At 35.9% G+C, this 57,671-nt stretch carries 62 protein-coding genes, 1 tRNA gene and 1 other annotated feature (1 of these 64 running past the window's edge); of the genes, 58 read left to right on the top strand and 5 right to left on the bottom strand.

Annotated elements, in window-relative coordinates:
* Both DW114_RS16315 and DW114_RS16310 read left to right on the top strand, forming a co-directional pair.
* Positions 1-874: the 3' portion of a MutS family DNA mismatch repair protein gene (locus tag DW114_RS16315; RefSeq protein ID WP_117454795.1), read on the top strand. It extends 911 nt beyond the left edge of the window; the window shows 874 of its 1,785 coding nt (coding positions 912-1,785); its start codon lies beyond the left edge, outside the window; its stop codon occupies positions 872-874.
* A 2-nt stretch (positions 875-876) separates the two neighbouring features.
* On the top strand, positions 877-3,057 hold the full coding sequence (locus DW114_RS16310) for a DNA topoisomerase III (RefSeq protein WP_117454794.1): 2,181 nt from the start codon (positions 877-879) through the stop codon (positions 3,055-3,057).
* A gap of 69 nt (positions 3,058-3,126) precedes the next feature.
* Here DW114_RS16310 and DW114_RS16305 read toward each other — a convergent pair whose 3' ends face one another.
* Entirely contained in the window at positions 3,127-3,651 is a 525-nt protein-coding gene (locus tag DW114_RS16305) for an NUDIX hydrolase (RefSeq protein WP_117454793.1), read from the bottom strand.
* Between the two features lie 207 nt (positions 3,652-3,858).
* On the opposite strand from DW114_RS16305, the gene DW114_RS16300 reads away from it, so the two are divergent.
* The 39 genes from DW114_RS16300 (at position 3,859) to DW114_RS16105 (ending at position 37,160) form a co-directional block, all read left to right on the top strand.
* Positions 3,859-4,299 (top strand): SpoVA/SpoVAEb family sporulation membrane protein, encoded by a 441-nt coding sequence (locus DW114_RS16300; protein ID WP_117454792.1) that lies wholly within the window; start codon positions 3,859-3,861, stop codon positions 4,297-4,299.
* A 4-nt stretch (positions 4,300-4,303) separates the two neighbouring features.
* Positions 4,304-5,296 carry a stage V sporulation protein AD gene (gene spoVAD, locus DW114_RS16295; RefSeq protein WP_117454791.1) on the top strand — a complete coding sequence of 331 codons (993 nt, stop codon included), beginning with the start codon at positions 4,304-4,306 and terminating at the stop codon, positions 5,294-5,296.
* 2 nt (positions 5,297-5,298) lie between these two features.
* Entirely contained in the window at positions 5,299-5,649 is a 351-nt protein-coding gene (gene spoVAE / locus DW114_RS16290; RefSeq protein WP_117454790.1) for a stage V sporulation protein AE, read from the top strand.
* Positions 5,646-6,995: a spore germination protein gene (locus DW114_RS16285; RefSeq protein WP_117454789.1), complete on the top strand. Its 1,350-nt coding sequence runs from the start codon at positions 5,646-5,648 to the stop codon at positions 6,993-6,995. Before spoVAE ends, DW114_RS16285 begins: the two co-directional genes overlap by 4 nt.
* A 122-nt stretch (positions 6,996-7,117) precedes the next feature.
* Positions 7,118-7,552: a GNAT family N-acetyltransferase gene (locus tag DW114_RS16280; protein ID WP_158552309.1), complete on the top strand. Its 435-nt coding sequence runs from the start codon at positions 7,118-7,120 to the stop codon at positions 7,550-7,552.
* Positions 7,549-8,052, top strand: a complete 504-nt coding sequence (locus DW114_RS16275; protein WP_117454787.1) for an AAA family ATPase — start codon at positions 7,549-7,551, stop codon at positions 8,050-8,052. Before DW114_RS16280 ends, DW114_RS16275 begins: the two co-directional genes overlap by 4 nt.
* A gap of 4 nt (positions 8,053-8,056) precedes the next feature.
* Positions 8,057-8,953 (top strand): DUF4261 domain-containing protein, encoded by an 897-nt coding sequence (locus DW114_RS16270; RefSeq protein WP_117454786.1) that lies wholly within the window; start codon positions 8,057-8,059, stop codon positions 8,951-8,953.
* A gap of 146 nt (positions 8,954-9,099) precedes the next feature.
* The gene (locus DW114_RS16265) at positions 9,100-9,840 is read left to right on the top strand and encodes a segregation and condensation protein A (protein WP_117454785.1); all 741 of its coding nucleotides are present in this window, start codon (positions 9,100-9,102) and stop codon (positions 9,838-9,840) included.
* The gene (scpB, locus tag DW114_RS16260) at positions 9,827-10,384 is read left to right on the top strand and encodes an SMC-Scp complex subunit ScpB (protein WP_117454784.1); all 558 of its coding nucleotides are present in this window, start codon (positions 9,827-9,829) and stop codon (positions 10,382-10,384) included. The genes DW114_RS16265 and scpB overlap by 14 nt, the downstream gene beginning before the upstream one ends.
* 389 nt (positions 10,385-10,773) lie before the next feature.
* Positions 10,774-11,481, top strand: a complete 708-nt coding sequence (locus DW114_RS16255) for a response regulator transcription factor (protein WP_117454783.1) — start codon at positions 10,774-10,776, stop codon at positions 11,479-11,481.
* Positions 11,482-11,483: 2 nt separating this feature from the next.
* On the top strand, positions 11,484-12,404 hold the full coding sequence (locus DW114_RS16250; RefSeq protein WP_117454782.1) for a sensor histidine kinase: 921 nt from the start codon (positions 11,484-11,486) through the stop codon (positions 12,402-12,404).
* Between the two features lie 143 nt (positions 12,405-12,547).
* Positions 12,548-13,471: an ABC transporter ATP-binding protein gene (locus tag DW114_RS16245; RefSeq protein WP_117454800.1), complete on the top strand. Its 924-nt coding sequence runs from the start codon at positions 12,548-12,550 to the stop codon at positions 13,469-13,471.
* Positions 13,464-14,198: an ABC transporter permease gene (locus tag DW114_RS16240; protein WP_117454781.1), complete on the top strand. Its 735-nt coding sequence runs from the start codon at positions 13,464-13,466 to the stop codon at positions 14,196-14,198. The genes DW114_RS16245 and DW114_RS16240 overlap by 8 nt, the downstream gene beginning before the upstream one ends.
* 9 nt (positions 14,199-14,207) lie before the next feature.
* Entirely contained in the window at positions 14,208-14,945 is a 738-nt protein-coding gene (locus DW114_RS16235; protein WP_117454780.1) for an ABC transporter permease, read from the top strand.
* Complete coding sequence (locus tag DW114_RS16230) at positions 14,929-15,114, top strand: PspC domain-containing protein (protein ID WP_117454779.1); 186 nt, start codon at positions 14,929-14,931, stop codon at positions 15,112-15,114. Before DW114_RS16235 ends, DW114_RS16230 begins: the two co-directional genes overlap by 17 nt.
* Positions 15,115-15,733: 619 nt before the next feature.
* Entirely contained in the window at positions 15,734-17,374 is a 1,641-nt protein-coding gene (locus DW114_RS16225; protein WP_233509594.1) for a SulP family inorganic anion transporter, read from the top strand.
* Positions 17,374-17,946, top strand: coding sequence for a GNAT family N-acetyltransferase (locus DW114_RS16220; protein ID WP_117454777.1), 573 nt, complete (start codon positions 17,374-17,376; stop codon positions 17,944-17,946). Before DW114_RS16225 ends, DW114_RS16220 begins: the two co-directional genes overlap by 1 nt.
* A gap of 57 nt (positions 17,947-18,003) precedes the next feature.
* Complete coding sequence (locus DW114_RS16215; RefSeq protein WP_117454776.1) at positions 18,004-18,981, top strand: D-alanyl-D-alanine carboxypeptidase family protein; 978 nt, start codon at positions 18,004-18,006, stop codon at positions 18,979-18,981.
* A complete protein-coding gene (locus tag DW114_RS16210; protein WP_117454775.1) occupies positions 18,978-19,550 on the top strand; it encodes a spore maturation protein A in 573 nt (190 codons plus the stop codon). Before DW114_RS16215 ends, DW114_RS16210 begins: the two co-directional genes overlap by 4 nt.
* A complete protein-coding gene (locus DW114_RS16205; RefSeq protein ID WP_117454774.1) occupies positions 19,543-20,055 on the top strand; it encodes a spore maturation protein in 513 nt (170 codons plus the stop codon). The genes DW114_RS16210 and DW114_RS16205 overlap by 8 nt, the downstream gene beginning before the upstream one ends.
* Before the next feature lie 74 nt (positions 20,056-20,129).
* Entirely contained in the window at positions 20,130-20,594 is a 465-nt protein-coding gene (locus DW114_RS16200) for a hypothetical protein (RefSeq protein WP_117454773.1), read from the top strand.
* A gap of 58 nt (positions 20,595-20,652) precedes the next feature.
* Positions 20,653-21,246, top strand: a complete 594-nt coding sequence (locus DW114_RS16195; RefSeq protein ID WP_117454772.1) for a hypothetical protein — start codon at positions 20,653-20,655, stop codon at positions 21,244-21,246.
* A 221-nt stretch (positions 21,247-21,467) separates the two neighbouring features.
* Positions 21,468-22,730 (top strand): hypothetical protein, encoded by a 1,263-nt coding sequence (locus tag DW114_RS16185; protein WP_117454770.1) that lies wholly within the window; start codon positions 21,468-21,470, stop codon positions 22,728-22,730.
* Positions 22,731-22,742: 12 nt separating this feature from the next.
* Entirely contained in the window at positions 22,743-23,384 is a 642-nt protein-coding gene (locus tag DW114_RS16180; RefSeq protein ID WP_117454769.1) for an ATP-binding cassette domain-containing protein, read from the top strand.
* Complete coding sequence (locus tag DW114_RS16175) at positions 23,368-24,141, top strand: hypothetical protein (RefSeq protein ID WP_117454768.1); 774 nt, start codon at positions 23,368-23,370, stop codon at positions 24,139-24,141. Before DW114_RS16180 ends, DW114_RS16175 begins: the two co-directional genes overlap by 17 nt.
* Before the next feature lie 99 nt (positions 24,142-24,240).
* Positions 24,241-24,978 (top strand): pseudouridine synthase, encoded by a 738-nt coding sequence (locus DW114_RS16170; protein WP_117454767.1) that lies wholly within the window; start codon positions 24,241-24,243, stop codon positions 24,976-24,978.
* Between the two features lie 49 nt (positions 24,979-25,027).
* On the top strand, positions 25,028-25,774 hold the full coding sequence (locus tag DW114_RS16165) for a 16S rRNA (uracil(1498)-N(3))-methyltransferase (RefSeq protein WP_117454766.1): 747 nt from the start codon (positions 25,028-25,030) through the stop codon (positions 25,772-25,774).
* Positions 25,771-26,550, top strand: coding sequence for a hypothetical protein (locus DW114_RS16160; protein ID WP_117454765.1), 780 nt, complete (start codon positions 25,771-25,773; stop codon positions 26,548-26,550). The genes DW114_RS16165 and DW114_RS16160 overlap by 4 nt, the downstream gene beginning before the upstream one ends.
* 54 nt (positions 26,551-26,604) lie before the next feature.
* Entirely contained in the window at positions 26,605-27,891 is a 1,287-nt protein-coding gene (mtaB, locus tag DW114_RS16155; RefSeq protein WP_117454764.1) for a tRNA (N(6)-L-threonylcarbamoyladenosine(37)-C(2))-methylthiotransferase MtaB, read from the top strand.
* A gap of 13 nt (positions 27,892-27,904) precedes the next feature.
* Entirely contained in the window at positions 27,905-29,371 is a 1,467-nt protein-coding gene (locus DW114_RS16150) for a UDP-N-acetylmuramoyl-L-alanyl-D-glutamate--2,6-diaminopimelate ligase (RefSeq protein WP_117454763.1), read from the top strand.
* 128 nt (positions 29,372-29,499) lie between these two features.
* Positions 29,500-29,679, top strand: coding sequence for a 30S ribosomal protein S21 (gene rpsU / locus DW114_RS16145; protein WP_002609166.1), 180 nt, complete (start codon positions 29,500-29,502; stop codon positions 29,677-29,679).
* 154 nt (positions 29,680-29,833) lie between these two features.
* Positions 29,834-30,047, top strand: a binding site (T-box leader).
* 42 nt (positions 30,048-30,089) lie between these two features.
* The gene (locus DW114_RS16140) at positions 30,090-31,610 is read left to right on the top strand and encodes an ABC transporter substrate-binding protein/permease (RefSeq protein WP_117454762.1); all 1,521 of its coding nucleotides are present in this window, start codon (positions 30,090-30,092) and stop codon (positions 31,608-31,610) included.
* A complete protein-coding gene (locus tag DW114_RS16135) occupies positions 31,603-32,340 on the top strand; it encodes an amino acid ABC transporter ATP-binding protein (protein WP_117454761.1) in 738 nt (245 codons plus the stop codon). The genes DW114_RS16140 and DW114_RS16135 overlap by 8 nt, the downstream gene beginning before the upstream one ends.
* Positions 32,341-32,452: 112 nt before the next feature.
* A complete protein-coding gene (locus DW114_RS16130) occupies positions 32,453-32,974 on the top strand; it encodes a hypothetical protein (protein WP_117454760.1) in 522 nt (173 codons plus the stop codon).
* A 201-nt stretch (positions 32,975-33,175) separates the two neighbouring features.
* Entirely contained in the window at positions 33,176-33,376 is a 201-nt protein-coding gene (locus DW114_RS16125) for a YabP/YqfC family sporulation protein (RefSeq protein ID WP_117454759.1), read from the top strand.
* Positions 33,366-34,292, top strand: coding sequence for a sporulation protein YqfD (locus tag DW114_RS16120; protein ID WP_117454758.1), 927 nt, complete (start codon positions 33,366-33,368; stop codon positions 34,290-34,292). Before DW114_RS16125 ends, DW114_RS16120 begins: the two co-directional genes overlap by 11 nt.
* Positions 34,293-34,308: 16 nt before the next feature.
* A complete protein-coding gene (locus DW114_RS16115) occupies positions 34,309-35,301 on the top strand; it encodes a PhoH family protein (protein WP_117454757.1) in 993 nt (330 codons plus the stop codon).
* Entirely contained in the window at positions 35,273-35,953 is a 681-nt protein-coding gene (locus tag DW114_RS16110; RefSeq protein ID WP_117454756.1) for a response regulator transcription factor, read from the top strand. Before DW114_RS16115 ends, DW114_RS16110 begins: the two co-directional genes overlap by 29 nt.
* Positions 35,940-37,160 (top strand): sensor histidine kinase, encoded by a 1,221-nt coding sequence (locus DW114_RS16105; RefSeq protein WP_117454755.1) that lies wholly within the window; start codon positions 35,940-35,942, stop codon positions 37,158-37,160. The genes DW114_RS16110 and DW114_RS16105 overlap by 14 nt, the downstream gene beginning before the upstream one ends.
* Positions 37,161-37,619: 459 nt before the next feature.
* Here the strand turns inward: DW114_RS16105 and DW114_RS16100 are convergent.
* A tRNA-Glu gene (locus DW114_RS16100) sits at positions 37,620-37,694 on the bottom strand.
* 207 nt (positions 37,695-37,901) lie between these two features.
* On the opposite strand from DW114_RS16100, the gene DW114_RS16095 reads away from it, so the two are divergent.
* The 5 genes from DW114_RS16095 (at position 37,902) to phoU (ending at position 42,497) form a co-directional block, all read left to right on the top strand.
* Positions 37,902-38,825, top strand: coding sequence for a substrate-binding domain-containing protein (locus DW114_RS16095; RefSeq protein ID WP_117454754.1), 924 nt, complete (start codon positions 37,902-37,904; stop codon positions 38,823-38,825).
* A gap of 67 nt (positions 38,826-38,892) precedes the next feature.
* Positions 38,893-39,834 (top strand): phosphate ABC transporter permease subunit PstC, encoded by a 942-nt coding sequence (gene pstC / locus DW114_RS16090; RefSeq protein WP_117454753.1) that lies wholly within the window; start codon positions 38,893-38,895, stop codon positions 39,832-39,834.
* Positions 39,834-41,075, top strand: a complete 1,242-nt coding sequence (gene pstA, locus DW114_RS16085) for a phosphate ABC transporter permease PstA (RefSeq protein WP_117454799.1) — start codon at positions 39,834-39,836, stop codon at positions 41,073-41,075. The genes pstC and pstA overlap by 1 nt, the downstream gene beginning before the upstream one ends.
* Before the next feature lie 12 nt (positions 41,076-41,087).
* Positions 41,088-41,846 (top strand): phosphate ABC transporter ATP-binding protein PstB, encoded by a 759-nt coding sequence (pstB, locus tag DW114_RS16080; protein ID WP_243205886.1) that lies wholly within the window; start codon positions 41,088-41,090, stop codon positions 41,844-41,846.
* 12 nt (positions 41,847-41,858) lie between these two features.
* Positions 41,859-42,497, top strand: a complete 639-nt coding sequence (gene phoU / locus DW114_RS16075) for a phosphate signaling complex protein PhoU (RefSeq protein ID WP_117454751.1) — start codon at positions 41,859-41,861, stop codon at positions 42,495-42,497.
* A gap of 26 nt (positions 42,498-42,523) precedes the next feature.
* Here phoU and DW114_RS16070 read toward each other — a convergent pair whose 3' ends face one another.
* On the bottom strand, positions 42,524-44,206 hold the full coding sequence (locus tag DW114_RS16070; RefSeq protein ID WP_117454750.1) for a Na/Pi cotransporter family protein: 1,683 nt from the start codon (positions 44,204-44,206) through the stop codon (positions 42,524-42,526).
* Positions 44,207-44,404: 198 nt separating this feature from the next.
* On the opposite strand from DW114_RS16070, the gene ybeY reads away from it, so the two are divergent.
* From ybeY to DW114_RS16025, 9 genes are all read left to right on the top strand, one after another.
* Positions 44,405-44,872 carry an rRNA maturation RNase YbeY gene (ybeY, locus tag DW114_RS16065; RefSeq protein WP_117454749.1) on the top strand — a complete coding sequence of 156 codons (468 nt, stop codon included), beginning with the start codon at positions 44,405-44,407 and terminating at the stop codon, positions 44,870-44,872.
* Positions 44,841-45,197, top strand: coding sequence for a diacylglycerol kinase (locus DW114_RS16060; protein ID WP_117454748.1), 357 nt, complete (start codon positions 44,841-44,843; stop codon positions 45,195-45,197). Before ybeY ends, DW114_RS16060 begins: the two co-directional genes overlap by 32 nt.
* The gene (cdd, locus tag DW114_RS16055) at positions 45,197-45,601 is read left to right on the top strand and encodes a cytidine deaminase (protein WP_117454747.1); all 405 of its coding nucleotides are present in this window, start codon (positions 45,197-45,199) and stop codon (positions 45,599-45,601) included. The genes DW114_RS16060 and cdd overlap by 1 nt, the downstream gene beginning before the upstream one ends.
* On the top strand, positions 45,598-46,497 hold the full coding sequence (era, locus tag DW114_RS16050) for a GTPase Era (RefSeq protein ID WP_117454746.1): 900 nt from the start codon (positions 45,598-45,600) through the stop codon (positions 46,495-46,497). The genes cdd and era overlap by 4 nt, the downstream gene beginning before the upstream one ends.
* A complete protein-coding gene (gene recO / locus DW114_RS16045) occupies positions 46,490-47,224 on the top strand; it encodes a DNA repair protein RecO (RefSeq protein WP_117454745.1) in 735 nt (244 codons plus the stop codon). The genes era and recO overlap by 8 nt, the downstream gene beginning before the upstream one ends.
* 319 nt (positions 47,225-47,543) lie before the next feature.
* A complete protein-coding gene (locus DW114_RS16040; protein ID WP_117454744.1) occupies positions 47,544-48,926 on the top strand; it encodes a glycine--tRNA ligase in 1,383 nt (460 codons plus the stop codon).
* Between the two features lie 18 nt (positions 48,927-48,944).
* Positions 48,945-50,711, top strand: a complete 1,767-nt coding sequence (gene dnaG / locus DW114_RS16035; protein WP_117454743.1) for a DNA primase — start codon at positions 48,945-48,947, stop codon at positions 50,709-50,711.
* Positions 50,712-50,716: 5 nt separating this feature from the next.
* Positions 50,717-51,907: an RNA polymerase sigma factor RpoD gene (gene rpoD / locus DW114_RS16030; RefSeq protein WP_117454742.1), complete on the top strand. Its 1,191-nt coding sequence runs from the start codon at positions 50,717-50,719 to the stop codon at positions 51,905-51,907.
* 1 nt (position 51,908) lies between these two features.
* Complete coding sequence (locus tag DW114_RS16025; RefSeq protein WP_117454741.1) at positions 51,909-52,568, top strand: tRNA (adenine(22)-N(1))-methyltransferase; 660 nt, start codon at positions 51,909-51,911, stop codon at positions 52,566-52,568.
* An 11-nt stretch (positions 52,569-52,579) separates the two neighbouring features.
* Here the strand turns inward: DW114_RS16025 and ispH are convergent, their stop codons facing one another.
* Positions 52,580-53,488, bottom strand: coding sequence for a 4-hydroxy-3-methylbut-2-enyl diphosphate reductase (gene ispH, locus DW114_RS16020; RefSeq protein ID WP_117454740.1), 909 nt, complete (start codon positions 53,486-53,488; stop codon positions 52,580-52,582).
* A gap of 182 nt (positions 53,489-53,670) precedes the next feature.
* On the opposite strand from ispH, the gene DW114_RS16015 reads away from it, so the two are divergent.
* The 3 genes from DW114_RS16015 to DW114_RS16005 are packed head-to-tail and all read left to right on the top strand — an operon-like array spanning position 53,671 to position 56,443.
* The gene (locus DW114_RS16015; RefSeq protein WP_117454739.1) at positions 53,671-55,032 is read left to right on the top strand and encodes a DEAD/DEAH box helicase; all 1,362 of its coding nucleotides are present in this window, start codon (positions 53,671-53,673) and stop codon (positions 55,030-55,032) included.
* The gene (locus tag DW114_RS16010; protein WP_117454738.1) at positions 55,029-55,910 is read left to right on the top strand and encodes a deoxyribonuclease IV; all 882 of its coding nucleotides are present in this window, start codon (positions 55,029-55,031) and stop codon (positions 55,908-55,910) included. Before DW114_RS16015 ends, DW114_RS16010 begins: the two co-directional genes overlap by 4 nt.
* Entirely contained in the window at positions 55,910-56,443 is a 534-nt protein-coding gene (locus DW114_RS16005; protein WP_117454737.1) for a GNAT family N-acetyltransferase, read from the top strand. The genes DW114_RS16010 and DW114_RS16005 overlap by 1 nt, the downstream gene beginning before the upstream one ends.
* Before the next feature lie 30 nt (positions 56,444-56,473).
* Here the strand turns inward: DW114_RS16005 and ispG are convergent, their stop codons facing one another.
* Positions 56,474-57,544 carry a flavodoxin-dependent (E)-4-hydroxy-3-methylbut-2-enyl-diphosphate synthase gene (gene ispG / locus DW114_RS16000; protein WP_117454736.1) on the bottom strand — a complete coding sequence of 357 codons (1,071 nt, stop codon included), beginning with the start codon at positions 57,542-57,544 and terminating at the stop codon, positions 56,474-56,476.
* Between the last annotated feature and the right edge of the window lie 127 nt (positions 57,545-57,671).

Here is a 57,671-nt window from a genome sequence, read left to right as displayed (position 1 = left end):
ACAGGATGGTATCCGTAAATTAAATCAAATATTGGGGTTTGTAAGAGTACGCAGTAATTCAATCTTATTCTTATTTGCCAATGGCTTGTTTTTGATGGATTTTCATTGCATGCGAGCATTAAAAAAATGGAAAGATCAATATGGAAATCATGTTCGTGGATGGTTAGAGGCAATTGGTGAAATGGAAGCGTTGATGTCACTTGCCCAGTTAGGATATGCAAAAGATCATATCTGTTTTGGAGAAGTATCAAATACTTTTATGATTGATATGAAGCATATGGCACATCCTTTGATCAATGAAGAAAAAGCTGTTTCTAATTCCTTACAGATGGTGGATGGCTCTTATGTGATTACAGGAAGCAATATGTCAGGAAAGACGACTTTCCTTCGTACCATTGGTGTCAATATGATCTTGTTTCAGGCTGGAGCACCTGTATGTGCCGATGAATTTATCGCTTCACCATTATCTATTTATACTTCCATGCGGGTACATGATGATGTCAGTGAAGGCATTTCTACTTTCTATGCAGAAATTCTTCGTATTAAACAAATGATGGAGGAAAGCAAAAAGAAAGAACCAATTCTGGTATTGATTGATGAAATATTTAAAGGAACCAATAGTGCGGATCGTATCCTGTGCGCAAAACAGGCAATTGTCCGATTACATTTGCCATGGGTGATCTGTGCAGTTAGTACACATGATTTTGAGTTATGTGATCTGGAATATGATGAGAAGATACAGGCAAGAAATTATCACTTCTCTGAATACTATGAAGATGATCGAATCCATTTTGACTATACGTTAAAAGATGGACGTTGTAAGACAACAAATGCGAAGCAGCTGATGAAAATGGCCGGCTTCTGGGAGGAATAGGAATGAAAACTTTAGTATTGGCAGAAAAGCCCTCTGTAGGAAAAGAGCTGGCAAGGGTACTTGGCTGTAAACAAATGAAAGAAGGATATGTAGAAGGCAATGATTATGTTGTCACATGGGCATTAGGACATTTGGTTACTCTGGCTGATCCACAGGATTATGACAAACGATTAGAAACATGGAGCATGGATGATCTTCCCATGCTTCCTGAAAAAATGCAGTTAAAAGTAATGAAAGAAACGGGCAGACAGTTTCGTGTTGTGAAACAGCAGATGTTAAGAAAAGATATCTCATCGCTTGTCATTGCGACAGATGCAGGAAGAGAAGGGGAACTTGTGGCCCGCTGGATCATCAAAATGGCTGGGTTTCATAAGCCATTAAAACGGTTATGGATATCTTCTCAAACGGATAAAGCAATCAAACAGGGTTTCGCAAATTTAAAAGATGCGAAAGCATATGAACCACTTTATCATAGCGCTGTTTGTCGTGCGGAGGCTGACTGGCTGGTTGGTTTAAATGTAACACGTGCATTAACATGTAAATTCAATGCACAATTATCCGCAGGTCGTGTACAGACGCCAACCCTTGCCATGATTGTGGCAAGAGAGGAAGAAATCAAAAAGTTTAAGCCGGTAGAATATCAAGTGATGAAGATTAAGAGTGATAGTTTTGATTTACAATATATAAATGAAAAACAGCAGTCACAGATTTTTGATAAAGAAAAGGCACAACAGATTGCTAATGAATTAAAAGGTCAAAAACTTATCATCACAGATGTGAAGAAAACACGAAAAAAAGAGTTGCCACCTTTATTATATGATTTAACAGAGTTACAAAGAGATGCGAATAAACGTTTTGGCTACAGTGCCAAACAGACTTTGAATATTATGCAGAGTTTATATGAAACACATAAGCTGCTTACGTATCCAAGGACAGATTCACGTTATATCAGTGATGATATCATCCCGACTTTAAAAGAACGTCTACAGTCAATCTCTATTGATGTTTATGAACCATTTGCGCAAAAGCTATTGAAAAGTGGTATAAAAACCAATAAGCGTATCGTTGATAACAGTAAAGTAAGTGATCATCATGCAATCATTCCAACGGAGGAATATGTAGAACTACACCGCCTATCAAGAGATGAACGCAACATCTATGATTTGGTAGTTAGACGGTTTTTGGCAGTTTTTATGCCAGCCAGTGAGTATGACGTTACAAGAATTAGTGCAAAATGTAAAAACCATACCTTTAAAACAAGTGGTAAAATCGTAGTAGAAGCTGGATGGAGAGCATTATATAATCTAAAAGATGTCTTTGATGAAGATGAAGAAGAAATTGATGATCAAAGCCTTCCAGCAGTACAAAAAGAACAACAGTATTCTATTCATCAGGTTGTATTATCTACACATTTTACCAATCCACCAGCCCGTTATACAGAAGCAACTTTATTATCCGCAATGGAGCACCCAGGCAAATTTATAAACAATGCTAAAATGAAAACTATTTTAGAAGATGCGAATGGCATAGGGACTGTCGCAACTCGTGCAGATATTATTGAAAAGCTGTTTAAAACCAATTATATTGAGAAACGTGGTAATTATATCTATCCATTAAGTAAAGGAATCCAGTTAATTTCTTTAGTGCCAGAAGATTTGCGTTCACCATTATTGACAGCTAAATGGGAAGAAAAATTAACTAAAATTGCGAAAAATCAAATGAAGGATGGCGCATTTAAACAAGAGATGCGCACCTATGCAACTTCACTTGTAGAAGCAGTAAAAAACAGTGAAGCAAATTATCGCCATGACAATATGACGATGAAAAAATGTCCTGTTTGTGGTAAAAACTTGTTAGAGGTCAATGGGAAACGTGGTAAGTTATTGGTGTGCAGTGATCCTTCCTGTAAATATAAACAGCAATTATCTTTTATCAGTAATGCAAGATGTCCAAACTGTCACAAAAAGTTAACTGTGGTTGGAGAAAAGGAAAAACGTCTATATACCTGCGGCTGTGGTTTCCGTGAAAAATTTGACCGTTTTAATGAACAATTAAAGCAAAAAAGCAATAAAGCCGGTAAACAAGAGTTAAAGGCATATATGAAAAAGCAGGAGCAGGAAGTAAAACAGGAAAAAAGTGCTTTTCAGCTGGCATTAGAAGAAGCAATGAAGAAAAAATCATAATTTATATATAAAATAAAAGGGCTGGGCAGTTCACACCATGTTGTTAACTATCCCAACCCTTTTTGTTTATTATCTATGCATAGCTGCATATTGAATCGCAATGATCGTTTTCGCATCTATAATTTCTTTGCGTTTGATCATATCTAATGCCTGATCAATATCATACCAGCATAATTCGATTTCTTCATCTTCATCCATTGCTTTTGGATGCTCCACAGGAATTAAATCACTTGCTTCATAGATATATAATTTCTCATTACAGAAACCTGGCGTCGAATAAAATTCACAAATCAATGATAAATTATCACAAGTAAAGCCACTTTCTTCCTCCAATTCACGTAATCCACAGGTATAAGGATCTTCATCTTTTTCTAACTTACCTGCGGGTATTTCCAACATCATGGCATCAACAGCAGGACGATATTGATGAACAAATAATATCTGATCGCCTTTTCTGGCTAAAACACCAACGCCGCCGTGATGGTGTACAATATCTCTTTCAAATTGTTTTCCTGCATCATCTTCTATGATATCCTTGCTGATGGTAAAAATTCTTGCTTCATATGTTTGTTTTGATGATACTTTTTTTTGCATGTCAACTCACCTCGACTTTTATTATAAAGCAACTTGCTTCTTTCAACAACCTTATTTAAACATATTCAAATGATATTCTGTTTTAAACACTGGATCTTTTATATGCAGGACAGCTTTAAAGAACTGGTGGATTTTATGTGAAGATTTTTTGAATTTTGCTTATAAAACCTTATGGAATGCACATACTGAAAGGGAAGGAGGATACATATGAATAATAAACAATTAAAAGAAACAGCGAAAAAACATGAACCTGCCAAGCATGCAGGAAAACATGCACTGATAGCATTTTTAAGCGGAGGTGCATTAGGTGCCGCAGCCCAGTTGCTGATGCGTATCTATATGATTGTATTAGGTATTGATCAGGAAACAGCCATGCCCATGTGTGTGGTAACTGTCATTCTGATTACTTCTATATTAACAGGATTTGGTGTCTTTGATAAAGCAGCTCAGGTGTGTGGGGCAGGACTATTTATTCCCATTACAGGCTTTGCCAACTCACTTACTTCTTGTGCATTAGAAGGAAAAACAGAAGGCTTTATTTATGGTATTGGAGGCAATATGTTTAAACTTGCAGGTAGTGTATTAACCTATGGCATCGCAAGTGCATTTGTCTTTGGTACGATCCGCTATTTGATGTTTGGAGCGTAGAATTATGACAACGATAAATTTTAAGAATGTATATGTCAAATCCAGAGCAACTGCTGTAGGTCCTCTTGAAAAAGATGGTCCACTAGGAGATTTATTTGATAAAAGCTATGATAATAATTACTGTACAGAAACAAGCTTTGAAAAAGCGGAACGAATGCTTGTTTATGATGCAGTAGATGCAGCATTGCGAAAAGCCTCTTTAAAGGTAGATGATATCGGTTTATTAGTAGGCGGTGATTTAATTAATCAATTAACAAGTTCTCATTATTTTGCGAAGGATTTAGCTGTACCATTCATCGGTATGTATGGCGCATGTGCTACTTCTTCTCTAGTTATTGGACAAGGAGCATTATGGGTAGAACACGATATGGCAGACAATGTGGTAAGCTTCACAAGTTCTCATGTAGCAACAGCGGAACGCCAGTTTCGCTATCCTAATGAATATGGTGTACAGAAAAAAGAAACCACGACTTCAACGGTTACGGGTGCAGGTGCTGTCGTATTATCTAAAACACCCTCACATATAAAAGTCAGTGCATTTACACCTGGAAAGATTATTGACTGGGATCATAAAGATGCCAATGATATGGGCTTAGCAATGGCTCCGGCTGCTTTTGATACCATCCAGACACATTTTAAAGATACTCATCGAGATTTTAAAGATTACGATATGATTGTGACAGGCGATTTATCAAAAATTGGATTTTCATTCTTAACTGATTTACTAGTACAGGAGAATTATCACATTGATAATCGTTTACATGATTGTGGTTTGATGATGTATAACTTTGATGATCAGGAAGTATTCTGTGGAGGAAGTGGATGTGCATGCAGTATGTGTGTATCTTTGACAAAGCTTTTAAATATGATTGAACAAGGGGAAATGAAACGTATTATGGTAGTGGCGACGGGTGCATTACTATCCCCTGTGGCAGTGCAGCAGAAGGAATCTATTCCATGTATCGCACACGCCATCGTTTATGAAAGGAGTGAGTAAGCATGATGTATCTGAATGCATTTCTTGTTTGTGGTGCTATCTCTCTTGTGGGACAGTTGATCTATGATCACAGTAAATTAACTGCTGGACATATTACATCTTTGTTTGTGGTCATCGGTGCGGCACTTGATACTTTTGGCTGGTATGATAAATTGTTAAAATTTGCAGGTATGGGAGCAAGTCTTCCCATCACAAGCTTTGGACATTCCCTGATTCATGGAGCCCTTGCGAAAGCACAACAGGAAGGTTTGATGGGAATATTACTTGGCATGTTTGATTTAACAGCTGCAGGAATTACCTCTGCCATCTTGTTTGCTTTTCTAGTGGCGTTGGTGTTTAAACCAAAATCATGAAGCTGCAGGAGCGTTATGACATCATATCCTCACAATTATCCTCATCATTTGATGTGGTATCCCGTCATTTATCCATACAGGGAACACAGGCATGGGTATTCTTTATATCCAGTTTAAGTGACAGTGCTTTAATCACAAGACTTGTCGAAAGCTTTGTATCTACTGTATCCAACCATTTGAATATCACGTTTTATCCCGGTGGCGTAGAAGCAATACAGGATGATAAGAAAGCCATCACCAATTTATTAAGCGGACAGGCACTTGTGCTATTAGAGCATAGTGATGATTATTATTGTATAGAAACTAGACATTATCCTGCTCGTTCTACTTCAGAACCTAGCGTAGAAAAAAGCGTAAGGGGATCACATGATGGCTTTGTGGAGAATGTGATTTTAAATGTTGGATTGATACGCAGAAGGATTCGTGATCCACGACTTGTGGTCACGATGAATAAAGAAGGCGTTAAAACCAGAACGGATATCGCATATCTGTATATTGATGAATTGGTGGATGTAGATGTTTTACAAGACTTTGAACACCGCTTAAAAATGTTAGATGAAACAGAAATATTAAGTGAGCGTAATCTGTGTGAATCCTTATATGGCAAAACATGGAATCCTTATCCACATGTGCGTTATACAGAACGTCCAGATATCTGTGCCATTCATCTTCTACAAGGATATCTTATTGCCTTGGTAGATAATTCACCAACAGCCATGATTCTTCCCACTACCTTTTTTGAACAAACCAAACAAATTGAAGAATATACCCAGACAACCATGGTTGCCATATTTACCAGGGTATTGCGTTTAATTGGTATCGCATTTTCTTTATATCTGTTGCCACTATGGATTGGACTTTTGATTGATCGTATTCCTACGATGTTAAAACTTCCTATGTTGGATATTCATCCCATTACCTTTGGTTTTCAAGTAATTTTGGCAGATATCGTTGTGGAATGGATCCGTCAGTCCCTGATTCATACACCCAGTATCTTATCCAGCATCATGAGTTTTATTGCAGTATTTGTGTTAGGTGATATGGCGATTGAATTAGGTGCCTATACATCAGAAATATTAATTATGGTGGCAGTATCAAACATTGGTAATCTTTTAACTCCAAGTTATGAGTTATCCCTTGCGAATAAAGTCTTTCGTATCTTCATTGGTACCCTGGCACTTTTCTTTGGATGTAATGGATTTTGTATTGGCGTATTCATCCATATGCTGATTCTACTGTCTACAAAAACAATCAAGTTTCCTTATTTATATCCCTTCATTCCTTTCTCCTATAAGGAATGTAAACGAATTTTTGTGGGGGCACCTATTAAAGTTAAAAAAGATTAGTTATCTAGTCTTTTTTTATCAAAGTAATATGAAACTTTCCATGATACAATCCTATCATGGATTTTTTAGATGGAATGTTTTACACTTTCCATGGTATAATAAACACGGTTGGAAGTGATACGATGATACGATATGCGACAATTAAAGATGCAGATGCTATTTATGAATTGATTTGTGAATTAGAAGAAACAGCCTTTGACAAAGATATCTTTTTTATGCATTATAAGCGTAATTTAAAGGATGATAAATTTATTTATATGGTAGATGAAAATAGTGGTGTTATCGCTTTTGGCAGTATTTATTTTCATTATCCCTTACATCATTGCGCAAAAATCGCAGAAATTGAAGAATTATGTGTAAAACAAACGCATCAACATCAGGGAATTGGTTCTAAAATGTTTACCGCCTTATGTACAAGTGCAAAAGAAAAAGGTGCTTTACAAGTTGAATTATCCTGTAATAAAACCAGGCAGATTGCACATGCATTTTATAAAAAGCAAGGGATGATGCAACAACATGATAAATTTACCTATCCTTTGGGAAAGGAACAAAAATGAAAAAATTAATATTGATCAATGGAACCATGGGGGCAGGTAAATCCACACTATGTAAAGCGTTGAATAAACGCTTGCCTCATAGCGTTTGGCTAGATGGTGACTGGTGCTGGATGGCAGATCCATTTGTGGTAAATGAAGATACCAAAGCCATGGTTCTTGATAATATCACTTATCTGTTAAACAATTTCATATCCCAAAAAGATTATGAACATATCATCTTTTGCTGGGTGATGGATGAGGCAGCAATCATCAATGAAGTAATCAGCCGTATACACAAACCAGTGGATATCTATACCATTACTCTTCGTTTAAACAATGAAACCCTCACAAAGCATTTACAACATGATATTGATACAGGAAAACGTCATGCTTCCTGTATCGCCCAGAGTTTAGCAAGACAACAAAAATATGAATGTATGGATACCATCAAAGTTGATATTGATGATAAGACGATAGAAGATATTTTGGATGAGATAGAAGAAATCATAAAAGGAGAATGAAAAAATGGAAGAAAACGTATTACAACAAGATGTGCAGGATGTAGCACAGGAGCATCATTTATTATTTGCGAAACTGTTATTTCATGAAAAGCCGGTATTATGCAGCGCGGATGCATATAAAGAAGCTTTAGAGAAACGCTTAGGTGATATAGATCTTGTCAGTGATGGAAACTTATCCATGTTTGCGGTAAAAGGATATTGTACAAAAATGTTAAATGACGCAAAAGAGGAAGTAGAAGTACCTGCAATGCTGAATATGATAGAACCATTGGAATTTAAATTGGATGCCATTAGTGATCTAGAAAAAAGTCAGTATTGGGATGTAGAAAATGCATTAGAACAATTATCAAATTGTCAATATGGAATTTCAGTCTTTGATATGATGAGCATTGGCCTGCCATATCAAAAGCGTATGGAATTAATGGTTCATGCAGTAGAAGCAGCTTTGGAAATGTATCCGGATTGTATAGGAACCTATATGGATTGTTCAGGAAAGTTTATGACACGTGATCAGATATTATCTGTACAGGATAAAGATATTGTCTATCGCTTTATTAATATGTATGTGAATGTACGTTTCTTCAACATCCAGGGAAAAGAAGATGAGCATGTAATTGACTCTATAGGCGCATATGCTTTAGAATATCCAGATGTACAAATGCATTTTCATTCTTTAAACCCTAATCATGTCGTTGGTTATGTATACAATGTGTTATCTTATCAGCTGGAACATGATTTTCCAATTGAATCTAAAGATACCATTGATGGTATTAATCAAGAAGGATATATGGATCAAAATATTCCATGGACCTGCCAATATGAAAAAAGTCTGATTCAGCCAATTCGTGATGTATTGGATATCTGCCCAAAAGAATTTGCGGCAGGAAATCGGGAAATTTAAATCATGACAGGAAAATATGTAGGCATGAGCTTACATATTTTCTTTTTTTCTTATATTGACAAACCTTTAGAAGCATAGGGAAGGCTTAAGAAAATATAGCACAAACGAAATTCCTATGATATAATTGTTACTTGTGAGGTGGTACAATGGCATTTACAGTAACGATAGATCAGTTTGAAGGACCTTTGGATTTGATGCTGCATCTGGTAAAAGATAATAAACTGGATTTGTTTGATCTGGATATGGATGTTTTAACTGAACAATATCTAACCTATTTGAATGCCATGGAATCCATGCATTTAGAAGTCGCAAGTGAATATTTGGCAGAACTTGCAGGACTTTTAGAATATAAAAGCAGAAAACTATTGCCACGAGAAAAGGTGGAGGTAGAAGAGGATTATGAAGAAGATAAACAAAAGCTTGCACAGCGATTGTTGGAATATCAACGGTTTAAAGAAGTAACAGCTGATTTTGAAAAGAAATATGCAGAACGACAGATGTTGTTTTCAAAGCCGTTAAGTGAAGAAGCAAATAAATGGATCAAAACAACGATTGAAGAAGATTTAAGAGGAAATCCTTATGATTTGATCAAGGCGATGCAAAAGGTAATTCGCCGTCAGGTGCTGGCACATCCTTATGAAACCAAAATGACGGTAAAAGAATTATCTTTGGATGAACGTGTTGTACAGATTAAAAAACGTTTGAGAGATTGGAAAGGGAAGATGAGCTTTGAAGAATTATGTAATGATTGTACCAGTCTGCATATGGTCATCGTTACATTTCTATCAATACTGGATTTAATCCAGCACAGGGAGTTAAGCTTTACGATTGATCAGGATGAAGAAATATGGATTATTAAAGGAGAAGAAGTATATGCCACAGCCTAATATGAAGAAAATATTTGAAGGTCTGTTGTTTATCGCAGGGGATGAAGGATTAAGTGTTGAACAGATCAAAAGCTGTTTAGAGGATGATACAACAGCAGAAGATATTGAAAAGCTATTGGATGAAATGATGAAAGAATATTTAGAAGATGATCGTCGTGGGTATGAGATGGTACGTTTTGGGGGAATCTATAAATTTGTATCTAAACAGGATATTCATCCTTATGCGGAAAAAATGTTCGCATCTACAAAGATTTCAACCTTATCACAGGCAGCACTTGAAACACTAGCGATTATTGCATATAAACAGCCCATTACACGTGGAGAAATTGAAGAAATCAGAGGTGTCGGCTGCGATATGATGGTTAGAAAGCTGTTAGCTAGAAACCTAATTAAAGAATGCGGGCGAAGTGATGCACCAGGCAGACCGTTTCTATATGAAGTCACAGATGAATTTATGGATGCGTTTAAATTAGAAAGTTTAAAGGAACTGCCAGAACTGCCTACTTTCCATGAAGATGAAGATAGTGAATTATTTGAGGATTAAGCTCCTCTTTTTTTATGCGCGTGGGTATTTACGAGTCATAATCTATAAGTTATACTATCGATATAAAAAGAAAGAAGGCAATGATGATGAAATATTTTCATTATAAAATTACTATTTAGCTTTATCATTTTTTGTATGATGCTGACACTGTTTTGGAAAGGCAGTATTGCGGGAGATGAAAGGATTCTTGTGCTTGAGTTTATAGAATCTCACACATTTCTTTTGTGGTCACTATTATTCATCAGTTTTTTCTCATTGTTTTTAGAAGTTATAATGTTTCAAAAAAAGAAAGATTAATTTTATACTCTGCTTAATCAGGGACACTTTCTTGATTTTGTTGAAATATATGAATATAATATTAAACAAAAGATGAGGAGTTGGAATAGATCATGCATAGTGTTTTGATTATTGATGATGACAAAGACCTGTGTGCCTTAATGAAAAAGTGCATGGAACAGGAGAATTTATATGTTATGATTGCCCATAATGGGATAGATGGGCTACATCTGATGGAAGAAAATAAAGATAGTCATACATTGGCACTTATCATTTTAGATGTTATGATGCCTTACATGGATGGGTTTCAAGTTTTAAAGAAAATCAGGGAGGAAAATAATATTCCTATTTTGATGTTGACAGCGAAGAATGCAGAAGATGATAAAGTCTTTGGATTACGCTTAGGTGCAGATGATTATCTGACAAAACCGTTTAGTATCAATGAGTTGATGGCGCGGGTGAATTCATTGATTCGCCGTTATACAACCTTAAATCCTACTTTTACAGGGGATACAGAGCGCTTGATACTGAAAGGCATGATGATTGATAAAACAAGTCGTATTGTGGAGGTGAATGAGCAGCCTGTAGAATTAACAGGTAAAGAATTTGATCTATTATTATTTCTTGCGTCTAATAAAGGGCGTATATTTACAAAGAAACAGATTTATACGCAGGTATGGGAAGATGAATATGCATTTGATGACAGCAATATCATGTCTTTCATTAGTAAGTTAAGAAAAAAGATAGAACCAGATCCAGAACATCCATTTTATATACAGACCGTTAGAGGTGTTGGTTATCGATTCAATAAGGAGGCATAAAAATGGATATACAACAATATCTTTTCATTGCACTCATCATCGCCTTGTGTATCATCATCTATCTGCTTGTGAAGTTGTATCATATCAAGGAGCAAATCACATTTATCAAAGATGTTTTACAGGATTTAAAAGATGGAAATTTAAACAGACGTGTACTTGCACAAAAAGACATGACAAAACAAATTTGTTATGACATTAATCAAATCGCAATGAGTGCCCAGGCACAGTTGATTCATCAAAAGCAGTCGGAACAGGCCTATAAACGCTTAATGACAAGTCTTTCTCATGATGTGAAAACACCTCTTGCTTCTTTGGTGGGATATCTGGAGGCGATTGAAAATAATATTGTGACAGGGGAAGAAAAAGATGCATACCTTCATGTGGCTTATGAAAAATCACAGCATTTAAAGCATTTTGTAGAAAATCTGTTTGAATGGGTAAAATTAGATTCTGGAGAACAAGTATTTCATTTTGAACGTTTGGATATAAATGAATTATCGCGTAATATTATGGCGGATTGGATACCTGTTTTGGAAAATAACCATAATGCATACGAAATCGATATTCCAGAAAATGAGTGTTTTATGCGAATTGACCAAAATGCGTATACCCGTATTCTTAATAATCTAATACAAAATATAATCGTTCACAGTGAAGCAGACCTGCTTAAAATATCTTTAATGGAAGAACAAGAAAAGGTACAGATCATTGTAGCGGATAATGGAAAGGGCATCACCTCACAACATCTGCCACATATCTTTGAGCGATTATATCAATGTGATGACTCACGCTCCGCTAGAGGAAATGGGCTGGGACTTGCGATCACAAAAGAACTTGTAAGCATACATAAAGGAACTATCATCGCCAACAGTACTCCTAATGTTGGAACTGAATTTATCATATCATTACCAAAAGCTCTGTAGAGATACGGAGCTTTCTTGTCGTAAAGCAAGGTAAAAGCAAGATTTCAGCAAGGTTTTGGCAAGGTTGTTTCGATATAATGCATAGTGTAAGTGGTAAATAATCATTACCATATTACTGGTTTATGGAAAGTGAGGTAATTGATATGAATGAACATGTAATACAAACAAACCAATTAACAAAAAAATATGGAAAACAAACAGTTGTGAACAAAGTGAACCTGCATGTGAAAGAAGGTCGTATTTATGGCTTGTTGGGGCGTAATGGTGCTGGGAAAACAACGATCATGAAAATGATTTTAGGATTGACGCCAATCACTTCTGGAAACATAGAAGTGTTTGGAAAAAATATAAAAGGACTGGAAAAGAAAATATATCCTCGTATTGGCGCAATCATAGAAACTCCAGGATTTTATCCAAATTTGACAGGTACAGAAAATTTAGAGATATTCGCAAGACTGCGAGGCACACCAACCCATGATGCGGTAAAGAAAGCCTTACAGATTGTTGGACTGCCTTATAAAGATAAAAAAACCTTTGGAAAATATTCGCTTGGAATGAAACAGCGTCTTGGGATTGCGAATGCGATACTGCATGATCCAGAATTGTTGATTTTAGATGAACCAACCAATGGTCTTGATCCTATCGGCATAGCAGAAGTTAGGGAGTTTATCAAACGATTAAGCAATGAATATGGAAAAACAATCATCATTTCCAGTCATATTCTTTCTGAAATCGCATTACTTGCGGATGATATTGGTATTATTGATCATGGTGTGCTTCTGGAAGAAAGTAGTATGCAAGCATTAGAAAAACGAAATCGTAAATACATCTTGTTACAGGTATCTGATGTGCCAAAAACAACGCTGCTTTTAGAACGTCAATTTCATATATTTGATTATTCTGTACAGGATGAACAAACCATTCGTATTTATGATACAACTCTGCATATGGGAGAAATCAATAAAGCATTATTTATGGAGGACATCACTGTCATCAGCTCTAGTATCTGTAATGATACCCTGGAAGATTATTTCAAAAAAATCACAGGAGGTGAGGGCATTGCTTAAACTGGTTTCAATTGAGTTTTGTAAGCTGCGCCGTAAGAAACAGATATGGCTCATGTTATTGTCAGCGTGGATCATGCCATTCTTTGCTTTTCTATATTTTGGTTACTTAGGACAAAAAGATATAGATCCTGCAGCGTTTTATAAATGGTCCTCATACAACTATACGTTATTTATTATCCTTCCATTTGTATTAGGTTTATTTGCTACCATGTTGATGCATGATGAAAACCGATATGATATGTTGAAACAGTTATGGATCGTACCGGTAAGTAAAATGGGTTTACTATTTAGCAAGTTCTTTGTTGTATTGATCTATGGCATCTGTTTTATGTTATTGAATGTATTTGCATCTGTATTGTTTAGTGTGCTACCACATTATGTAGCATTTGACTGGGGTGATATCCTGCGTTTACTTGAACGAAGTATCGAAATTGCGGTATTGACAGCTGTTGCGATACTACCCGTCTTTGCGTTATCCGCTTCACAAAAAGGTTATATATTTCCTGTATGTGTAACGTTGATCTATGTATTTGCCGGTGTATTTATCACACCTGTAAATTCCTGCATACATCCTTTATCCTGCGTTTTTGTGATTATCGCAAGAAATGGGACACTTTCAGGTTTTACACTTCCACAGACGAATGTTTCCATTGCCTTGATCAGTCTTTGTATATGGGGCATAGCTTCTGTTTTATTTGCGAACATAAAGTTAAGCAAAAGAAAGTAAGGTGGAAGCATGCGGATATTATTATGGGCAGAATTTCAAAAACTCAAGCGTTCTAATATTGTTTTCATTACAATGCTTGCGACTGTTTTGATTGCAGTTATCGTTTATATCGGTGGTATTACAACATTATCAAATGAACAATTATCCATGGATTTAACTGGCTGGTATCTGACAACTACACAGGTATGGGCAACATTGTTTGTCCTGCCTGCCATGATTGCTCTTTTAGGAAGCTACATGATTTGTCGTGAGGAGCAGGAGGATACTATGAAATCTTTACGCCTCATTCCAGTTGATGAAACAAAGCTGACATTTGCGAAGCTGATCGTGACATTTATATTTTGTGTTCTCATATATTTATTGTTGTTTTTCATTACGCTTTTCATAGAGGTTTGCGTACATGTATCACATTTATCATGGGCACTAATCGGCAGCTTTTTCAAAATGTATCTGTTGGATGGGATTGGTGTATTCTTTGCTGTATCACCATTCATTGCGATTGCGCCCTATTTGAAAAAAAGTTATTGGGTATCCATGGTGCTTACGGAAATATATTCTTTTGCAGGACTGTTTATGAGTATGTCACAAACGTTAAAAACATTATATCCAATAACGGCTGTGTTTGGTATATCAGGTTATTATGATACAACCACACAAAGCTGGATATGTTCTCTTATCATATTATGGATATGTGGCTGTATATCAGGCATGTTAGTAAAAGGTTTACATCATGAAGAAATTGGTTAGAATAAGAAAAGGAAGATATTTAGCCGGTGTATGTGGTGGCATAGCAAAATTTTTTGATATCGATCCTAAGATAATACGTTTGTTGTTTGTATTGTTTACACTGGCTTATTCCAGTGGATTGATTGCGTATATTATTTTTATGATTGTCATGCCAAAAGAAACAAAATAAGATATTTTGCAAATTATTCCATAAAACTGTAAATTATTCCAAAAATATTTACGAATGAAAAGATGCGGGTTATACTGTAAACGTATTAAAGGTACAAAGAAAAAAGCTTATTAACAAATGGTTCATGAAACTGGCAAGAGGTAGGAAGAACATAATAAAGTATCTATCTTATCCAGCGTCAGGACAGTAATGGCCACTTGTGAAAAGGCTATAGAGAAACATCAAGAATGACAAAAACCGATTAGACTTGGAAGTATGCAGAACATACCAGAGCCAAGGACGTTGGGAATCATGTAGTCAGGAAGGATGACATCAAGGAAAAATCAAGCAGGTGAAAGCCATGAGGAACAATGTGTTGGAAATGGTGAAAGCCTAAGGCGTGATAAGAATTGATGAAAAAGTATCTATAGCAGCTGAAGGAACATGTGAAATGGTGAAACTGATCATAAAAGAGATGAGGAAACCAGAGAATATTAACATGACTTCAGCGCAATATAGAAAAGAAGAAATCGTTAAAGGGTTTCTTCTTTTTTTGTGAAAAATGTAATTTTTTTGTTTCATTTTGAATAAAAAACACATATAATAAAACCTGTCTATTATTTTTGAGGAGGAAATTGTTTTGAACACGTTTGTAAATGATTTAAAAAGGGAATTCAAGGGATATAATACACAGCGGTTTTTAAAGGATCTGCTGGCAGGATTTACAGTTGCGGCTGTTGCATTGCCACTTGCTTTAGCATTTGGTGTCAGCAGTGGTGCAGATGCTGCTGCAGGTATGATTACTGCGATTATCGCTGGAATCGTTATCGGAGGATTATCAGGGGCATCTTATCAGATTTCCGGACCAACCGGTGCTATGAGTGCTATCTTGATTGGCTTATCTGCCACATATGGTTTACAGGGAGTCTTTGTGGCATCTTTGATGTCAGGCATCATTTTGATGCTTGCTTCTGTATTTAAAGTAGGAAGAATTGTTTCATTTATTCCTTCAAGTGTTGTGACCGGTTTTACCAGTGGTATTGCGATCATTATTGCCGCAGGACAAATTGATAACTTCTTTGGGACAACATCATCTGGAACGAATCTGATTGAAAAACTGGCGTCTTATGGACAACTGGGGTTTTCTATTGATGGGATGACATTGTTGTTTGGTGCCATGGTTGTTGGTATTATGATCATATGGCCTAAAAAATGGCAAAGTGTGTTTCCATCTTCACTTGCGGCAATTCTAATTGCTTTAACTTTCCATATGCTCTTACCTTATGAGGTAAAAGAGGTAGGTGCAATTCCATCCACTCTGCTTCCGGATGTCCGCTTGTTTATGGATCAGATACCATGGTCAAATATGCAGAACCTGATAATGCCGGCTATAAGTATTGCTGCTTTGGGAATGATTGAATCCTTATTATGTGGGGCAAGTGCATCAAAAATGAAAAATGAACCCTTACATGCCGATCGTGAACTTTTGGCACAGGGGATTGGAAATACGATTTTACCATTCTTTGGTGGAGTACCTGCTACAGCAGCTATCGCTAGAACAAGTGTTGCCATTAAAGCAGGCGGACAGACACGTCTTGTATCGATGATTCATTCTCTTGTATTATTGGCATCTATGTTTTTGTTAGGACCTTATATGTCAAAAATACCCATGGCAGCACTTGCCGGTGTATTGATGATGACCGCATGGCGTATGAATGAATGGAAAGAAATTCATCACATGTTCGATAAAAAGCTGAAAACCAATCTGGCACAGTTTTTTACAACTATGATTGCGACCATTGTATTTGATTTAACAATCGCCATTTTCATTGGCATCTTAGTATCTTGTATTTTATTTATTGTGAATAATTCAGATTTATCTATCAGTGTAGAAGATGTCGATTTTAAGCGATTAGATAAAGATTTAAAATATTCACATGAACAAACCAAACTGATATACTTAAGTGGTCCAATGTTTTTTGCGACACAAGGAAAAATCAAGCAGGTATTAAAAGCGTCTATCACAGAAGCAGAAGCATTAATTTTCTCTATGCGTGGAGTTCCATCTATTGATCAAAATGGTGTACAGGAGTTAAATGATATCGCCACAGGCTGTAAAAAACAGCATATTCGTGTTATATTATGTGGTGTAAGTGCATCTGTCATGAATCAATTAGAACGCTATGAAATACTAGAAAGCTTTGATAATATCGTATGGGATGCGATTGAAGCAATTACTTATTTAGATGGCATTTACCATGAAGAAGAAAGGAGTATATGATGAATATACGATTTGCGAAAATAGAAGATGCACAGGCAATTTTAGATATCTATGCATATTATGTAAAACAGACGCAGATCACGTTTGAATATGATGTACCATCCTTACAGGAATTTCAAACACGTATGAGTGATATCATGAAGGATTATCCTTATCTGGTATTAGAAGAAGATGGACATATCATCGGATATGCTTATGCGCATCGTATGTTTCAAAGAAAGGCATATGACTGGGATGTTGAATTATCACAATACTTTCACAAGGAGTATACATCCAAAGGCTATGGTAGTATCCTGTTTCAGGCAATGATCGATATCTTAAAACTGCAGGGTATAAAAAATGCATACAGTCTGATCACACTTCCAAATGAAAAAAGTGAAGGCATGCATCAAAAATATGGTTTTGAAAAGTGTGGCGTATATCATAAGACAGGTTATAAACACGGCCGTTGGCTGGATGTGGGAGTTTATGAAAAAAATCTATTGCCATATGATGATCCTAGTCCTGTCATATCCATACAGAATTTAAATAGAATACAATTAGAAAAGATGTTGTCCGCATATCAAAAATGATGTGTCAGGACAACATCTTTTTCTGTTCTTCGACATATACTTGTGAATGGTGATGATATGAAAAAATGGGGTTGTATCTTATTATGTTTACTGATCCAGTGCAGTGTTGTACATGCGGACAGTTATTGTGTATTAAGCGAAGATGATAATACAGTGATTGAAGAAAAAGATATGAATGAACCACAAAGTGTTGCAAGTATCTCAAAAATCATGACAGCAATCGTCGCAATAGAAGAAGGCGATTTAAAAGAAACATGGAATGTAGGGGATGAAATCAAACTGGCAAATGGCAGCAGTATCTACTTAAAAGCAGGCCAACAAGTCAACCTGCAGGATTTATTATATGGATTGATGTTACGCAGTGGAAATGATGCGGCAGTTGCGATTGCGACACATGTCAAAGGAAATGTGGATGATTTCGTGAAAGAAATGAATAAAAAAGCCAGACAAATTGGCATGCTGAATACCACATTTCATAATCCAAGCGGATTAGATGAAGAAGATGGAGGAAATATTTCAACGGCTTATGATATGGCAATATTAATGAGCTATGCGATGAAAAATGATGATTTTCAGAAAATTACAGGCGCTAAATATTATACAAGTACATGGAACTACCGCTGGAAAAATAAAAACCGTTTATTATTTGAATTTCCATTTACCACAGGAGGCAAAACTGGCTTTACAAAAAAGGCCGGAAGAACACTTGTCACAACCGCCAGTCATGATGGTGTAAACAGTGTGGTTGTGACACTTAGAAGCAGTGATGACTTTGCATTTCATGAAAGTAAACACCAGGAGGTCTTTGAAAAATATAAAACTGAAGTGCTGCTGAATAAAGGAACCTATTGTATTGGGAAAAAACAGATTCAAGTGGATACGGATATCGCTGTAAGCCTTCAAAAAGATGGTAAAGATACCTTGCAGGTAAAAAGTCATGTAGAGAAAAATAATTTTGTGGTGGAAGTCATTAAAAATAATGTCAGTAATGTTTATAGCTATCCTTTACAAAAGGTGAAAGGAGATCAGTCATGAATTTTTTATGGGTTGTCATGATTCTTGGAAGTATTGCGTATGCATTAGCAAATGGAGATGTGAATATCATCAATGATGTATTTGTGAACGTTGGCAAAGATACCTTTGATTTTGTGATTCCATTGTTATGTGTCACAGTATTTTGGAACGGTGTATTATATGTCGCAAGGGAAGCAGGCATTATTCATTTTGTGGAACGTTTGATGCATCCACTTTTAAAATGGCTGTTTCCAGATTTGAAACATGATGAAGAAACACTTGGCTATGTCGCAACCAATGTCGTTGTTAATATGGTAGGACTTGGTTCAGCGGCCACCCCTGTTGGATTAAAAGCAATGGAAGGTATGCAAAAACATAATGAACAAAAAGATACAGCAACCCGCTCTATGGTGACCTTTCTAGTATTAAATACAGCAGGAGTAACTTTATTCTCTACAACCCTTGTCGCTATGCGCTCCAGTTTTCATTCCATAGATGTTATGGGATTTTTACCATATGCCATCGTGTCCACATTATTCGCAAGCTTTATAGGAATCATGGTCGATCGCTGGTGGAATTATCATGAATAAAACAGATTATATCATGCCCTGTATTGTATTAGTCATCTTTGTGATTGCATTTTTTCGCCATGTCAAAGCATATCCTGTATTTACTCAAGGAGTCAAAGATGGATTATCTTTGTTTATGGATATCTATCCTGCCTTGCTTGCGATGATGTTTGCGATTACTTTACTTAGAAAAAGTGGCCTGATGGACATGATTTGTAACTTTATGTCATCTATGATCAAAGGCATACCTTCTCAAATATGGCCGATGGTATTCTTTCGTCCAATATCAGGTAATGCCTCCTTAGCAGTTCTTGCGGACATCTTTCAAACATGTGGTGTAGATTCCTTAGCAGGGAATATGGCCAGTATTATTCAAGGTTCTACCGATACAACGTTTTATGTAATTACCCTTTATTTCTCCAGCGTAGGTATTAAAAAAATAAAAAATGCATTATCGATTGGGTTGATTGCGGATGTTGCGGGTATCTCTATGGCAATTCTTTTAACAATGCTGTTTTTTGCATGAATATGAATATACTTTATACTTCTATAATTCGTAAGAAATGAAACACTCTATCATTAAAAACAGTGAAAAAAGCTATGAAAACGCTTGCAATAGTATCTCTTTTTAAGTATAATTATCTTAGAAAAGTATTTGTATATCAAATCAAGAAGGGAGCAGTTTATGAAAAAAGAAATATGATTTATTTGCTGGCTGTAGCAGGTATCTTATGCGCTATGACAAATGTAGATGCAACTTCTTTCCGTATTACTAAGGTAGAGTCTTTAAGTGGTACAGGCAATAAAGTAGTGACAAAAAGTTCTGATACAAAATCATGGAATGCAAATTTTGCAAGTGATGGTAAGACAAATACAATGATTCTTTATATGTATGACAATCCATCTACTACTTTATTAGGAGATACCATTATCGCAGTAGAAGGTGGAGGTACTGTTACTCAACCAGCTCGCGGAAAAAAGGGTCAATCTGTAAAAGTTGTTTGGAGAGATTATGATGGTAATTTTGCAAGTTACACTTGCAATGGAACTGTTAATGTATATTAATATTAGAAAATAAGCAATCTTTTGATTGCTTATTTTCTAAATTCATTTGGAGGTTATTATGATACAAAATTTAAGGAAAGATATATATTTGATTATACATAAAAAAATATTTATGATGATGTTGATAGGATTAACGATTCTATTAACTTATATTTCATTAAATGATATTACTGATGTATTTTCTAAAGGATACTCTTATCAACATCATTTTATTATTGGAGCTGATTATGTAAAAACTGCATTTAAAAATGGCTTGTTTTATTTGATACCGTTGATTGTCGTGTTTCCATTTGCGGATACATGGCTGAATGAAAAAAATATGATAGATGTTTTATTCACAAGAGTGGATAAACGTAAATATTTCGTTTCAAAATATATGGTAAGTTTTATCTCAGGTTTTCTTTTATTGTTCATACCATTGCTTATTAGCTTTCTTGCAGAAGCGGTAATGCTTGATTTTCATACGCATGAATTGACGATGCTCAGCTATTTTACTAGTGAAAATAATTACATAGATTTAAATCAATGGGTTACTTTTTTTAAATTATACTTAAATCATCCATATGTATATATGTTACTGTTTTTTTTTGATTATATCCACATTTGGTGGATTATGTGCAATGTTGGCATTTTCAATCAGTTTAGTATGTAGACAAAAGGTGTTTACGTATGTAAGTGGATTTGTTTTGTCTATTATCAGTGCAATTGTTGCTTCTTTTTTTTATGATCCTTATGGGAAATGGTTTTTTCAGGCATTGATATCACCAAATAACTATCATGGGGAAGTTACTCCTGTTGTTTATCTTATGTTTTTAATTTTCTTTCTTGTTTTGATATTTGGTTTATTTATAATATATGTGAGGAGGGATCCTCTTGAATAAAAGTGATTACATATATAAATCGAAAGCAATAGATGTTATTTTTTTCTTTCTTTTAGGATTGATAGTTGTTTATCGATGGCGAATCGGTTTAGGCGGAGAAAAAACTGTAGAGTTCTTTTTTGAAGGGATGCAGTTTATGATTCTTCCAATCATTATTTGTTACTTGTTTTATCGTGTGAATCGATATTATCAGAATATATTTTGTCAGATACGATATAAAGATATAAACGAGTGGAGAAAAAGGTATTTATTGGATTGTATACTTGCTAGTGTGTTTTTGATAAGTATCTATTACTTGATTCTATTTGTTTGTTGTTTTACGATGACAATAAGTTATATAAGATATGTTTTGATCTTGTATGTACAGACCCTATTACTGTTTATTTTATTCTCACAGATCAATCATCAATGTGGTGTAATGAATAAAACAAGTTTATCATACTGCTTATGCATTGTTCTTGGGGTAGGATATACACGACTATTTTCTATTATGCCTCAATATTATAATTTTTATGAAGTAGATAATGAAGGATATCTTACAATGTTTCTTCTTATTACGGCAGTTATTTTACTTTTGAATATATTTGTTATGGTTTTGAAATGGAAATGGGAATACATTCGTGGCTTAAGCAAAGATGTTTTCATAATTGTGATTGCAATAGCATTATTCATGCTTCAAAATCAGTTTTACGCAAATTTTTATATGATAGAATCGCTAGGATTTCCTGATGTGTTTTTTATTAGCGTGACAGAAATCATGCTGCCATTACTTGTATGGGCTATGTCAATTGTTGTTCTTGTGACTGCAACATTACAAGTTATGTTAAAAAATTATCGCTCGCATTTATTGTTTTATGCGATTCGTATGCAAAACAGAAGCAAATGGCTAGTAAAGACATTTATGAAAGGCTGCTTGATATTGATTGTATTATTGATTGTGAAATATGGCGTAAATGAACTGTTTCATACAAATAATATATCATTTGTATGGTTCCTTTTAGAAGGCTTTTTTAGGATACAAATTTTAGCATTGTTCATGTTTTTGATATATCAGGTGTATAAAAACACAAAACTGTTTAGTTATGGATTGATCATGATGATCATCGTTACATTCTTTGCTATTACAACAGGAAGTGGAGCAGATATCATTTTGATGAGGACACATGATATTGGAACAATATGCATATTAGGTATCTTGATGTTTGCTTTGTTAGCAGGCAATTGTTATGCGGTGAATCATCTAGATTATTACTAGGAGGATAAGAAAATGAAGATAAATGTTGAAAATGTTAGTAAAGTAATAAAAGGTCAATGTATTTTTCAAAATGTTAATGTAGAAATGGATTCTGGAAAGATTTATGGCTTTGTGGGGTATAATGGGTGTGGAAAAACAATGTTACTACGTATTATCAGTAATTTAGTAAAACCGAGTGAAGGAGAATTGTTTTTAGATGATACTCCATATCGTAATATTCATCAGATGCCTAAAATTGGAATCGTATTAGAGAAACCTGATTTTTTTAATGAATTAAGTGGATTAGAAAATTTGGAAATGTTAGCAAAAATACGGAATGAAATTGGAAACGATGAAATTATGAATGCAATTAAGAAAGTAGGACTCTTTACACAAGAAAATAAAAAAGTTGGGAAATACTCATTAGGAATGCGCCAACGATTAGGAATTGCACAGGCGATTATGGAAAATAACGATATATTGATTTTAGATGAAATTACAAGTGGATTAGATGAAGATGGTGTGGCAATGATTTATAATATTTTGAACGAAGAAAAAGAAAAAGGAAAATTGATCATGATCACTTCACATAATCGTATAGATATAGAAAATCTATGTGATGTAACATATAAATTTAACAATGGGACGGTTCAGTTATATGAAACAGGTGAATAAATTATTTCTTCTTTTTCTGGCAGTTATAATTGCTATATTTACGTATGCCTATATGGCAGGTAAAGATTTAGAATCAAAAACATTCACTGGTCTATCTGATATAAAAGAAATGATGGTATTAAATGATAATGCAGGAAGTGAAGGAGATGACCCTTTAACTTCTGTGGAAAACAGAATATATGATAAAGATGTAAATACCATGAAGCAATTATATGAGAAAAGTGATGTCATCGCAAAAGTAACTTTAAAAGGGCGTTCACAGGCAATTAATACAATGTGTAGTCAAGTAGAAGTATTGGATATTTATAAAGGAAAGCAGAATATTGATGATAGTTCTATTCAGGTATATGAACCATTTGGTATTCTTTATACTGGTGATAAACAGGAAATGCTAAAAATATTTGGCGCATGCTTACCAATGCGTGAAAATGAAGAATACATTTTATTCTTAAGAAAGGAAATGGATGGAAAATATAATTTCGTGTCAGGATTATATGGGAAATATCATGTTGATGGTGATGCTTATTTAAAAACCGATGGAAGTGAGCCTTCTGTTGAAAAAATTCTTGAAAACGATATGTTAGATTTCTATATGAGTGAAGAAAAAAAAGCACAAATTGATGAAGAACTAGCAATTGGTGGTTTAGATAAAGAAGCTGCATTAACGGAATTAAAGTCCTACGAACGTTTAGAAAAGCTAAAAGAAACAAGAGCAAACATACGTTCGCAATTTTCTGCATATGGCATCGCTTCATGATGTAAAACAATGAGAGTATAGTGGCTTGCATTGTTTTTTTTATAAAATCTTTTACAATTTACATCATTTCGTGTACAATTAAGCAGTGAGGTGTCAGATATGGAACGTTTACAGAAAGTAATAGCACAGGCAGGAGTTGCATCCAGAAGAAAAGCGGAAGAAATGATCGCACAAGGACGTGTCAGCGTCAATGGAGAAATCGTGTCTGAAATGGGATATAAAGTAAAAAAAGGAGATTACATTGAAGTTGATGGAAATCCAATTGAAAAAGAAAATAAAGTGTATTTTTTAATGAATAAGCCTAAGAAAACCATGTGTACATCAAATGATGAATTTGACCGTACATGTGTAGTGGACCTGATTCATTGTAAAGAACGTATTTTTACTGTAGGTCGATTAGATTATGATACCAGTGGTGTTTTGATTTTAACCAACGATGGAGATTTCGCAAATGCAATCATTCATCCCCGTTATCACATTCCCAAGGTTTATAATCTGACAATCAATGGAATTTTAACGATTGAAGATATGAAAAAAATCAAAAATGGAATCATTTTAGATGATGGTACAAAGACCTTACCGGCAAAATTCAAGTTTACGGAAAAAGATAAAGAAAAGAATCAGTGCAGTTTTGATTTGACGATTTGTGAAGGCAGAAACCGTCAGATCAAACGAATGATGGAAGCTCTTGGATATGAAGTACGTCGTCTGCATAGAAAACAGATTGCTTTTTTACATTGTAGTGATTTAAGACAGGGAGAATACCGTATCTTAAAACCTTTTGAGGTTAAACAATTGCGTTCTCTTGCGGAAAAAGGCGAAATGAAAAATAAATAACAGGGACATTCCCTGATTTTTCATGTATTAGGAATTGAGGTGTAGATATATGCAGCAGTATTTTATTGATACGATCGCGCATATGAATGATCAGATAGCTTTAAACACAGAACAATCCCATCATATTACACATGTTTTACGTATGCGGGAAGATGATGTGATACGTATCGTGGATACATCTTCACAGATGTATTTTGCTCATATTCATATCGATGGGAAGCATGTGTTCGCACATATTGATGAGATGATTGAAGATCATACAAAGAATAAAGTACATATCACACTGGCACAAGGCTTGATTAAGAAGGAAAAGTGGGATTTTCTATTACAGAAAAGTGCAGAATTAGGTGTTGATTGTATCCTGCCTTTTATCTCCAGCCGTACGGTTGTGAAGATGAAAGATGAAAAAGCAGATAAAAAGCGTCAGCGATATGAAAAGATCCTTCAAGAAGCCTGTGAACAATGTAAACGTAGTACATTGGTAGAATTTCAGGATACAGTTGATTTAAAAAAAATAAAAGATGTAGAAGCAGATTTGAAACTGATTGCTTATGAAGATGCTGATCATCAAAGTGAACATTTGTATCAGGTATTGCAACAGCATAAAAATATTTCTTCTGTATTGGTGGTTGTGGGCAGTGAAGGCGGTTTTTCTATAGAAGAAGTGGAACAATTGGAAGCAAGTGGTTTTATCCGCGTGTCTTTAGGCGCAAGGATATTACGTGCAGAAACTGCTGCTATTTCACTCATCAACAACATTGCTTTCTTTTATGAGATGGTGGGGGATCAATCATGAAGACGCTTGTGGAATTTTTGAATAAAACATATGATCAAAAATTAGAGAATCATAAAGAATATAAAAAAACGTTAAAAGAAATGAAAAACTTTTTGACAGAAAATAAAGTAACCTGTTCAAAAAGTGATGATATTGATTGTATACATTATGAAATTTATGTGTCATCCATCAAAAATAAACAGCATTTTGAAGAAGTATTTTTTGATACGTATGTGAAAATGTATGATTATTGGTATGATTTGACATATAAAGAACGTAAACAACAGATGAACGTGGATATTGATGCCTGTAAGCAGGATATGAAGCATTTCATGTATGAAGAGGAAGAAATCTTTATGCCATGTTTCGATTCACGTATGAATCATTTATATAATACGGAAATCGTTTTACTGGATTTAAAACAGTATCATACATTTATCCGTGATTTTGAAAAGGAAATCAAAGATGATCTTTATGGCGTATTGCCATATGAAAATGGTTTTACAAGTACACAGGTATATGCCCAGATGGGAGATAGCTTTGTGGTGTATCAGCCAATGGTTCATCGTTTCTATTGTTTTTTACATGGCCATTATGCCAGCTGCTTGTCCCTTGATCCTAAAATGCAGAATATAGATGAAAAAGAACTGCGTATGGCAGCAATGCTGTTTTTGCTGGGACGTGAGGAGGATCTTGCCCAAATGCTGATAGAAAGTACTTTGATTCCTGATAAAATGAAGAAAAAAATCAGTAAATTACTGGAAAAGCAGGCAAAAAGGAATAAAAATAATACCTAGAAACCTTTTCAAGCGATATGATTTAGAGTATAATCAACACTAAGGAGTGAGTGCATGACTACATTTGCGATTGCGACATTGGGATGTAAAGTAAATACATATGAATCCCAGGGTTATGAAAGTGCATTGTTAGATAAAGGATATGAAGAAGTATCCTTCAAAGATAAAGCCGATATTTATATTATTAATACCTGTGCAGTAACCAATACGGCAGGTGCAAAAAGCAGACAGAAAATCCATCAGGCACATGCGGCCAATCCAAACGCTATCATTGCGGTGGTTGGTTGTTATGTACAGACATCAAAAGATGCAATGGAAGCGATGGAACATGTCGATATTATTGTTGGAAGTGATGGGAAGAGTCAATTGGCAGATATGATTGAACATGCTCTAATACATAGAGATAAACAGATCATGCTGCATGATGTGCGCCAGGTAAAGGCTTTTGAAGCCCTTCCTATTCATAAATTTGAACATCAGACAAGAGCATTCTTGAAGATACAGGATGGCTGTAATCAGTTTTGCAGCTATTGTATCATTCCCTATGCACGTGGTGCTGAGCGTTCTTTAAAGGAAGAAGAAGCATTACGTGTTGCTACGGATCTGGTAAAAAATGGACATTTGGAAATTGTATTAAGTGGTATTCATACGGGTCGTTATGGTCGTGATATCCATACAAATCTTTTACATTTGATGAAACGTATGGTAAATGAAATCGATGGATTAAAACGTATTCGTATTTCATCCATTGAAATGAATGAGCTGAGTGATGAATTGTTAATGTATATGAAAGAAGAACCAAAAATAGCACGTCATTTACATATACCGATTCAAACCGCAAATAACACTGTATTGAAGAATATGAATCGTCCTTATGATGTGGAATGGTTTAAACAGCGTGTGGCATATATTCGTTCTTTAATGCCGGATATTTCCATATCCACGGATGTAATTACCGGTTTCCCTCAGGAAAGTGAAGAAGAATTTGCGGATACCATGAAGAATATCAAAGAAATCAATTTCTCTTTTCTGCATGTGTTTCCATTCAGTAAACGTGACAATACCGTTGCGGCAAAGATGAGTGGGCATATTGAAAACAAAGTAAAAAAAGAACGTGCGGGAAAACTGATTGAAATAAGTAAAGAACTCTACGATAACTATAAAGAACGCTTTATTGGCAAAGAAGTAGATGTATTGTTAGAAAAAATGGAAGATGGCTATTTATTTGGGCATACCAGTGAATATCTGCCGGTTTATGTCAAAGGAAATCCTGAAGATCTCCACAAAATGAAGAAAGTTGTCATTCAGACATTTGAAAACGATAAGCTTTATGCAGTTTAAGGAGGCATCTTACATGAAACTGTCACAGATGTTTGATAATGCGCCGGATATAGAAATTGGCGGATTATGTATTGATTCAAGAAAAGTCAAAAAAAATGATATGTATTTTTGTATGGAAGGCATGGTACATGATGGGCATGAATTTATTGATGAAGTCATTGATAAAGGTGCTGTATGTATTGTTCATACCAAACCTGTTGAAAATACACGAAAAGGCGTTGCGTACATCAAGGTAGAAAATGTAAACAACACGCTGAATATCCTTGCCAGTAAGTTTTATGGCTATCCAAGTCGGAAACTGAAAGTATTTGGTGTAACTGGCACAAACGGAAAAAGTACGATTACAAGCATCATAAAGGATGTATACAGTCATTTTGAACCATGTGGCTATATCGGTACGATTTCCATCAGTTATGGAGATGTGGTTTTGCCACCTAGTTTAACGACACCAGATGCGATTTTGATACATAAGACATTAAAAGATATGCTGGATGCGAAGATGAAGGCAGTGGCTTTGGAAGTCAGCTCTCATGGATTAGAACTTGGACGTGTACAAAGTGTTGATTTTGATGTTGCGATATTTTCCAATCTGACATATGATCATTTGGATTTTCATGGAACGATTGAAAATTATTTTGAAGCGAAAAAGAAATTGTTTACCAATTTAAAACCGGATGGCGTTGCTGTATTGAATATGGATGATGCATACTTTGAACGTTTAAAAGAAGCGTGCAGTGCACGTGTTGTGACATATGGTATTGAAAAAGACGCAGACTATCGTGGCAGTGAGATTCAGATTGGAACGGATGGTTCCAGTTTTATCCTGTATCATGATGGAAAAGAATACCCAGTAAGAACCAATCTGGTGGCAATGTATAACATTTCCAATTTGTTGGCAGCGATTGCGGCTATGGCAGAAAGTGGTATCCCATTAGAAGAAATTTTACCATACGTCAATTCTTTGACACAGGTAGATGGAAGAATGGAACGAATCGATGAAGGACAGTTGTTTAATGTCATCGTAGATTTCGCACATACCCCGGATGGTTTGGAAAAGGTATTTGAATATGCGAAGAGTATCACGGAAGAGGGCCATGCGATTATTTCTGTATTTGGTTCTGCAGGAAAACGTGATACCAAGAAACGTAAGGTGTTTGGAGAGATTGCGGATCGTTATTGTGAAAGTATTATTTTAACTGAGGATGATCCACGTGATGAAGATCCAAGAGATATCGCCAATGAAATCAAAAGCGGTATTGAACACACCAATAACATTTTTATTGAAGATCGCTATGCAGCAATTCGTCAGGCTATTGAAAGTGCCAATGTTGGCGATACGGTACTGATTCTTGGAAAAGGGGATGAGGTATTTATGTATCGTGAATTTGGCAGAGAGCCATGGATGGGTGATAACCATGTCGCTCGCCACTGTATTAGAAAATACTGTTTGGGACTTGAAGATGACGAAGAAAAGCTGTAAGGGATATAGGAAGTAACGCTTTTAAAGAAAAAAACTTTGAAAAATCTCATCAAATGTACAAAATTAGTTGCATTTTTCAAATGTTTTCAGTATAATAGTGTTGCTTGCATCAGAAGGGAGGGTAAATCATGCCGAAAGTAGTATTAAAAGAAAACGAAGTTCTTGATGATGCTTTACGTAGATTCAAACGCCAAGTGTCAAGAAATGGAACCCTTGCTGAAGCTCGCAAAAGAGAGTTTTATGTAAAACCAGGCGTACGCCGTAAATTGAAATCAGAAGCTGCACGTAAAGCACGTCGCGGTAAATAAGAAGAAGGAAACTTCTTCTTTTTTTATGCCAGATGGTCAACAATGCATAGGATAGTGTAGAGGCGTATCTTTTGTGGATGGATAAATATGTGTAAAATTTATAAAAACATATATTGACAAATAAAAAAAGATACAGTAAGATAAAAACACTTATAAAAAAATGTGGATCAGAAGGAGTATAAAGAATTTCGCCATCAGCGAGCTGATACAGAGTGGAAGGTCAGCGGTAAGAAATCTTTAGAAGCGCATCTGGGAGTGTCCCTTTGAAAACAGTAGAAGGGGTCGTCTGTCTTACGTTACAAGGCTAAAGATCTTTTGTGGGATACAGAAGATGAAACAGAGTGGTACCGCGATACGTCGCCTCTAATCGAGGCGGCGTTTTATTTTTATAAGGAGAAAGGAAGATCAATATGAAACAAATAAAAAAATTGTTAACGATTCTAAGTGTGCTGGCAATCATTTGTGTAAACATGCCAATCATTCATGCAGAAGACGATAACACACAAAAAGGCGAGGGCGACCTTTTACAACAGATTTTAGACCGTGGCGAATTAATTGTCGGTACATCACCAGACTTTCCACCAATGGAATTTATTGATACAACCAAAACAGGACAGGATCAGTATGTTGGCTGTGACATTGAACTTGCAAAATATATCGCTGATTCTTTAGGCGTTAAGCTGACAATCAAAGCAATGGACTTTGATGCAGTACTTGCCAGTGTAACAACCAAACAGATTGACCTTGCAATCACTGGTATTACAAAAACACCTGCCCGTGAAGATTCTATGGAAATGAGTGATTCTTACTTTGATGAAGAAGGCGAATCCGGCTGGCAGGGTATCCTGATCAAAGAAGATAAAAAAGATGTATACACTTCTTTGGATACATTAAAAGGCAAAAAAATCGCAGTACAGGCAGGCAGCCTGCAGGACTTATATGTCAGTGAACAATTGCCTGATGCAAAGAAACAGTATATCACACAGTTAAATGATGCGATTGAATTATTAAACAACGGTACCGTTGATGCAGTCGCAACAGCTTATGGAACTGGCCAGGACTTTGTAAAACAAAAAAGCGGCTTGTATATTGGAGAAGAACTGTTATTCACATTAAACAAAGATTATACAGGTAATCGTATCGGTATTCCAAAAGGTGAAACAGCATTGTTGTATCGTGTGAATGATATCATCAAAGATGTCAAAGACAAACACCTTTATGAAGAATGGTATCAGACAGCTTTAAATTATGACAAACAGAAAATCGAAGGAAACTATTTACAACGTGTGGCACAGATCTTCAGCATTTACTGGCCAAAATTCTTGACAGGCCTTGCTGCTACATTAGGTCTTGCCCTTATCACTGTCATTGGAGGTACACTGCTTGGAACGATCCTTGCACTTGTAAAATTATCTAAGAATAAATTTGTGAAGTTTCTATCCAGTGCATATGTAGAAATCATTCGTGGTACTCCATTATTACTACAGTTATGGCTGTTTGTAACGATATTTGCGATGTTTGGAAACGATCAGATGATCGTCAGTGTCATTACCGCACTTGTAATCAATTCCAGTGCATATGTCGCAGAAATCATTCGTGGTGGTATCATGTCTGTGGATAAAGGACAATGGGAAGCTGCGAAGAGTCTTGGTATGAGCAATCAGCATATGATGGTGAAAATCATTTTCCCACAAGCATTTAAGACAATTCTTCCATCTCTTGGTAACGAATTTATCATGATGGTAAAGGAAACATCTCTTGCATCTACTTTCTATATCGGAGAATTGATGACTGCCAACAATGTTGTAAAAACCGCAACATATTTCTCACTTGAAACATTAACGATTACTGCCATAATTTATTTCGTGGCTACATTTACTTTAAGCAAACTGGTAAATTATATGGAAAGGAGGCTGAGTGTCAGTGACTAGTCAAGCATTGATCAAAGTTGAAAATCTAACAAAAAGTTTTGGTGACCTGGAAGTATTAAAAGGCATCAATGAAGAAATACATGAAGGGGAAGTTGTAAGTATCATCGGACCTAGTGGTTCAGGAAAAAGTACATTCCTTCGTTGTTTAAATCTATTAGAAGTGCCAACTGATGGTAAAGTGATTTTTGAAGGTGTCAATATCGCAGATAAAAGTGTGAATATTGATACACACCGTCAAAAAATCGGTATGGTATTCCAGCACTTCAATGTATTCCCACATTTGACTGTATTAGAAAATATTACCATTACCCCGACTCTAGAATTAAAAATGCCAAAAGAAGAAGCTGAAAAGCTAGGCTGTGAATTACTTGCGAAAGTCGGCCTGCTTGATAAAAAGGATGAATATCCAAGAAAACTATCTGGTGGACAAAAACAGCGTTTGGCAATCGTACGTGCCCTTGCCATGCATCCGGATGTCATTTTATTTGATGAGCCTACCAGCGCATTAGACCCAGAAATGGTAAAAGATGTACTGGATGTTATCAAAGGTTTGGCAGATCAGGGAATGACGATTGTAATCGTTACTCATGAAATGGCATTTGCGAAACAGATCAGTGATCGTGTGTTGTTTATGGATGGTGGTTATATCCAGGAACAGGGAACACCTGATCAGATCTTCAATCATCCACAGAATCAAAGAACGATTGAATTCTTAAGTAAAGTATTATAAAACAAATGGAATCCTCATGATGAGGGTTCTTTTTTTAGACTTTACAATATTATAAAAAGTGTTATCATGAAATTAACAGATATAGATAGAATAACAGGCAAGGAGCGATAATATGAAAATTTCTGAGATTATGAAAACCGGAACATATATTCCAGCAGGTTTTAAGATAAATGATATGATATACGATGCAGCTTATCCTTTTCCATTATTGAGTGTTGATATGAATGATGAACGTATTTTGATTTCAGCGCCACTTCATACAGATGCTTTTATCGCTTATCCTAAGAAAGAAGAAATCTGCATACCATTTGATCAGGTAAAGACCATACGCTGTCATGCCCAGAAATGGTATGGAGGACCTTTACATAAACCGTATACAGATTTGTTTCGTTTTCCTATCATTGTAGATATTGAACTTTTGAATCACACAACATACAAATTCAGAAATAATGCTTTGATTATGATCTATGATATTTACCAGCTGATACAGGATAAAAATATTGTATTTGTTGATGAGAAGCATCTGCTGAAGATGTTAAAGAAAATAAACACAAAGCAAAGTGCATTAAATATTGATATTGCAGTTGTGGAAGTATTAGCGCCTATTGCAGAACAATTTGAATTAATCGCATAAAAATACAAAAAGAAAAGCTTTAGAGTATGTGTATGATGCATACTCTTTTTTCTATAGATCATATCATCATAAGGGTTTAAATTTAACAAAAATATTACAAAACCATCCTTTTCTTTACATTATAATAAAATGGTAAAGGAAGGTGAGAAAGAACTGGCATAACATCACATAAAAAAACATACCTTGTATAGAGGTGAGTGTATGCTTTCCATAGAAAATAATAAGATTATGATGGAACATTATACGGAACTTGTTTCCGTTACATCTAGCTTTGTAAGTGTACGTTTTAAAGATTACAAACTGCATGTATCCGGTAAAGACTTAAAAATATTGGCATTAGAGGCAACTGAAATTTATATGGCAGGAAAGCTGGAAAGCATCGAGTTTGTTTATGAAAAATAAGAAATCAATCGGACTGGATCAATGGAAACTATATGGTTCACTTTTACATGTCTTACAAATTGCCTCCCGTTTTCATATTGCGATGTACGATGCACAAGAATATAAAGGCTATGTCATTGTCTATGTGCCGGTATATGAGCGCCATATCATCTTTGCACATTTTGAAAACTGTGAACATCTATGTACCACAGGAATGTTAGGCTATCTGTTTCGTTCTTTGAAAAAGCCAGCCAGGGTGGCAGGAATCATATGTGCTGTTATTTTATGGTATGGATTATCTCATATGGTATATGCAATCGATATCAAAGGCGAAGATGATGAAAGCCGGGCGCTGATTCAAAAAACATTGAAAGATATGCAGATTGTGGTCCCTTTTTATGAAAAAGATACAGCACAGTTAAAAACGGATCTAAAGAAAAAACTGGAAAATAAAATTGCATGGCTGGAAATTGAGAAAAAAGGCAGTCGCTATCAAATCTCGTATACACCAAAAGAATTCGCCATCATTGAACAGCTGAAGCATGAAGAACTTATCGCCCGATGTGATGGTGTGATACAGCGTTTTGATGTCTTGCATGGCAACAAGCTCCATAAGGTCAATGAATTCGTGCATAAAGGCGATGTCCTTGTTTCTAATGTGATTGATACATCTAGCAACAGTAAAGAAGAACTGTTTGTAAAGGGTAGAGTATTTGCTTATACATGGAAAGATGTACATGTCCAAATGAAGGATGATAAAATGCCCAAGGCATTTCAGTATTATATGCTGTTATTTCAGGCAAGAGATAAAATCAGCGAACAAATGAAGAAAGATGATTCACTCTATAAGGAAAATATTTTGCAATTCTCCAAAGAAGCGGGTAAAATAAACATGGTAGTACATTACACACTGATTCAGGATATTACCACGCCTTGAATGTGAAGGAGAATTTATGGACAGAAAATATACAATAGAAGTAAGCGATAAAGATATGAACCAGATCGTAAAGTTATGTGGACCAAATGATAAACATTTAGATGTAATTCGTGAAGCATTCACATGCCAATTGACTTTACGCGATAACCAATTTGTGATCCTTTGTGAACAAGAGGATACCATAAACAAAATCAAAGAAGTTCTACAGGCATTGTTTGACATGATGGATCAACATATCGATCTTAGTGAACGAGATGTGGATTACTGTTGCCGTTTGGCAAAGCTTGGCAAAATCAAAGAAATCGGCAATACGTATCAACAGCCGGTAGGAAAAACCATCAATGGAAAAATGATTTATCCTAAAACGATTGGTCAGCGCCAGCTGCTTCAGGCAATGCGTCATGCGGAAATCGTATTTGCCACAGGAGTTGCTGGTACGGGGAAAACCTATCTGGCTGTTGTCTATGCAGCCAATCTTTTGAAAAAAGGAGAAATCAAAAAAATCATACTAACCAGACCAGCCGTAGAAGCCGGGGAAAATCTAGGCTTTTTACCGGGTGATTTAAAAGAAAAAGTAGATCCATACTTACGTCCATTATATGATGCATTATATGATACCTTAGGCAATGAACAGGTAGAAAAGCTTCTAGAAAAAGAAGTGATTGAAATTGCACCATTAGCGTATATGCGTGGAAGAACATTAGATAATGCATTCATTATTCTGGATGAAGCACAGAATACCACCAGAGCGCAGATGAAAATGTTTTTGACCCGTATGGGATTTCATTCCCGTATTGTGATTACCGGAGATGTAACACAGATCGATTTGATCAAAAAACGTGACAGTGGACTGTTAAACGCAAAACAGCTGTTATATGGTATTGAGGGTATCTCCTTTGTGGAACTTACAAGTCTTGATGTTGTACGTCATCCACTTGTTCAAAAGATCATTGAACGTTATGAGAAGGAGGAAGAAGGGTATGGCGAAGATTTTATTAATCGAAGATGAAGAAAACATCCGTAAGATCATAGCTTATGATTTAATAAAAAGCGGATATGATATCACCGAATGTGGGGATGGAAAAGAAGCCATCGAGCAAGTCATGAAGGAAGATTTTGATGTATTGATCATTGACTGGATGTTGCCACATTACAGTGGCATTGATATTGTTAAGAAATTACGCAGTGAAGGAAAAGACAGTATCATGATCATGCTGACAGCAAGAGATGATGAGTCAGATATTCTGTATGCCTTTGAACAAGGTGTAGATGATTATGTAACAAAGCCATTTTCACCAAGGGAACTGCTTGCACGTGTCAATGCACATTTAAAACGCCAGCAGAAGAAACAGGATGAAAAACATTGTATTGGTGATCTGATCATGGATATGAAGCGCAGGGAAGCTTTCATCAAAGATGAACAAATGACATTGACTAAGAAAGAATTTGATCTGCTGGAGTATTTTGTACAAAACAAAAATATCGTATTGTCCCGTGACAGCATCTTAAATGACATCTGGGGCTTTGATTATGATGGTGACACCAGAATTGTGGATGTACATGTTTTCAAGCTGAGAAACAAATTAAACGGCTCTAGCGTACATATCAAATCATCTAGAGGTGTAGGCTATCTGCTAGAGGAAAAACATGAAGCAGAATAAATTCATTGTGATGTTCTACTTTCTGCTTATATCCGCATTAGTAGAATATTTCCTTGATTTTGATGTATATGTCATGATCATTTTGATGAGTATTGGCTTTGGTTTTTTATGGCTGTATCTGGAAAACACGCAGAAAGCCATGCAGATCAAAGAAAATCTAGAGCTGCAGGAAGAAATCAAATCAACTGCCAAAGATGCTCATTTAAAAAATAAACAGCTGCTGGCAATCGTTGGCAGTATCCCATTTCCTATGTTGTTAATGGATCAGTTTGGAAATATCGTTATGCATAACAACTTATCTGAGATATCCTTAGATATGCCTTTTCAGGACGATATGAGCTATTTAAACAATAATTTCGTTAGACCCATATCTGAATTTATTAAAGACGCTTTCATCCTGGAAAAGCCCTTAGATAAGATTATGAAGGTAAATGGTGTAGAATATCAGGGACTTAGTGTTCCTGTTACCGCAAAAAAGAAATACAGCGGCTGTTTGATACTGTTTCAAGATATCTCCAAAACTCTGGAAGGTGAAAAAATCCAGAAGCGTTTTATTGCGGATGCATCCCATGAATTAAAAACACCAATTGCAGTCATCAAGGGGATGGTAGAAATCCTAAACCGTGATGATTTTGACGATGAACCCACACGAATTGAATTCATGAAACAAATCGAAGTAGAAATCAATCGATTAGATGTCCTTGTTAAAGATCTGCTTCAGCTTTCACGATTATCCATGTCAAATCCAATATTGGAACGCAGAAAAATCAATATATGTGAGATAATTCAAAAATGCATCCATTCCTTAGAAAAACAAGCTGAAAAAAAAGGCTTGTCCATCATTTGTGATTTTCATAGTCAGGATGAAGTATTCGCTGATCCAGGCAAAATGCAGCAGGTCATTGTCAACCTGTTAAGCAATGCCATTAAATACAGTGATTCAGGAACCATTACCTTAAGGACAAAGAATGAATCGCCTTATTATATTATTGAGGTAGAAGATCAAGGCGCTGGTTTAAATGAATATCAGCTTTCTCATATTTTTGAACGCTTTTACCGTGTTGATGATGATCGAAGCAGAAAAAGTGGGGGAAGTGGCTTAGGACTTCCAATTGTTAAAGGTATCATTGATGCACATGGAGGCAAGTTAGAGGTACATAGCACCCCAGGCAAGGGAACAACTTTCTCTATAAAATTAAAGAATTAAAAAAACTTATCCTTGATGAATGCTCATTAGTTAAGGATAAGTTTTTTACTATTTAGAATTTGATGCTTTTGGTGGTATAACTTGATTTTATATTTATCAAAGAAGTTAGAAAACTACGACTTCAACAGCAACAAGTAAGTTGGAATACACGCTGTGCACTCTTTGGGCGTGAATGCAGCAATATAAAAAGTCATGTCATTTTTTCTATCACGATATTCCACATAATTTTGTAAGCATTTCTCTTCTTTTTTTGCTGTATTATAAAGCCTACTCATAAGTTCTATGAACCATTCGTGCTTGTGATGCATCTTGTGAAAAACCTTTATAATATTGGGATGTATTATATCCGTAATGCTTATAATTATCTGAGAGGATAGATTTCCTAATCATAAATTTTTATCTTTTATGATTATAAATTAGTATAAAAAAAGCCTTTTATCCAAAGGCTTGCTTTTCATATGGTATCGCGTACGGGACTTGAACCCGTGATACAGCCTTGAGAGGGCTGTGGCTTAACCGCTTGCCGAACGCGACATTTTTTCTGCTTACCTATTATAGCACTATCACACAATTGTTTGCAAGAAAAAAATGACAGAAATAGGAAAGAACATACAAAACATAAGTCAAATAAAAATATCATTTTTAACATTTCCTTTACATAGCCTTCATATTCTATTTACAATCATCCCTTATCATATAGGTGTATTCAAGGAAGAATATGAAATACAGGAGGAATGAAGCATGAAGAAATTATTTGTTAGTTTATTAGCAGTCGCTTTGCTGGCGGGATGTGCAAGCAATGGGGAAACTGGCAAGGTAAGTGGAAAAATCGTGGTATATACACGTGATTCATCTAGTGGAACAAGAGAGGCATTTGAAAAAGGAATCGGCTTTGAAAAGGAACTTACAAAAGATGCTACGGAAGTAAAAAGCAATGATGATATGGCAGCCAAAGTAGGGCAGAGTGTGAATGGAATCGGCTATACTTCTTTATCTACTGATTTTGAAAAAAACAATGTCAAAGCCTTACAGTATGAAGGTGTAAATGCGTCAAGTGAAACGGTATTAGATGGATCTTATAAACTACAACGTCCATTTGTATATGTCACAAGAGCAGAAGGGGACTTTGGAAATGATGATAAGCAGCAGCTGATCAAAGCTTTCTTGGATTTTATTTCTAATTCACAAGAAGGCATGGAAGTGGTAAAAGCAGCTGGTGGTGAAGTGGATATCACAAAAGCAAAACCATGGGAAGAAATAGCAAAGAATTATCCGGTATTGAATAAGGATAATGCGAAAATTACAATTCGTACAGTAGGTTCTACTTCTGTAGAAAAAACCATTAAAGCAGCGTTAGAAGCATTCTCTCCACTTGCTGGAAATGTATCGTATACCATGAATCAAAGTGGTAGTGGGGATGCTGTAAAGTATACACTGGGTAGTGAAAAAGATGGCGCAAATGCTGGGGATATTGGATTTGCCAGTCGAGCATTTAAGGAAGATGGCAGTGAAGATATTTCAAAAGCAATGCTAAATGGACAATATTGCATCGATGCAGTTGTGGCAGTGGTAAATAAAGATAACCAGAATATTACCAATATGACGCAGGCACAGTTAAAGGACATTTTCACAGGTAAAACGACAAACTGGGAAGATATTCAATAAAAACAAGCAATTGACAGTCTGAAAATACAGGCTGTCCTTTATGAATTTGATAAGGAACGGTGATTGTATGAAATCGTATGTTAGAAGTTTTATCAGTACAGAGAAAAACGCAAAAAAGCTGAAGAAAGATCAGCATATGCGTTTGATGTTTATGCTGGCAGCACTTATTTCCTCAAGTGCAATAGCCATCATTATTATTTTTATTAGTATAAAAGGTATTCTTCCATTCCTTCCTGATTACACATATGGACAGGTAGATCTTGTTGGGTTTTTAACAGGTACATTATGGCGAAAGGATCAGGGTATTTATGGGGTAGGATTTATCATCATCAATACACTGGTGTCTGCATTTGGTGCATTATTGTTGTCATTTCCTTTATCCGTTTTGACAGCTTTGTTTATCGCAAAGATCGCACCTAAAAAAATAGCGGAAATCATGACAACGGTCATTGAATTATTAGCTTCCATTCCATCGGTAGTATATGGGGTATTTGCTTCTGGTACGATTACTGTATTGGTATCAGGTCTGGCACAAAAGTTTCATTATATTACAGCTGGAGGTAGTTCTTTACTGGCTGTTATCCTGTTGCTTGCCATTATGATTTTCCCAACGATTACATCTTTATCTATTACAGCAATACGCTCTGTTGGAAAAGAGATTGAAGAAGGCAGTCTGGCATTAGGTGCAACAAAAACACAAACCAATTTTAAAGTAATTCTAACCAGTGCAAAATCAGGGATCTTTGCTGGTGCGATATTAGGTATTGGGCGGGCATTTGGAGAAGCTACTGCTGTAGCAATGGTTGCGGGCAATAAAATGTTTGGACCAACGCTGAATCTGTTTGATACCACACGTACCCTGACAACCACGATGTTAGCTGGATTAAATGAAACAACTGGATTGGATTATGATATTCGTTTTTCAACTGGTCTTGTATTAATGGCAGTCATATTATTAAGCAATTTATTATTGAATTATGTCAAAAAGAAAGTAGGGAAGGTGCAATGATGAACACTCAGTTGCAGAAAAAGAAACGAAAAATCAAAGATGGTGTCCTGAATGGCATTACATATTTCTCCAGCGGTCTAAGTATCTTTATCCTGATTGCTATCTTTGTGTTTATCTTTTCTAAAGGCTTCAGTTCTTTGGGAATGCATCTGTTGACAGGGAATTATTGGTCTAAAAGTTATTTAAGCAGTGTGGAAGAAACCAAAAATATGCCTGCTGTTTATGAAAGACCAGATGATTTAAACAAGGATGTCAGCTTTAGCACAAAGTGGGGTGTTGGCTTTGTGGATGCCAAGGATCAAAACAAAGACAATGTGATTCTGGTGGAATATATAGCTCCCCAATCACCATTTCAATATATGATTGATGATAGTATCAAAGATAAAACCGTTACGATGAAAGCTGAAACTGGTTATCAGGTGGAAAAGCTTGTGTATGTGAATGAGCATGGCACAAAGATGAGTGCGGGTAAACTGTTTGGACAAAATGCTTCCCAATTAACTACCATTCTTGATCAAAAAGCCCAGCAGATTTCTCAGGTGTTCTTTAAAACACCAGGAGGTGGAATCAAAGGAAGTATCATTTCCACCATATGGCTGATCATTATATCCATGTTAATTGCTTTACCACTTGGTGTAGCATCCGCCATCTATCTGCATGAATATGCACCTAAAAACCGTCTAACTGCTTTGATTCGCAGTGCGATTGAAATGTTGACAGGTGTTCCAAGCATCATCTTTGGTTTGATGGGCGTTGTGGTGTTGTTTCCAATCACACAGCTGTTTGGCGCAACGACTTCCAATATATTGTTAGGTTCCTTTACAATGTCGATTATCTTATTGCCAACGATTATCCGCTCTACGGAAGAAGCATTAATCGTTGTACCACAATCTTTACGTGATGCCTCCTTATCTATTGGCGCAAACCAATCTCAGACGATTTTTAAAGTTGTGTTGCCTTGTGCGATACCTGGAATATTGACAGGTGTATTATTAAGCATTGGGCGTGTAATAGGCGAAAGTGCAGCGTTGATCTATACCATGGGAACTTATGTGAATGATACCCCAACCCTTACATCACAGGGAACTAGTCTGGCCGTTCATATTTATAATATCATGAGTAGTGAAATGCCGAATTTTGAATTAGCAAGTGCAATTTCAATTGTGATCTTAGTATTTGTACTTATATTGAATATTATTGTGAAGTTATTAAGCAGGAAATTAAATAAAGCCTGGTATTAGGAGGAAATGAAAATGAATGATACCATCTTTCATGTAAAAGATTTGAATTTATATTATGGAGAAAAACATGCATTAAAAGATATTTGTATGGATATAGAAAAAAACAAGGTAACGGCATTGATTGGCCCCAGTGGATGTGGGAAATCAACGTTTCTTCGCTGTTTGAATCGTATGAATGATTTGATTGACGGCTGTAAGATTGAAGGAAAAATAGAAATTGATACAACCGATGTGTATGGTGATAAATTAAATGTGGTAGATTTACGTACAAGGGTGGGCATGGTATTTCAAAAGCCTAATCCATTTCCAATGTCGATCTTTGATAATATCACATATGGACCAAGATGTCAGGGAATCAAGAATAAGAAGGTGTTATCTGAAATCGTGGAGCAGTCTTTAAGAAAGGCAGCTTTATGGGATGAAGTAAAAGATCGTTTGCATGATAGTGCCTTTGGATTAAGCGGTGGACAGCAACAGCGTTTATGTATCGCAAGAGCGATTGCCATGGAGCCTGAAGTCATCTTGATGGATGAGCCAACCAGTGCACTTGATCCCATTGCCACAAGCAAGATTGAAGATTTGATTGAAGAATTAAAAAAAGACTATACAATCGTTATCGTAACACATTCCATGCAACAGGCATCACGTGTAAGTGATCGTACTGCCTTCTTCTTGATGGGAGAAGTGGTGGAGTATGACAAAACCAGTACGATTTTCCAGCAGCCAAAAGATAAACGAACAGAAGATTATATTACAGGAAGATTTGGATAGGAGATAAAACATATGGTAAAAATTGATAAAGAGTTAAACGAGATGGAAGAAAATATCATCAAGATGGGAAACAAAGTCATTTTGATGCATACCGCTGTGATGGATGTGTTAGAGTATCCAGATAAAGAAAAAGAATTAGAGATCATCCAAAGCGATGATCGAATCAATCATTTAGAAGAGGAAATCAATGATCAGGCCATTACATCCTTGGCATTATTATCACCTGTCGCAAGTGATCTTCGTAAAGTGATTGCGGCAATTAAGATTGCCAGCGAATTAGAACGAATTGGTGATTATGCGAAAAATATCGCGATTTTTATGATCAAACATGAAGAACTCGATGAAAATATCAGAGAATATGCGAGAAGCATGGAAAAGGAATTCATTGCCATGCTGGAAAATGCAATCACCTGTTATATGAATGCTGATGTAGAGGCTGCATTTGAAATACCGGAGCAGGATAAACAGATCAATACATTATTAAAGGAAACCAAGCATAATGTTACCAAACAGCAGGAAGAAGCATTACTGGAGCATGTATTTGAAATCAGCAGTATGTTAAGAAATATCGAACGAGCAGGGGACCATGTCAAGAATATTTGTGAACATGTGATTTATATGGTAAAAGGACAACACTACGATTTTGGGTAAAGAAAAAGGAAAGCGCATATGCTTTCCTAAATTTTTTCTTCTAATTCTTCATGTAAAGGTAAATCATCGTTGGTTTCTTTTACGATATTCCAGATATGATCACCAATACGTTCTAATGTACCCAGGATATCTACATAAATACCTGCGGCAACACTGGAATTACAGGAATTATCTGCCATACGTTTGAAATGGCGTTGTCTGGCTTTTTCTTCCACCAGGTCAAGATAATTTTCTTTATCTGTAATAACTTTTATAATGTGTTCTTCTCTTGAAGAGAAGTACTGTAATGCCAATTCATTCATTTCTAAAACAGTGTCATACATTTCATTTACATCTGTGATAGCATCACTTGAGAAGATACCTTTATCATCATATGCCAGTTCATAGAATTCATTCAGATTCATGGTTAAATCACCAACACGTTCAATGTTTTTGATAACCTGCAAGTTTCCAATAAATTCATCTGTATCATGTTCACTTAAACTGTTATGTGCTATACTCATCAAATAACTTGTAATCTTACTGTCTAGTGAATTGATGGCATCCTCATATTGGCGAGATACATCTTTATACTTGCTGTTTTGTTTATTGAAATATTTTTGACTTTCTTTTAAACAGTCACTGGCAAGTTCACCCATTTTAATCGTTACCTGTTTACTGACAACCAAAGCTCCACTTGGCAAAGAAGCCGCAAGCTGTGGGTCAAGTGCATTGAAATCTACTTCAATACGTTCTTCGCTTTCACCAGGCATGATACGTTTGATCAAATTGACCATCTGATTGATAAATGGATATGTCAGAATAGAAATCACCAGCGTACGTATGATATGTGCAATCGCAATCTGCATCATTGGAGATACATTGTATGTATCAGCAAGATACTGTATGAAATCTACATATGGATTCAACAACAGCATAAACAATAATGCACCAATCACATTAAACAATACGTTGAAGAAAGCACTTCGTTTTGCCGCAAGGCTACCTCCAATAGAAGCGAATACAGCTGTAACAGTCGTACCAATGTTACTTCCAAATACAAATGGAAGTGCTGCTGCCAAAGTCATTGCCCCTGAATCATAAATCTTCTGTATGATTCCAATGACGGCACTACTCGATTGTACGATACCTGTCATGATCGTACCACACAATAAGCCAAGCCATGGCTGATCTGCCATCGTTGTCGCAAGATTTTCAAAGAAATCCAGCTGTCCTAGCTTACTTAACTCATCGCCCATTAATCGAAGTCCAAAGAACAGTAAACCAAATCCTAAAATAATTTGTCCAAGATAGGTCTGTTTCTTTCGACTGGAGAACATGGTAATCAAAACCCCAAGGAACACAAAGTAGAGGGCAAGTGTTTCTACCTTCATACCAATCAGGAATGCAGTTACCGTTGTACCAATATTGGCACCGATAATGATCCCGATGGATTGTTCCAACGTCATTAGCCCTGCACGTACAAATCCAATCGCTATGGCACTTGTTGCACTACTAGACTGAATAAATACGGTGATCAGAGCACCTACAAGAATCCCTTTCCACGGTTTGTTCGTGTATTTGTCGATATAATCTCTTAATTTTTCACCTGCGATGCTTTTCAATCCATCTCCCATGAATTCAATACCAAATAAGAAGAGGGCAAGCCCACCGATGATGAAGTCCCAGCTGATGTCCGCAGACATCGAATTGGCTGCTATATGTAACATATAAAACCTCCTGTAAAAACTTACATCGGTATAATTTTAACATTTTCTTAACAATCTGTATACCTTTGAAAAACAAATTAATTTTAATTTTGAAGATTTTTTTATCAGGAATGACTTTTTGCGGTATCTTATGTTATACTTTATACAGCGAAAAAAGATGGTTTTTACCATAAAAGAATGGTGTAGATGAGGTGGATTATGGAAATCAATATAACAAATCAAAGCTCGCAGAAAAAATGGTCAAGATACAAAAAAGACTTCTTATTGATTGCACAACGTGCCCAGGAAGTATTAAAACTGGAAGATGAATACAGCATGTCGGTTATTTTTGTGGATCCTGAAGAAATTCATGAAATCAATAAAACATATCGAAACATTGATCGACCAACCGATGTCATCAGTTTTGCACTGCGTGATGAAGCAGATGATTATGAAATGATGGAAGAAGACAATGAACTGGGAGATATTTTTATCAATATACAGGCAATCGTTGATCAGGCAAGTGAATATGGACACAGCATGCGCCGTGAGGTATGCTTCTTATTTACACATGGATTATTGCATCTGTTAGGCTATGATCATATGTGTGAAGAAGATGAAAAGCAAATGTTTGCGTTACAGGATGTGATCTTAGATGATATCGTTCCTAAAAAAATACGTAAATAAATTCCGTTATGCCTTTGGTGGCCTGTTTCATGGCATTACACATGATCGAAGTATCTTTTTACAGTGTCTGATAGCCGTTTGTGTTATCATTGTATTTGCTTTTTTCCATTTAACAATGATAGAATGGGTAATCGTACTGATACTGATCGGTTCCATTATCGCATTGGAATTTATCAATAGCGCGATTGAAACGATTGTGGATTTCATCTCTCCGGAATATAACGAAAAAGCTAAAATCATGAAAGATTATGCCGCAGCAGCGGTGCTTGTGATGTCCATTGTGGCAGCTGTAGTTGGATTGATGATTCTGAAAGGAAAACTATGATGAAGGAAGAATATAAAGATTTGATAGAACGTGCATTTTCCGCAATGGCACATGCCTATGCACCCTACAGCAAGTATCATGTAGGCGCCTGTATCAAAACAAAAGATGGAAATTTTATTCCAGGTGTCAATATAGAAAATGCATCCTATGGATTAACCAACTGTGCTGAGCGCAGTGCAGTATTTGCGGCATATTCCTTAGGCTATCGCAAAGAAGATATAGAAATGATTGCGATTGTTAGTGATGGAGAGAAACTTGCAGCTCCATGTGGTGCCTGTCGTCAGGTACTGGTTGAACTGCTTGATGAAGATACCCCGATTATCTTAAGCAATCATAAAGAAGAAAAGGTAACCAATATAAAAGAACTGTTGCCAATGTCATTTACAAGTGAGGATGTGTTATAATGTATCGTTCAGGATTTATATCAATTATCGGCAGACCGAATGCTGGAAAAAGTACGCTGTTGAATGTAATCGTTAACCAAAAGGTTGCGATTACAAGTAATAAGCCGCAAACAACCAGAAATAATATTTCTGGTATCTTAACAAGAGAAGATGCTCAGTTTATTTTCATTGATACACCAGGCATTCATAAGCCTAAACATGAGCTGGGAAAAACATTGAATAAAAATGCATATACTGCTATCGCAGAAGCAGATGTAAATTTCTGGATGGTAGATGCGACCCAAAACTTTGGACCTGGAGATGAATTTATACTTGAAAAAATCAAGACCAGTCATATTCCATGTTTTCTGATCTTAAATAAAATTGATTTATTGGGAAAAGAAAAACTAATCAAAGTTTTGCAGGAATGGAAAGAACGTTATGCGTTTGCGGAAATATTCCCAATCAGTGCATTAAAAAAAGATAACATCGATCAGTTATTGGAAGTAACCAAGGGATACTTAAACGAAGGTCCACAATACTTTCCTGATGATATGATTTCTGATCATGGGGAACAATTCCAGATTGCGGAAATCATTCGTGAAAAAGTGTTGTATAAAACTGAAGAAGAAGTACCACATTCTGTGGCGGTGGTCATTGAAAAGAAAGAAGAAACTGATACAAAAATCTTCATTCAAGCCCTGATTGTTGTAGAGCGTACTTCTCAAAAATCAATTCTGATTGGTAAACAAGCCGAAATGATTCGCAAAATTCGTCTTGCGGCACAAAAGGAATTGAAAGAAAAGTTCCAGAAAAGGGTAGAGTTGGAATTATATGTTCGTGTCGAAAAAAACTGGAGAAATCGTTCCAGCAAATTACAGCAATTAGGATATCTGGAACTAGAAGAGGATGAATGATGCTTTTTGTGGCATTGTGATTGAATATCGGGAATATCGGGAACATGATGCTCTTTTATCTGTATTACGTGATGATGGTGTTATTATAAAGATATCTGCCAAAGGTATTCAGAAAGTAAAAAGTAAAAATGCTCCGGCATGTCAACTGTTTACTTATTCCCGCTGGTATTTGAATTATAGAGAAACTAGCACAATGCAAAGCTTAAAAAGCGCAGAGATCTTAGAAAGTTATCGCCATATCCGTGAAGATCTGATCAAACAATCGATTGCGGCATATTTCTGTGAAATGATCTTATACAGTCACTTTGAAACTCCATTTGCTTTTGATTTATTAAAACATGCGCTTGATATATTAAAAAGTCAGGATGATCCCATGGTGATCTTATGCTTGTTTCAGGTAATCGTAAATCGAATGCATGGTATCGAAATGCAATGTGATGGCTGTGTACGATGTGGCACAACCAAAGGCATCTACGCAATTTCTTTAAAAGATGGTGGTTTCATTTGTAAAATGTGTGCAAAAGGCTATGATAAAGTGTATTCCAGCAAGGATTTAAAATGTTTTCGCTTATTAAATAAAGCCCAGCTAGAGCATTATGATATATTAAAGGAAATTGGCGGCTTTCGCTTTGAACACTTTGAACAGCTGTATGCATTCTTTGAAGAATATGCAGGTATCCCAATCAAAAGCATTCAGTTTTTGAGGATATTAAAAGATATGTCTTAAGACAGGAAAATGGATTTTATCGTTTTCTTGTCTTTTTTATGTAGAAAAAGCACAACATCGTGTATGTACGCAGATCAAAGTCATCTATGCCACACCATTTGACGTACCTATGACAGTTGAAAATTGAAGAAAATCTATGCAGAGGAATCGAAGGGAAAGGATTTTTAGCTGAAAATCCTTTTTTTTCGTTACAAATCGTATAAATCATTGACATTTGACAAAATTAAGTGTTATATTATAGTGTATTCTTGTAACTATTTTATAGTTTGATAGCATTCGATATGAAGGATGCGTTTTTTTCTGAAAGGGGCATAACACAATGAACGAAAAACTATTTGATACAGTCGTAGCCCATGCGAAAAACAGTGGCTTTGTATACCAGGGTTCAGAAATCTATGGTGGATTGAGCAATACCTGGGACTTCGGCCCTTTGGGTGTAGAATTAAAAGAAAACATTAAAAAAGCCTGGTGGCGTAAATTCATTCAGGAATCTCCATATAATGTGGGTATTCAGTCTGCGATTTTAATGAATCCAAATGTCTGGGTAGCCAGTGGACATGTTGGCGGTTTCTCTGATCCATTGATGGATTGTAAAGAATGTAAGTCAAGATTTCGTGCTGACCAGCTGATTGAAGAAGCAACAAATGGTGAAGTCAGTGTAGAAGGCTGGAGCAATGAAGCTATGGCTGATTTTATCAAAGAACACAATATCGCTTGTCCAAAGTGTGGTGCACACAACTTTACGGATATTCGTCAGTTTAACCTGATGTTTAAAACATTCCAGGGTGTTGTAGAAGATGCGAAAAATACGATTTATCTACGTCCAGAAACAGCACAGGGTATGTTTGTGAATTTTAAAAATGTTCAAAGAAGCATGCGTAAAAAACTGCCTTTTGGTATCGGACAAATCGGTAAAAGTTTCCGTAATGAAATTACACCGGGAAACTTTATTTTCCGTACACGTGAATTTGAACAGATGGAACTGGAATTTTTCTGTAAACCGGGAACTGATTTAGACTGGTATGCTTATTATAAAGAAAACTGTATGAAATTTTTGACAGATCTTGGCATTGAAGCTGATCATTTACGTTTCCGTGATCATACACCAGAAGAATTGGCATTCTATTCAAAAGGTACCTGCGATATCGAATATAATTTCCATTCACAGATTGGATGGGGAGAAGTATGGGGTATTGCTGATCGTACGGATTATGATTTAAGACAACATCAGGAAGCAAGTAAGAAGTCATTAGAATATCTTGATCCTGAAACAAATGAAAAATATCTTGCATATTGTATTGAACCAAGTGTTGGTGTAGAACGTTTGTTCTTAGCATTTATGTGTGATGCATATGATGAAGAAAAACTGGAAAATGATGATGTACGTACTGTTCTTCATTTACATCCATTCTTAGCACCGATCAAGGCATGTATTCTGCCATTAAGCAAGAAACTAAGTGAACAGGCAATGGAAGTATTTAAGCTTTTGGCACCTGTTGGCTATTGTGATTATGATGAAGCAGGAAGCATTGGTAAACGTTATCGTCGTCAGGATGCGATTGGTACACCTTTCTGTATCACTGTTGATTTTGAAACAGCAAATGATAATTGTGTGACTGTTAGAGAACGTGACACAATGAAACAAGAACGCGTCAATATCAATGATTTAGTTGCATACATTGAAGAACGTATTAAACTTTAAGAAAGCAGGGTGGCTTGATTGGCTCGTTTAAGTGAACAGGAAATCAATCAAATCCGTAACAAGGCAGATATCGTTGATGTCATTGGACATTATGTTACGCTAAATCGTAAAGGAAAAGATTATCAATGCGTCTGTCCTTTTCATGACGACCATTCACCATCCATGAGCATATCCACAGAAAAACAGATCTATAAATGTTTTTCATGTGGTGCCGGAGGAAATGTTTTTACCTTTGTTAAAAACTATGAAAAGATTTCCTATATTGAAGCTGTAAAAAAAGTGGCAGACTATGCAGGGGTAAGCTTATCCGTTGATTTAGATCTGCCACAAAAAAAAGTTGATCCCTACAAAGAAGCATTATATAAAGTATGTAGTGATACTATTGAGTTTACGCATTATCAATTGGATACACTGGATGCGAAAAGAGTGAAGGAATATCTTCAAAAACGAAATATTACAGAAGATATTATAAAGAAATTCTCAATTGGTTTTAATCCGCCAGATGATGCCTTATATCATTTTCTGCATAAGAAAAAGCATTCTGATGAGAATCTGATCAAAGCAGGCGTTGTCCGTTTGACCAGTGGCGGGTATCATGATGTATTCCAAAATCGTATTATGATTCCCATTCATGATGCAATGGGAAATCCGGTTGGTTTTACGGCAAGACGACTGTTAGATAGTGATGAAGCAAAATATATCAATACCGGAGAAACAGATATCTATAAAAAAGGTGATCTGATATTTAATTACCATCGTGCAAAACCTTTGGCTAGAAAAGCAGGAACTGTCTATCTGGTGGAAGGTGCCATGGATGTTTTAGCTTTTGAGAAAGTAGAAATATCAAATGCTGTAGCAACTCTTGGTACTGCCTGTACAAAGGAACAGATTCAGCTGTTAAAAATGATGCATGCGGAAATCACCGTTTGTTACGATGGAGATAATGCAGGGAAAAATGCCACTTATAAATTTGGTAAGATGGCAATTGAGCATAAGCTTCCTTTTGTCATCGTAGATAATAAAACAGGTCTTGATCCTGATGAAATTATCGATGCTTATGGCAAGGAAGAATTAAAAGCACTGGTCAATAAGACCATCTCATGGATCGACTTCCTTTTTGAATTTTTATTAACACGCTATAACCTGGATAATTATTCTCAGAAAAAAGATTATGCCATGGAGATAGCATCAGAAATCGCTAAGTTGGAAAATGATTTTGAAAGAACGAATTATTATGTCCGCTTGCGTGAATTAACCGATTTTGATATGCAGGTGAACCAGGTGGAAGCACCTGTAGAAAAGAAGAAAACCGATTATGTGAAACGTACGTTTTTGACATTTCCAAAAACGAAACGGGGACATGCGGAATATGAAATACTTTCACAAATGATGAATGGCATTGCTGCCTGTAATGTCTTTAAAGAAGATCTTGGCTTTTTAAAGGATGATGTCAGTAATAAACTGGCCATCTATATCATTGATTATTATCGTACACATGATGAAATCTTGGTCGCAGACTTACTGGATGTTATAAAGGAGCAGAATGTAAAAAATCTTCTGCTGGAGATAGCTAGCTGGGAGCTGGCCAGAAAAGAAGTGAATATTGATGTACTTCATGAAGCGATTGCCAATGAGAAAGCCAGCTTGTTAGAGGATCAGATTCATATGATCAATTTGAAGATTAAAGAGCTTCATGATCCTTTAGAAAAGGCAAAACTGGCCGATGAACGAAATAAACTGATTATTGAAAAAGAAAAATGGATACAAGCAAGTGGAAGGAAGTAGATACTATGGCGAAAAAGAAAAAAGCAACCGTATTACCAGAATATAAAACCCTGGATGCAATCAAAGAAGAATTAAAAGAATCCTATGATTTGACACATGTTCTGGAACAGAAAGATGTGTTGGATGCAGTGGAACATCTAGATATGACAGATAAAGAATATGATGATTTATTAGAATGGTTTAAAGACAATGATATCGTAATTAGTGATGAAGATGACGTAGATATTTTAGATGATGACATTGTAGCTGTTGATGATGAAGATTTAGACTTTTTAGATGATGCAGATGAGGATGAAGATGATGCTTTGGCAAGTGATATTGAATCTTTAGAGCAATCATTTGCAAATTCCTCTCATACAAAGATCAATGATCCGGTTAAAATGTATTTAAAGGAAATTGGTCGTGTAGAACTGTTAGACCCTAGAGAAGAACCTGAAATTGCTAGACGTATTCAGGCTGGTGATGAAGAAGCCAAGAAAAAACTGATTGCAGCAAACCTTCGTTTGGTTGTATCCATCGCGAAGAAATATGTTGGCCGTGGCATGTTGTTCTTGGATTTGATTCAGGAAGGCAATATGGGTTTAGTAAAAGCAGTAGAAAAATTTGATTATACCAAAGGATTTAAATTTTCTACATATGCGACATGGTGGATTCGTCAGGCGATCACAAGAGCAATCGCTGATCAGGCAAGAACGATCCGTATTCCTGTACATATGGTAGAAACGATTAATAAATTAACACGTATCCAGCGTCAGTTGGTTCAGGATTTAGGCCGTGATCCTTCTGCGGAAGAAATTGCAGCCAAAATGGAAAACATCTCTCCAGAAAAAGTACGTGAAATCCAGAAAATTGCATTGGAACCAGTATCTTTGGAAACACCAATTGGTGAAGAAGATGACTCTCACTTAGGTGATTTCATTGAAGATAAAGAAGCATTATCTCCAGATGAATATGCAAACAACCAGTTGTTGAAGGATGAAATCAACAATGTATTACAGGGACTTACAGAACGTGAAGAAAAAGTGCTGCGTTTACGTTTTGGCTTATATGATGGAAGAACTCGTACCCTTGAAGAAGTTGGTAAAGAGTTTAACGTTACACGTGAACGTATTCGTCAGATTGAAGCAAAAGCTCTGCGTAAATTGAAACATCCTACAAGAAGTAAACGTTTAAAGGACTTTGTTGATAAACCTTAGTATGGCAGGTAAAGTACGTTTACAGGCGATTTTTGATATGATTCAGCCTGGATTAGTGATTGCAGATATTGGGTGTGATCATGGACTTTTGCCAATTGCTTTGGTAAAACAGGGCAAATGTGAAAAAGCATATGCCTGTGATGTTCGTATTGGACCACTTTCAAGAGCAAAAGAAGCAATTGAAGAAGCAGGTCTGCAGCATCAGGTAATTCCCATTCTATGTGATGGCATGTCACAAATAGGAGAAGATGTGAATGGTGTCGTAATAGCCGGTATGGGTTTTGATACCATCAAACATATCTTATCTCAGGATTTAAAAAAATGTTCTAAATTCAAACAAATGGTGATCCAGTGCAATGGTCACGTGGATGAATTTCGTCAATGGTTAAGTGATCATGGATTTAAGATCGATGATGAGCGTATTGTAAAAGATTCTCATTATTATCAATTGATTTCTATGCATAAAGAAGAAACAACACCACTTACGAAGGAACAATGCTTATTTGGTATCTATACCAAAAAAGATCCATTATTCAAAGAATATTGGCATTATATCTATGAGAAAAAAAAGGTGATCTTAGATCAGTTGTCACCATCTCATGAAAATTATATGAAAACAAAGGCATTAATGGATAGGATAGAAAAAGCGCTGAATGAATAGTTTCAGCGCTTTTAAATGATTTTTTGAATATCAATTTCTGGTTTTGTTAAACCTGGTTCATAATTTTCTAAATACGCAATGACCTGAGCAGTTAAATACGTCGGTGTACTGGCACCAGATGTAATCGCAACTTTAGTTTTATTTACTAATTGCTCATCAAAAATGCCATGAACATCATCAATCAGGTATACATCAGGAATACCCGCATCCTTTGCGATGGCAGCCAATCGATTAGAGTTGTTAGAATGTGCATCGCCTACAACATATAACACATCAATTTGCTGCTGTTTTAAATCCGCAACTGCCTGTTGGCGAATTCTTGTCGCATTGCATATTTCTTCACAGAATTCAGCATTTGGATATTGCTTAGCGATACTTTGAAACAATGCATCAATATCAAAAATGGACATTGTGGTCTGATTGGTCACAAAAATCTTTGTATTTTCTGGCATATCAGGAATATCACGCTCGCAGGTAATCAGATGTACATGATCATCCATGCTCAATACTGCTTCCGCTTCTGGATGATACTTTTTTCCTATATAGAAAATCTCGCTGCCTTTCGTTAATGCATCTTTTACGATATCCTGCGTTTTCACAACATCTGGACAGCTGGCATCCACGCAGATCAAGCCTTTTGCCCTTGCTTTTTCAATTACCTGTGGAGCGATACCATGGGCTGTGAAGATCACAACACCTTCATCTATTTGATCTAATAATTCCATTCTTGTTTTGGTTTTATCATCAATCGGCTGAATATGCAGCTGCTTTAATGCTTCCATAACATAAGCGTTATGAACTAACATTCCTAGTACATAAATTGGCGTATCGGGATATTCCTGTGCTGTTTTTTTTGCTAAAGCAATAGCACGGGTTACGCCTTTACAATATCCTCTTGGTGTAACTTTTATAACTTCCATGTTTTTCACCTCGTGTTTATTATATCCTATATTCTGCACATATGCCTAGCATTCTATGAATGAAAAATTTATTTTTATGATAAAATAGAGACATCAACAAAAAAAGGATTTACTTTACAAGTTTATGAAATCCTGTATAATGAAAGAGCTGATTTTAGAATTGTAGAAATGGAGGCGATACAATGAGTTATCGTGATTATATGTTTAAAGAAACAACAAAGAAGTTCTTAGAGCTAGAAGGCTTTTTAGAACCTACACCTATACAAAAAGAGATACTGCCCCTTGCCTGTAAAGGTAAAGATGTCATTGGTATCAGTGCGACTGGAAGTGGAAAAACCCATGCTTTTTTAATCCCTGTGATGGAACGTGTGGATACATCCATCGATCGTATTCAGGCAGTCATTACAGCACCTACAAGAGAACTGGCTTTACAGCTGTATACCCGTACAAAGAATATGCAGGAAGCAGATCCAACCTTACGTATCAAATTGATTACTGGCGGTATGGAAAAAAGTCGAATGAATGAATCCTTAAAGGTTCAGCCACATGTTGTCATCGGTACACCTGGAAGAATCAAAGATTTATTTTTAAATGAGAAAACCCTGCGTGTAGAGAGTGCAGATATGCTGATTGTTGATGAAGCGGATATGACATTGGAATTTGGCTTCTTAGAAGATATCGACGCAATGGCTGGAAGAATGAAGAAAAATCTTCAGATGATGAGTTTTTCTGCGACGATGCCAAATGCTTTAAAAATCTTTTTAAAGAAATATATGACGCAACCAGCAATGGTGCATATCGAAGATGCAAAACAGTTTCATCCACAAATCGAACATGTGCTTGTGCCATGTACTCCTTTGAATTATGAACAGAAACTAATGGAAATCTTACCAACTTTTACACCATACGTATGTTTGATTTTCGCAAATACAAGAGAACAGGCCGCAAACGTAGCTTCTTTGATGCGTGATGCAGGATATCCATTAATTGAATTACATGGTGATTTAACAAGCCGTGAACGTACAAAGGCAATGAAAGAACTGGAAAATATTCAAAAGCCTTATGTCGTAGCAACCGATATAGCTGCCAGAGGAATTGATATTGATGGAATCAGTCATGTTATTTCTTTAGGCTTCCCAAAAGAATTAGATTATTATATTCATCGTTCAGGAAGAACCGGACGTGCTGGTAAAAAGGGAATCTGTTATGCCTTATATCAAAAACAAGATGATCAAATGATCCGTGCACTGGAAAAACGCGGCATTCATTTTGAACATCGTTCTTTGAAGAATGGCAATTGGAATACATTAGAACCATTACATAAGAAAAAAGTAAAAAAAGATGATCCTTTAGAAAAAGAAATTTCAAAGATCGTTGCTAAGAAAAAAAAGAAAGTAAAACCAGGATATAAAGTGAAACGTAAACAGGAAGTAGAAAAGTTAAAACGTAAAGCAAAACGTTCCATTATTCAGGAAGATATCCAGCGTCAAAAGAAAGAACGTGCGAAGAGCAAACAGCTGGAAAGAAGGAGAAATGAAGAATGAAAATAGGTTCTCATGTATCCATGTCTGCGCCTGAATATGTATTAGGTTCTGTCAAAGAAGCCCTTCAATATGGGGCGAATGCACTTATGCTGTATACTGGTGCGCCACAAAATACCAGAAGAAAACCAATGCAGGAATTACGCATTGCAGAAGCTTTAGAGTTGATGAAACAATCCGGCATTGAGGAAAGCAGTGTCATCGTACATGCACCTTATATCATCAATCTGGCGAACTGTCTAAAAGAAGAAACCTTTCAATTAGGTGTAGAATTCTTAGAAAAAGAAATCAAACGTGTACAGGCATTACATGCAACAACCCTTGTTCTACATCCAGGTTCTCATGTAAAAGCAGGAGAGGAAGCTGGTCTTGAAAAGATTATTCAGGGATTAGATGAAGCAATGCATGACATGCAGGATGTGCATATTGCTATAGAAACGATGGCAGGCAAGGGCAGTGAAATCGGATATACATTTGATCATATCGCCTATTTGATCAAGCATGCAAAATATGGTGATCATATAGGTGTTTGTATGGATACCTGTCATATCCATGATGCTGGTTTTGACTTATCTGATTTTGACGCAATCTTAGATGAATTTGATGAAAAAATCGGCCTTGACCGCTTATTATGTATGCATATCAATGATTCAAAAAATATCAAAGGTGCAAAGAAAGACCGCCATGCAAATATTGGCTTTGGCGAGATCGGATTTGATAAATTATGTACCATCGTACATCACCCACGTGTAGCACATGTCGTAAAAATCTTGGAAACTCCTTATGTAGATGGACATCCACCTTATAAATATGAAATTGCGATGTTAAAAAACAAAGTGTTTGATGAGCATTTATTGGATAAAATCATTGAGGAAGCATAATGGAAATCAGACAGCTGGATCAAAGTTATCAGGGAATGCCCATTCACTTTGTGGTAAAAACAGATGGCTATTTCCATGCGGATATTAAACAGACAAATGATCAATTTGGTGTAATCTTTCACTATACACCGTTTTCTGAACAGAAAATATATCACTTTGATGATGTTTTGATGAGTGAATGGCTGGATGAGCCTATTGTCTATGGTGCATTTGAACAAAATGAATTTGTTGGCTTTGTGGAATTGAATAAAGAATGGAATCAGCGTTTACGTATAACCAACATTTTTGTGAAGGAAGAAAAGCGACATGATGGCATAGGCACGATATTGATGAAACATGCAAAAGCATATGCCGCATCACAAAATATGCGAGGCATTGTTTTAGAAACACAGTCCTATAATGTACCCGCCATTCGTTTTTATCAAAAACATGGCTTTCTATTTTTAGGATGTGACTTATCTGCCTTTTCCAATGAAGATGTCAAGCATCAGGAAATACGCTTAGAAATGTGTTATCAAATGGAAAACAGTTGAGCTACAATATGTAGTTTCAACTGTTTTCTTTTAATCATTTTTATGTTCTTCTTCAAAAGCCAGAATTTCTTGTTTTAAACGTTCTACGATTTCTTCTTGTGGAAGTTTTTCAATAATTACACCTTTTTTAATCAACAAACCTTCTTTTTTACCACCGGCAATAGCAATATCCGCATGTTTTGCTTCACCAGGACCATTGACTGCACAACCCATAATCGCTACATTTACATTACAATTGACCGTTTGTAGGAACTTTTCAATTTCATCTACAACAGGCTGCATATCCCAGGCAGTTCTACCACATGTTGGACAGGCAATCAGATTTGGTACTCCTTTTAATAAACCACAGCATTTCAATAATTGTTTTACAATCGTGATTTCATTCACCGGATCGCCATTGACACTGATACGAATGGTATCCCCAATACCTTCATTTAACAAGGTACCCAGCGCCATACTGCTTTTTATCGCAGAACCAATAAATGTACCAGCTTCTGTAACACCTAGATGAAGTGGATAAGGGAACGTTTTACTTGCTAGTCGATATGCATCAATGCAAAGCAATGGATCACTGCTTTTAAAAGATAAGCAGATGTCATGGAAATCTAAATCCTCCAAGATCTTTACGTGGCGTTTTGCACTTTCCATCATGCCTTCTGCTGTTGGTTTGCCATATTTTTCATGAATATCCTTTTCTAAAGAACCACTGTTGATTCCAATACGGATAGGGATATGATGCTCCTTACAAACTTTAACGACCGCTTCTACATTTTCCTTCGCACCGATATTACCAGGATTCAATCGAATCTTATCAATGCCATGTTCAATAGCAGAGATTGCCAAACGATAATCATAATGAATATCCGCAACGAGTGGAATATGTGTTCTTTTCTTGATTTCAGTAATTGCTTTTGCATCTTCTTCATCTATGATTGCCATTCTTACCAGTTCACATCCAGCCTTTTCCAGTGCTAAAATCTGATTGACTGTGGCATCCACATCAGATGTTCTAGTATTACACATTGATTGAATCACTACCTTATTTTGATGACCAATCGTTAAATTACCTACATGTATTTCTCTTGTTTCATTACGTTTCATGTTTTCACCTCGTGGTTTCATTATAACAGTGTTAAATAGGAAATTCAATGAAGAAAACAGAAATGAAAACCTTACTATGATTCGAATATGATAATGTCTTAATGAAACCAAATTGATTTTGTCTTTA

The sequence above is a fragment of the Absiella sp. AM09-50 genome, from assembly GCF_003433845.1.
Classification (GTDB): domain Bacteria; phylum Bacillota_I; class Bacilli_A; order Erysipelotrichales; family Erysipelotrichaceae; genus Hoskinsella; species Hoskinsella hominis.
Note: the sequence above shows the minus strand (reverse complement) of the source record. Positions and strands in the feature narration are given on the sequence as shown.

Bases quoted from the DNA above. Each gene is read 5' to 3' on its own strand.
- DW114_RS16150 (WP_117454763.1), top strand. From the start codon at position 27,905: ATGAAACTGTCACAGATGTTTGATAATGCGCCGGATATAGAAATTGGC.
- DW114_RS16235 (WP_117454780.1), top strand. From the start codon at position 14,208: ATGCGGATATTATTATGGGCAGAATTTCAAAAACTCAAGCGTTCTAAT.
- DW114_RS16310 (WP_117454794.1), top strand. From the start codon at position 877: ATGAAAACTTTAGTATTGGCAGAAAAGCCCTCTGTAGGAAAAGAGCTG.
- DW114_RS16015 (WP_117454739.1), top strand. From the start codon at position 53,671: ATGAGTTATCGTGATTATATGTTTAAAGAAACAACAAAGAAGTTCTTA.
- ispH (WP_117454740.1), bottom strand. From the start codon at position 53,488: ATGGAAGTTATAAAAGTTACACCAAGAGGATATTGTAAAGGCGTAACC.
- ybeY (WP_117454749.1), top strand. From the start codon at position 44,405: ATGGAAATCAATATAACAAATCAAAGCTCGCAGAAAAAATGGTCAAGA.
- DW114_RS16140 (WP_117454762.1), top strand. From the start codon at position 30,090: ATGAAACAAATAAAAAAATTGTTAACGATTCTAAGTGTGCTGGCAATC.
- pstC (WP_117454753.1), top strand. From the start codon at position 38,893: ATGAAATCGTATGTTAGAAGTTTTATCAGTACAGAGAAAAACGCAAAA.
- DW114_RS16160 (WP_117454765.1), top strand. From the start codon at position 25,771: ATGAAGACGCTTGTGGAATTTTTGAATAAAACATATGATCAAAAATTA.
- pstB (WP_243205886.1), top strand. From the start codon at position 41,088: ATGAATGATACCATCTTTCATGTAAAAGATTTGAATTTATATTATGGA.
- cdd (WP_117454747.1), top strand. From the start codon at position 45,197: ATGAAGGAAGAATATAAAGATTTGATAGAACGTGCATTTTCCGCAATG.
- DW114_RS16195 (WP_117454772.1), top strand. From the start codon at position 20,653: ATGATACAAAATTTAAGGAAAGATATATATTTGATTATACATAAAAAA.
- DW114_RS16070 (WP_117454750.1), bottom strand. From the start codon at position 44,206: ATGTTACATATAGCAGCCAATTCGATGTCTGCGGACATCAGCTGGGAC.
- recO (WP_117454745.1), top strand. From the start codon at position 46,490: ATGAATGATGCTTTTTGTGGCATTGTGATTGAATATCGGGAATATCGG.
- DW114_RS16115 (WP_117454757.1), top strand. From the start codon at position 34,309: ATGGACAGAAAATATACAATAGAAGTAAGCGATAAAGATATGAACCAG.
- DW114_RS16025 (WP_117454741.1), top strand. From the start codon at position 51,909: ATGGCAGGTAAAGTACGTTTACAGGCGATTTTTGATATGATTCAGCCT.
- ispG (WP_117454736.1), bottom strand. From the start codon at position 57,544: ATGAAACGTAATGAAACAAGAGAAATACATGTAGGTAATTTAACGATT.
- DW114_RS16110 (WP_117454756.1), top strand. From the start codon at position 35,273: ATGGCGAAGATTTTATTAATCGAAGATGAAGAAAACATCCGTAAGATC.
- DW114_RS16200 (WP_117454773.1), top strand. From the start codon at position 20,130: ATGAAAACGCTTGCAATAGTATCTCTTTTTAAGTATAATTATCTTAGA.
- DW114_RS16220 (WP_117454777.1), top strand. From the start codon at position 17,374: ATGAATATACGATTTGCGAAAATAGAAGATGCACAGGCAATTTTAGAT.
- DW114_RS16285 (WP_117454789.1), top strand. From the start codon at position 5,646: ATGAAGCTGCAGGAGCGTTATGACATCATATCCTCACAATTATCCTCA.
- DW114_RS16095 (WP_117454754.1), top strand. From the start codon at position 37,902: ATGAAGAAATTATTTGTTAGTTTATTAGCAGTCGCTTTGCTGGCGGGA.
- DW114_RS16305 (WP_117454793.1), bottom strand. From the start codon at position 3,651: ATGCAAAAAAAAGTATCATCAAAACAAACATATGAAGCAAGAATTTTT.
- DW114_RS16210 (WP_117454775.1), top strand. From the start codon at position 18,978: ATGAATTTTTTATGGGTTGTCATGATTCTTGGAAGTATTGCGTATGCA.
- DW114_RS16230 (WP_117454779.1), top strand. From the start codon at position 14,929: ATGAAGAAATTGGTTAGAATAAGAAAAGGAAGATATTTAGCCGGTGTA.
- DW114_RS16255 (WP_117454783.1), top strand. From the start codon at position 10,774: ATGCATAGTGTTTTGATTATTGATGATGACAAAGACCTGTGTGCCTTA.
- rpoD (WP_117454742.1), top strand. From the start codon at position 50,717: ATGGCGAAAAAGAAAAAAGCAACCGTATTACCAGAATATAAAACCCTG.
- rpsU (WP_002609166.1), top strand. From the start codon at position 29,500: ATGCCGAAAGTAGTATTAAAAGAAAACGAAGTTCTTGATGATGCTTTA.
- DW114_RS16275 (WP_117454787.1), top strand. From the start codon at position 7,549: ATGAAAAAATTAATATTGATCAATGGAACCATGGGGGCAGGTAAATCC.
- mtaB (WP_117454764.1), top strand. From the start codon at position 26,605: ATGACTACATTTGCGATTGCGACATTGGGATGTAAAGTAAATACATAT.
- DW114_RS16040 (WP_117454744.1), top strand. From the start codon at position 47,544: ATGAACGAAAAACTATTTGATACAGTCGTAGCCCATGCGAAAAACAGT.
- pstA (WP_117454799.1), top strand. From the start codon at position 39,834: ATGAACACTCAGTTGCAGAAAAAGAAACGAAAAATCAAAGATGGTGTC.
- spoVAD (WP_117454791.1), top strand. From the start codon at position 4,304: ATGACAACGATAAATTTTAAGAATGTATATGTCAAATCCAGAGCAACT.
- scpB (WP_117454784.1), top strand. From the start codon at position 9,827: ATGCCACAGCCTAATATGAAGAAAATATTTGAAGGTCTGTTGTTTATC.
- DW114_RS16130 (WP_117454760.1), top strand. From the start codon at position 32,453: ATGAAAATTTCTGAGATTATGAAAACCGGAACATATATTCCAGCAGGT.
- phoU (WP_117454751.1), top strand. From the start codon at position 41,859: ATGGTAAAAATTGATAAAGAGTTAAACGAGATGGAAGAAAATATCATC.
- DW114_RS16060 (WP_117454748.1), top strand. From the start codon at position 44,841: ATGATATCGTTCCTAAAAAAATACGTAAATAAATTCCGTTATGCCTTT.
- DW114_RS16005 (WP_117454737.1), top strand. From the start codon at position 55,910: ATGGAAATCAGACAGCTGGATCAAAGTTATCAGGGAATGCCCATTCAC.
- DW114_RS16215 (WP_117454776.1), top strand. From the start codon at position 18,004: ATGAAAAAATGGGGTTGTATCTTATTATGTTTACTGATCCAGTGCAGT.
- DW114_RS16180 (WP_117454769.1), top strand. From the start codon at position 22,743: ATGAAGATAAATGTTGAAAATGTTAGTAAAGTAATAAAAGGTCAATGT.
- spoVAE (WP_117454790.1), top strand. From the start codon at position 5,299: ATGATGTATCTGAATGCATTTCTTGTTTGTGGTGCTATCTCTCTTGTG.
- DW114_RS16120 (WP_117454758.1), top strand. From the start codon at position 33,366: ATGAAAAATAAGAAATCAATCGGACTGGATCAATGGAAACTATATGGT.
- DW114_RS16125 (WP_117454759.1), top strand. From the start codon at position 33,176: ATGCTTTCCATAGAAAATAATAAGATTATGATGGAACATTATACGGAA.
- DW114_RS16280 (WP_158552309.1), top strand. From the start codon at position 7,118: ATGATACGATATGCGACAATTAAAGATGCAGATGCTATTTATGAATTG.
- DW114_RS16105 (WP_117454755.1), top strand. From the start codon at position 35,940: ATGAAGCAGAATAAATTCATTGTGATGTTCTACTTTCTGCTTATATCC.
- DW114_RS16300 (WP_117454792.1), top strand. From the start codon at position 3,859: ATGAATAATAAACAATTAAAAGAAACAGCGAAAAAACATGAACCTGCC.
- DW114_RS16265 (WP_117454785.1), top strand. From the start codon at position 9,100: ATGGCATTTACAGTAACGATAGATCAGTTTGAAGGACCTTTGGATTTG.
- DW114_RS16165 (WP_117454766.1), top strand. From the start codon at position 25,028: ATGCAGCAGTATTTTATTGATACGATCGCGCATATGAATGATCAGATA.
- DW114_RS16170 (WP_117454767.1), top strand. From the start codon at position 24,241: ATGGAACGTTTACAGAAAGTAATAGCACAGGCAGGAGTTGCATCCAGA.
- DW114_RS16205 (WP_117454774.1), top strand. From the start codon at position 19,543: ATGAATAAAACAGATTATATCATGCCCTGTATTGTATTAGTCATCTTT.
- DW114_RS16175 (WP_117454768.1), top strand. From the start codon at position 23,368: ATGAAACAGGTGAATAAATTATTTCTTCTTTTTCTGGCAGTTATAATT.
- DW114_RS16010 (WP_117454738.1), top strand. From the start codon at position 55,029: ATGAAAATAGGTTCTCATGTATCCATGTCTGCGCCTGAATATGTATTA.
- DW114_RS16270 (WP_117454786.1), top strand. From the start codon at position 8,057: ATGGAAGAAAACGTATTACAACAAGATGTGCAGGATGTAGCACAGGAG.
- DW114_RS16250 (WP_117454782.1), top strand. From the start codon at position 11,484: ATGGATATACAACAATATCTTTTCATTGCACTCATCATCGCCTTGTGT.
- DW114_RS16245 (WP_117454800.1), top strand. From the start codon at position 12,548: ATGAATGAACATGTAATACAAACAAACCAATTAACAAAAAAATATGGA.